General features: G+C 72.0%; 47 protein-coding genes and 1 riboswitch (1 of these 48 running past the window's edge). Of the genes, 21 read left to right on the top strand and 26 right to left on the bottom strand.

Annotation, left to right across the window (positions count from 1 at the left end; all coding sequences use genetic code 11):
• The 5 genes from ACFRAC_RS29205 to ACFRAC_RS29185 all read right to left on the bottom strand — a co-directional run.
• A protein-coding gene (locus ACFRAC_RS29205) for a putative bifunctional diguanylate cyclase/phosphodiesterase (RefSeq protein WP_382934124.1) crosses the window boundary here: on the bottom strand, positions 1-1,973 show its 5' portion. It extends 235 nt beyond the left edge of the window; the window shows 1,973 of its 2,208 coding nt (coding positions 1-1,973); the start codon lies at positions 1,971-1,973; the stop codon falls past the left edge of the window.
• 272 nt (positions 1,974-2,245) lie between these two features.
• A complete protein-coding gene (gene ligA, locus ACFRAC_RS29200) occupies positions 2,246-4,441 on the bottom strand; it encodes an NAD-dependent DNA ligase LigA (protein ID WP_382934119.1) in 2,196 nt (731 codons plus the stop codon).
• Between the two features lie 14 nt (positions 4,442-4,455).
• Entirely contained in the window at positions 4,456-5,463 is a 1,008-nt protein-coding gene (locus ACFRAC_RS29195; RefSeq protein WP_382934113.1) for a methionine synthase, read from the bottom strand.
• Between the two features lie 39 nt (positions 5,464-5,502).
• Entirely contained in the window at positions 5,503-6,201 is a 699-nt protein-coding gene (locus tag ACFRAC_RS29190) for an SDR family oxidoreductase (RefSeq protein ID WP_382934106.1), read from the bottom strand.
• Between the two features lie 17 nt (positions 6,202-6,218).
• Positions 6,219-6,758, bottom strand: a complete 540-nt coding sequence (locus ACFRAC_RS29185; RefSeq protein WP_382934101.1) for a TIGR00730 family Rossman fold protein — start codon at positions 6,756-6,758, stop codon at positions 6,219-6,221.
• Positions 6,759-6,809: 51 nt separating this feature from the next.
• Here ACFRAC_RS29185 and ACFRAC_RS29180 point away from each other — a divergent pair, with 51 nt between their 5' ends.
• Together ACFRAC_RS29180 and ACFRAC_RS29175 are read left to right on the top strand one after the other, a co-directional pair.
• On the top strand, positions 6,810-7,133 hold the full coding sequence (locus ACFRAC_RS29180) for a DUF427 domain-containing protein (protein ID WP_382934095.1): 324 nt from the start codon (positions 6,810-6,812) through the stop codon (positions 7,131-7,133).
• 37 nt (positions 7,134-7,170) lie between these two features.
• Complete coding sequence (locus ACFRAC_RS29175; protein WP_382934090.1) at positions 7,171-7,950, top strand: alpha/beta fold hydrolase; 780 nt, start codon at positions 7,171-7,173, stop codon at positions 7,948-7,950.
• A gap of 43 nt (positions 7,951-7,993) precedes the next feature.
• Here ACFRAC_RS29175 and mnmA read toward each other — a convergent pair whose 3' ends face one another.
• The gene (gene mnmA / locus ACFRAC_RS29170) at positions 7,994-9,130 is read right to left on the bottom strand and encodes a tRNA 2-thiouridine(34) synthase MnmA (protein ID WP_382934084.1); all 1,137 of its coding nucleotides are present in this window, start codon (positions 9,128-9,130) and stop codon (positions 7,994-7,996) included.
• A 60-nt stretch (positions 9,131-9,190) separates the two neighbouring features.
• Here mnmA and ACFRAC_RS29165 point away from each other — a divergent pair, with 60 nt between their 5' ends.
• Positions 9,191-9,892, top strand: a complete 702-nt coding sequence (locus ACFRAC_RS29165; protein ID WP_382934079.1) for an N-acetylmuramoyl-L-alanine amidase — start codon at positions 9,191-9,193, stop codon at positions 9,890-9,892.
• Here the strand turns inward: ACFRAC_RS29165 and ACFRAC_RS29160 are convergent.
• From ACFRAC_RS29160 to ACFRAC_RS29150, 3 genes are read right to left on the bottom strand one after another with little or no spacing between them, the layout of a single operon-like run.
• A complete protein-coding gene (locus tag ACFRAC_RS29160) occupies positions 9,885-11,054 on the bottom strand; it encodes a cysteine desulfurase family protein (RefSeq protein WP_382934267.1) in 1,170 nt (389 codons plus the stop codon). The two genes, ACFRAC_RS29165 and ACFRAC_RS29160, sit on opposite strands and share 8 nt — an antisense overlap.
• A 54-nt stretch (positions 11,055-11,108) precedes the next feature.
• The gene (locus tag ACFRAC_RS29155; RefSeq protein WP_382934074.1) at positions 11,109-11,387 is read right to left on the bottom strand and encodes a DUF4190 domain-containing protein; all 279 of its coding nucleotides are present in this window, start codon (positions 11,385-11,387) and stop codon (positions 11,109-11,111) included.
• A gap of 58 nt (positions 11,388-11,445) precedes the next feature.
• Positions 11,446-11,598, bottom strand: coding sequence for a hypothetical protein (locus ACFRAC_RS29150; RefSeq protein WP_382934071.1), 153 nt, complete (start codon positions 11,596-11,598; stop codon positions 11,446-11,448).
• A gap of 135 nt (positions 11,599-11,733) precedes the next feature.
• Between ACFRAC_RS29150 and ACFRAC_RS29145 the strand changes: the two genes are divergently transcribed.
• On the top strand, positions 11,734-12,360 hold the full coding sequence (locus ACFRAC_RS29145; RefSeq protein WP_382934066.1) for a TetR family transcriptional regulator: 627 nt from the start codon (positions 11,734-11,736) through the stop codon (positions 12,358-12,360).
• 69 nt (positions 12,361-12,429) lie between these two features.
• Here ACFRAC_RS29145 and ACFRAC_RS29140 read toward each other — a convergent pair whose 3' ends face one another.
• A complete protein-coding gene (locus tag ACFRAC_RS29140) occupies positions 12,430-13,293 on the bottom strand; it encodes a thioesterase family protein (protein WP_382934061.1) in 864 nt (287 codons plus the stop codon).
• Between the two features lie 98 nt (positions 13,294-13,391).
• On the opposite strand from ACFRAC_RS29140, the gene ACFRAC_RS29135 reads away from it, so the two are divergent.
• The gene (locus ACFRAC_RS29135; RefSeq protein WP_382934058.1) at positions 13,392-14,618 is read left to right on the top strand and encodes an alpha/beta hydrolase; all 1,227 of its coding nucleotides are present in this window, start codon (positions 13,392-13,394) and stop codon (positions 14,616-14,618) included.
• On the opposite strand, the gene ACFRAC_RS29130 is transcribed toward ACFRAC_RS29135, so the two are convergent.
• From ACFRAC_RS29130 to ACFRAC_RS29090, 9 genes are all read right to left on the bottom strand, one after another.
• Positions 14,527-15,183, bottom strand: a complete 657-nt coding sequence (locus tag ACFRAC_RS29130; protein ID WP_361352169.1) for a trimeric intracellular cation channel family protein — start codon at positions 15,181-15,183, stop codon at positions 14,527-14,529. The genes ACFRAC_RS29135 and ACFRAC_RS29130 overlap by 92 nt on opposite strands.
• A gap of 64 nt (positions 15,184-15,247) precedes the next feature.
• Positions 15,248-16,675 carry a dipeptide ABC transporter ATP-binding protein gene (locus ACFRAC_RS29125; protein WP_382934053.1) on the bottom strand — a complete coding sequence of 476 codons (1,428 nt, stop codon included), beginning with the start codon at positions 16,673-16,675 and terminating at the stop codon, positions 15,248-15,250.
• Complete coding sequence (locus ACFRAC_RS29120) at positions 16,672-17,769, bottom strand: ABC transporter ATP-binding protein (protein ID WP_382934049.1); 1,098 nt, start codon at positions 17,767-17,769, stop codon at positions 16,672-16,674. Before ACFRAC_RS29120 ends, ACFRAC_RS29125 begins: the two co-directional genes overlap by 4 nt.
• On the bottom strand, positions 17,766-18,773 hold the full coding sequence (locus tag ACFRAC_RS29115; protein WP_361352161.1) for an ABC transporter permease: 1,008 nt from the start codon (positions 18,771-18,773) through the stop codon (positions 17,766-17,768). The genes ACFRAC_RS29120 and ACFRAC_RS29115 overlap by 4 nt, the downstream gene beginning before the upstream one ends.
• Positions 18,774-18,842: 69 nt before the next feature.
• Positions 18,843-20,615 carry an ABC transporter substrate-binding protein gene (locus ACFRAC_RS29110; protein WP_382934042.1) on the bottom strand — a complete coding sequence of 591 codons (1,773 nt, stop codon included), beginning with the start codon at positions 20,613-20,615 and terminating at the stop codon, positions 18,843-18,845.
• A 37-nt stretch (positions 20,616-20,652) separates the two neighbouring features.
• Positions 20,653-21,651: an ABC transporter permease gene (locus tag ACFRAC_RS29105; RefSeq protein WP_382934038.1), complete on the bottom strand. Its 999-nt coding sequence runs from the start codon at positions 21,649-21,651 to the stop codon at positions 20,653-20,655.
• A gap of 362 nt (positions 21,652-22,013) precedes the next feature.
• The gene (locus ACFRAC_RS29100) at positions 22,014-22,802 is read right to left on the bottom strand and encodes an enhanced serine sensitivity protein SseB C-terminal domain-containing protein (protein ID WP_382934032.1); all 789 of its coding nucleotides are present in this window, start codon (positions 22,800-22,802) and stop codon (positions 22,014-22,016) included.
• A gap of 247 nt (positions 22,803-23,049) precedes the next feature.
• Positions 23,050-23,841 carry an enhanced serine sensitivity protein SseB gene (locus ACFRAC_RS29095; protein WP_382934029.1) on the bottom strand — a complete coding sequence of 264 codons (792 nt, stop codon included), beginning with the start codon at positions 23,839-23,841 and terminating at the stop codon, positions 23,050-23,052.
• Positions 23,842-23,920: 79 nt separating this feature from the next.
• The gene (locus ACFRAC_RS29090; protein ID WP_382934025.1) at positions 23,921-24,589 is read right to left on the bottom strand and encodes an AAA family ATPase; all 669 of its coding nucleotides are present in this window, start codon (positions 24,587-24,589) and stop codon (positions 23,921-23,923) included.
• Positions 24,590-24,762: 173 nt separating this feature from the next.
• A riboswitch (glycine riboswitch) is annotated at positions 24,763-24,861 on the top strand.
• Positions 24,862-25,013: 152 nt separating this feature from the next.
• Between ACFRAC_RS29090 and gcvT the strand changes: the two genes are divergently transcribed.
• The 5 genes from gcvT (at position 25,014) to ACFRAC_RS29065 (ending at position 30,060) form a co-directional block, all read left to right on the top strand.
• Positions 25,014-26,141, top strand: coding sequence for a glycine cleavage system aminomethyltransferase GcvT (gcvT, locus tag ACFRAC_RS29085; RefSeq protein WP_382934022.1), 1,128 nt, complete (start codon positions 25,014-25,016; stop codon positions 26,139-26,141).
• 135 nt (positions 26,142-26,276) lie between these two features.
• Positions 26,277-26,654 (top strand): glycine cleavage system protein GcvH, encoded by a 378-nt coding sequence (gene gcvH / locus ACFRAC_RS29080; RefSeq protein WP_361933713.1) that lies wholly within the window; start codon positions 26,277-26,279, stop codon positions 26,652-26,654.
• Positions 26,655-26,670: 16 nt separating this feature from the next.
• A complete protein-coding gene (glyA, locus tag ACFRAC_RS29075) occupies positions 26,671-27,948 on the top strand; it encodes a serine hydroxymethyltransferase (protein ID WP_382934013.1) in 1,278 nt (425 codons plus the stop codon).
• Between the two features lie 94 nt (positions 27,949-28,042).
• On the top strand, positions 28,043-29,410 hold the full coding sequence (locus ACFRAC_RS29070; protein ID WP_382934005.1) for an L-serine ammonia-lyase: 1,368 nt from the start codon (positions 28,043-28,045) through the stop codon (positions 29,408-29,410).
• A 92-nt stretch (positions 29,411-29,502) separates the two neighbouring features.
• Positions 29,503-30,060, top strand: coding sequence for a glycoside hydrolase family 25 protein (locus tag ACFRAC_RS29065; RefSeq protein ID WP_382933998.1), 558 nt, complete (start codon positions 29,503-29,505; stop codon positions 30,058-30,060).
• A gap of 65 nt (positions 30,061-30,125) precedes the next feature.
• On the opposite strand, the gene ACFRAC_RS29060 is transcribed toward ACFRAC_RS29065, so the two are convergent.
• The 5 genes from ACFRAC_RS29060 to ACFRAC_RS29040 form a co-directional block, all read right to left on the bottom strand.
• Positions 30,126-30,344 carry an EF-hand domain-containing protein gene (locus ACFRAC_RS29060; RefSeq protein WP_361352129.1) on the bottom strand — a complete coding sequence of 73 codons (219 nt, stop codon included), beginning with the start codon at positions 30,342-30,344 and terminating at the stop codon, positions 30,126-30,128.
• Positions 30,345-30,441: 97 nt separating this feature from the next.
• Positions 30,442-30,945, bottom strand: coding sequence for an ATP-binding protein (locus ACFRAC_RS29055; protein ID WP_361352126.1), 504 nt, complete (start codon positions 30,943-30,945; stop codon positions 30,442-30,444).
• 293 nt (positions 30,946-31,238) lie between these two features.
• Entirely contained in the window at positions 31,239-32,006 is a 768-nt protein-coding gene (locus ACFRAC_RS29050) for an enoyl-CoA hydratase/isomerase family protein (RefSeq protein WP_382933986.1), read from the bottom strand.
• Between the two features lie 118 nt (positions 32,007-32,124).
• Positions 32,125-33,363 carry an Ig-like domain-containing protein gene (locus ACFRAC_RS29045; RefSeq protein ID WP_382933981.1) on the bottom strand — a complete coding sequence of 413 codons (1,239 nt, stop codon included), beginning with the start codon at positions 33,361-33,363 and terminating at the stop codon, positions 32,125-32,127.
• A 178-nt stretch (positions 33,364-33,541) separates the two neighbouring features.
• The gene (locus ACFRAC_RS29040; RefSeq protein ID WP_382933973.1) at positions 33,542-34,789 is read right to left on the bottom strand and encodes an Ig-like domain-containing protein; all 1,248 of its coding nucleotides are present in this window, start codon (positions 34,787-34,789) and stop codon (positions 33,542-33,544) included.
• A gap of 157 nt (positions 34,790-34,946) precedes the next feature.
• On the opposite strand from ACFRAC_RS29040, the gene glgX reads away from it, so the two are divergent.
• The 9 genes from glgX to ACFRAC_RS28995 all read left to right on the top strand — a co-directional run bounded on the left by glgX (position 34,947) and on the right by ACFRAC_RS28995 (position 51,464).
• Complete coding sequence (gene glgX / locus ACFRAC_RS29035; RefSeq protein WP_382933966.1) at positions 34,947-37,202, top strand: glycogen debranching protein GlgX; 2,256 nt, start codon at positions 34,947-34,949, stop codon at positions 37,200-37,202.
• Between the two features lie 187 nt (positions 37,203-37,389).
• Entirely contained in the window at positions 37,390-39,174 is a 1,785-nt protein-coding gene (locus ACFRAC_RS29030) for an ABC transporter ATP-binding protein (protein ID WP_382933960.1), read from the top strand.
• Positions 39,171-41,024, top strand: coding sequence for an ABC transporter ATP-binding protein (locus ACFRAC_RS29025; protein WP_382933945.1), 1,854 nt, complete (start codon positions 39,171-39,173; stop codon positions 41,022-41,024). Before ACFRAC_RS29030 ends, ACFRAC_RS29025 begins: the two co-directional genes overlap by 4 nt.
• A gap of 43 nt (positions 41,025-41,067) precedes the next feature.
• Complete coding sequence (locus ACFRAC_RS29020; protein ID WP_382934263.1) at positions 41,068-42,780, top strand: ABC transporter ATP-binding protein; 1,713 nt, start codon at positions 41,068-41,070, stop codon at positions 42,778-42,780.
• On the top strand, positions 42,777-44,555 hold the full coding sequence (locus tag ACFRAC_RS29015; RefSeq protein ID WP_382933936.1) for an ABC transporter ATP-binding protein: 1,779 nt from the start codon (positions 42,777-42,779) through the stop codon (positions 44,553-44,555). Before ACFRAC_RS29020 ends, ACFRAC_RS29015 begins: the two co-directional genes overlap by 4 nt.
• A gap of 104 nt (positions 44,556-44,659) precedes the next feature.
• Entirely contained in the window at positions 44,660-46,690 is a 2,031-nt protein-coding gene (locus ACFRAC_RS29010; protein WP_382933927.1) for an NAD(+) synthase, read from the top strand.
• Positions 46,691-46,962: 272 nt separating this feature from the next.
• On the top strand, positions 46,963-49,011 hold the full coding sequence (locus ACFRAC_RS29005) for a M4 family metallopeptidase (protein ID WP_382933919.1): 2,049 nt from the start codon (positions 46,963-46,965) through the stop codon (positions 49,009-49,011).
• 213 nt (positions 49,012-49,224) lie between these two features.
• Entirely contained in the window at positions 49,225-50,883 is a 1,659-nt protein-coding gene (locus tag ACFRAC_RS29000; protein ID WP_382933915.1) for a M4 family metallopeptidase, read from the top strand.
• 68 nt (positions 50,884-50,951) lie between these two features.
• On the top strand, positions 50,952-51,464 hold the full coding sequence (locus ACFRAC_RS28995; protein WP_382933912.1) for a DUF1990 family protein: 513 nt from the start codon (positions 50,952-50,954) through the stop codon (positions 51,462-51,464).
• A gap of 30 nt (positions 51,465-51,494) precedes the next feature.
• Here the strand turns inward: ACFRAC_RS28995 and ACFRAC_RS28990 are convergent, their stop codons facing one another.
• Both ACFRAC_RS28990 and ACFRAC_RS28985 read right to left on the bottom strand, forming a co-directional pair.
• Complete coding sequence (locus tag ACFRAC_RS28990) at positions 51,495-52,184, bottom strand: hypothetical protein (RefSeq protein WP_382933906.1); 690 nt, start codon at positions 52,182-52,184, stop codon at positions 51,495-51,497.
• Positions 52,185-52,303: 119 nt separating this feature from the next.
• A complete protein-coding gene (locus tag ACFRAC_RS28985) occupies positions 52,304-54,922 on the bottom strand; it encodes a glycosyltransferase family 1 protein (RefSeq protein ID WP_382933902.1) in 2,619 nt (872 codons plus the stop codon).
• Between the two features lie 321 nt (positions 54,923-55,243).
• On the opposite strand from ACFRAC_RS28985, the gene ACFRAC_RS28980 reads away from it, so the two are divergent.
• Complete coding sequence (locus ACFRAC_RS28980) at positions 55,244-56,446, top strand: S8 family peptidase (protein ID WP_382933898.1); 1,203 nt, start codon at positions 55,244-55,246, stop codon at positions 56,444-56,446.
• A gap of 263 nt (positions 56,447-56,709) precedes the next feature.
• Positions 56,710-57,671, top strand: a 962-nt coding sequence (locus tag ACFRAC_RS28975; RefSeq protein ID WP_382933892.1) for a maltotransferase domain-containing protein, incomplete at its 3' end; no start/stop codon positions are given.

The raw sequence follows: 57,671 nt of genomic DNA, 5'->3' as shown, positions 1-57,671 counted from the left end.
TCCTCGGCGTCCACCGCGAGCCGGGCCACGAACGAGCGGTCGATCTTCAACTCGCTCACCGGCAGCCGCCGCAGATGCACCAGCGAGGAGTAGCCGGTGCCGAAGTCGTCGAGGGACATCTTCACGCCGTGCGCGGTGAGCGCGGCGAGGGTGTCGGCGGCGCGGGTCGGGTCCTCCAGCAGGACGTGCTCGGTGATCTCCAGCTGGAGTGCTCCCGCCGGGACCCCGTGCCGGGCGAGGCGCGCGGCTACGGAACCGGCGAAACCGGGGGTGTGCACGTCGCGCGGGGAGACGTTGACGGCGACCGGCACGAACAGGCCCTGGGAGCGCCACCGCGCCACCTGGCCGAGCGCGGTCTCCAGGACGTACTCGGTGAGGTGCGGCATCAGCCCCGAGGACTCGGCTATCGCTATGAACTCGTCGGGCGGCACCTTCCCGCGCTCGGGGTGCACCCAGCGCACCAGCGCCTCCAGTCCGGCGACCTGTCCGTCGAAGCGGACCTTGGGCTGGTAGTGCAGTTCGACCTCGTGCGCGTCGAGGGCGCGGCGCAGATCGCCGAGGAGGCCGAGCCGGTCCGGGGTGTTGGAGTCCCGTTTGGACTCGTAGACCTCGACGCCGGTGCGGTCCCGTTTCGCCTGGTACATCGCCACGTCCGCGCGGCGCAGCATCCCCTCGGCGTCGAGCGCGTGGTCCGGGAAGACGGCGACGCCCGCGCTGGCCTCCAGCACCAGGGTGAGGCCGTCCAGGTCGAGCGGTGAGCTGAGCGCCGCGACGAGGCCGCGGGCGACGCGGGTCGCGGACGTGGTGGAGTCGGCGACGGGCAGCAGGACGGCGAACTCGTCTCCCCCGAGCCGCGCGGCCTCCGCCCCGCGCGGCAGGGCGAGCCGCAGCCGGTCGGCTATCTGCAACAGCAGCCGGTCACCGGCGAGATGCCCCAGGGTGTCGTTCACCGACCGGAAGCGGTCGAGGTCGATCAGCATGAGCGCGGACCGGGCGCCGATGCGTTCGGCGTCGTCCAGCGCGGTCCAGATCCGCTCCAGCAGCCACTGCCGGTTCGGCAGCCCGGTCAGCGGATCGCGCAACTGCTCCTCCGCCCGGGCCCGGGCTATCCACAGGGTGGAGTCGAGGGCGACGAGCGGGATGGAGAACAGCGGCAGCAGCAGGGGCTTGGCGACGGCCACCACGCACACCAGGGGGGCGATGCCCAGCAGGGCGACGGCGACCAGCCCCTGTCTGACCAGGGCGGTGCGGGCGACGGTGGGCAGACCGCCGCGCGGGGCGTGCAGATACCAGTGCAGGACGCGGGTGACGAGGAGATAGGCGACCGCGACCAGCACCACGCCGGGGGCGGTGTAGAGCGTCCAGGTGTCGGGGCTCCAGGGTCTCTCGACGCTCGGGACCCGGCCGAACGCGGCCAGCACCAGGGCGCCGGAGGCGATGCCGAGGATGTCCACCGCGCCGTGCAGCACGCCCTGGCGCCAGCGGCCCCGGCGGGCGACGCCGACCAGGACGACGACGGTGAGGCTGACCATGCCGGCCGACACCCAGCCGTACAACAGCAGCACGGCGAGGGTGAGGGCGGCGCCGGAACCGGTGCCGCCCCACCAGCGGGCACGGCCCAGGGCCACCAGATGGCCGACGATGATGCCGGTCAGCACGGCCAGGGACCAGCCGACGGTGCCGGACGGGAAGAGGGCGTGGCCGCCGGTGAACGCCCGGTAGAAACCGGCCCCGAGGACGAAGGCGGCGGCCGCGACCACCGACGCGGGCAACGCGGGCCAGGACAGGTGCCGTTCGTGGTCGGGGTCCGCCAGCCCCGCGGCGTGCTCGCCGTCGCGCCGGGCGCCGCCGTCCGTGGTGTCCCGCCCGGTGCCCACACCCGGGCGATCCGCGGTCCGTGCCGCCCACCCGCGGCAAACGCCGGCCGTCCGGCGCAGCCGTGAGTGCGGGGCGGCACTCTCGGTCGGTTCCATTCCCGTCCCTCTCACAGCCGGCGGTGCCCACGCCACGCGGCCCGTCGCCCGACGACTGCCCTCGACGGCCCCGCGCTGGAAAACCCTTCCCCTCGCCCCTCCTTGCTCCTCGGGAGCGAAGGGATGCCCCGACCGCAACTGGGCACGGCAGGCGCACATCTCAACAGTAGGCCGCCGAAGGCGTGTACGGGCAGCGGTCGTCGACGGTTGCCCGAATGCGCCCCAGCCACCCGTATGCATCTGATATGCGCCCATCGGGCCGGGTTCAACCGCTACTGCTCCACGGACAGGGCAACTTCGGCCGCCGCTTCCGGCCCCTGTTCCAGCAGGACGGCGAAGCCGTCCTCGTCCAGAACCGGCACCTTCAGCTGCACCGCCTTGTCGTACTTGGACCCCGGGCTGTCCCCCACGACGACGAAGGAGGTCTTCTTCGACACCGACCCGGTCACCTTCGCGCCGCGGCTCTCCAGCGCCTCCTTGGCACCGTCCCGTGTGTGATTCTCCAGCGTGCCGGTGACGACGACGGTGAGACCCTCCAGCGGACGGGGGCCCTCGTCCTCGCCGGAGGACTGCTCCTCCAGCGGGACTCCGGCCGTCTTCCACTTGCGGACGATCTCGCGGTGCCACTCCTCGGCGAACCACTCCTTGAGCGCGGCGGCGATGATGGGGCCGACTCCGGCGGTCGCCGCCAGCTCCTCCTCCGTGGCCTGTTCGATGCGGTCGATCGAGCGGAACTCGCGGGCGAGGGCCTGCGCCGCGACCGGGCCGACGTGCCGGATGGACAGCCCGTTGAGGAACCTCGCGAGCGGGCGCTGCTTGGCGGCCTCGATGTTCGCCAGCAGGGCGAGGGTGTTCTTCTTCGGCTCGCCCTTCTGGTTGGCGAAGACCGTGACGACCTTCTCCTCGCCCGTCTTGGGGTCGTGCTTGGGCAGGCCGCTGTCGGGGTCGAGGACGTACGCCTTGATGGGCAGCAGCTTCTCGACCGTCAGGTCGAACAGGTCGCCCTCGTCGGCCAGCGGCGGGTCGGCCGGCTCCAGCGGACGGGTGAGCGCGGCGGCGGCCACCCCGCCGAAGTGCTCGATGTCCAGGCACTCCCGGCCGGCGAGGTAGGAGACCCGCTCCCGCAACTGGGCGGGGCAGGCACGGGCGTTGGGGCAGCGGAGGTCGATGTCGCCCTCCTTCATGGGCCGCAGCGGGGTGCCGCACTCGGGGCACTCGCCCGGCATCTCGAACTCCCGCTCGCTGCCGTCGCGCAGGTCGACGACCGGGCCGAGGATCTCCGGGATGACGTCCCCGGCCTTGCGGATGACCACGGTGTCCCCGATGAGGACGCCCTTGGCCTTGACGACCTCCTGGTTGTGCAGGGTCGCGAACTCGACCTCGCTGCCCGCGACGGTGACCGGCTCGACCTGCGCGTACGGGGTGACCCGGCCGGTGCGGCCGACGCCGACCTTGATGTCGACGAGCTTGGTGTTGACCTCCTCCGGCGCGTACTTGTACGCGATGGCCCAGCGCGGGGCGCGCGCGGTGGAGCCGAGGCGGCCCTGGAGCCGGATCTCGTCCAGCTTGACGACGACGCCGTCGATCTCGTGCTCCACGGAGTGGCGGTTCTCGCCGTAGTACGCGATGAACTCCCGGACGCCCGCCAGGTCGTCGACCACGCGGTTGTGCGGGGAGGTGGGCAGGCCCCAGGTCTTCAGCAGGTCGTAGGCCTGGGAGAGCCGGGTCATGCCCGAGAAGCCCCGGAGCGCGCCGATGCCGTGGACGACCATGTGCAGCGGGCGGGTGGCGGTGACGCGCGGGTCCTTCTGGCGCAGCGAACCGGCGGCGGCGTTGCGCGGGTTGGCGAAGGGCTTGTCGCCGGCGGCGACCAGGCGTTCGTTGAGCTCGAGGAACTTCCCCATCGGGAAGTAGACCTCGCCGCGGATCTCCACCAGCTCGGGGACGTCGTCGCCGGCGAGGCGGTCGGGGATCTCCGCGATGGTGCGGACGTTCGGGGTGATGTCCTCGCCCGTGCGGCCGTCGCCGCGGGTGGCCGCGCGGGTGAGGCGGCCGTTCTCGTAGGTGAGGTTGACGGCGAGTCCGTCGACCTTCAGCTCGCACAGGAAGTGGTACTCCTGCTCGCCCAGTTCACGGGCGATGCGGTCCACCCAGGCGCCGAGCTCGTCGTCGTTGAAGGTGTTGTCGAGCGACAGCATCCGCTCGCGGTGCTCGACCGCGGTGAACTCCGTCTCGTACGAACCCGAGACCTTCTGGGTCGGCGAGTCCGGTGTGCGCAGCTCCGGATACTTCTCCTCCAGGGCCTCCAACGTCTTCAGCAGCGTGTCGAACTCGGCGTCGCTGACGACCGGAGCGTCCTTCACGTAGTACCGGAAGCGGTGCTCCTCGACCTGCTCCGCCAGCTGCGCGTGCTCTTCGCGGGCCCCGGCGGGCACCGCCGTCGTCTCCGCCTGCTTGTCGCCGGCCACCGTGTTTCCTCCCGTTACTCTGGGTTGTCCGCGAGGGATCTCGCCGCCTGGACGCAGTGGGCCAGCGCCCTGCGTGCGTAGTCGGGGGACGCGCCCGCGAGTCCGCACACCGGCGTGATCGTGACCGCCTCCGCGAGAAGCCCCGGTGACAGCCCCAGCCTGCGCCACAACGTCCTGACACCCATGACGCTACCGGCAGGGTCTGACAACGGGCCGTCCGTGCCGGGGACGACACCGGCGAACAGCCGCGTACCGCCTTCCACGGCCTCACCGATCGCTTCGTCGTCACGCTCCGTGAGGAGGGAGAAGTCGAAGGAGACCGCGGCCGCGCCCGCCCGGCGCAGCAGCGCGAACGGGACGTCCGGTGCGCACGAGTGGACCACGACCGGGCCCTCGCCGTTCACCCCGACGATGTCGCGCAGGGTGTCCTCGGCGATCTGCCGGTCGACGGCGCGGTGGGTGCGGTAGCCGCTGGCGGTCCTGATCTGGCCGCGCAGCACCGCGATCAGGGAGGGCTCGTCGAGCTGGAGGACGACCTGGGCGCCGGGGACCCGGCGCCGGACCTCCGCGAGATGCTCGCGCAGGCCTTCGGCGAGCGAGGCGGCGAGGTCGCGGCAGGCCCCCGGATCGGACAGCGCGGCCTCGCCGTTGCGCAGTTCCAGGGCCGCGGCGAGCGTCCAGGGCCCCACCGCCTGGACCTTCAGCGGCCCCTCGTAGCCCTGGGTGAACTCCTCCAGCGCGTCGAGGTCCTCGCCCAGCCAGGACCGGGCCCGCCGGGTGTCCCGGCCGGGCCGGTCGCCGATCCGCCACCCGCTGGGCTCCACGCGCGCGTACAGCTCGACGAGCATCCCGGCGGTCCGCCCGATCATGTCGGCGCCGGGCCCGCGGGCGGGCAGTTCGGCCAGGAACGGGAAGTCCTCGAGGGAGCCGGTGGCGGTCTTCGCGGCCTCGCGGGCGTCGCCGCCGGGCAGCGAACCGACGCCGGTGGCCGCGCCGAACAGGTATTCAGTGCTGTTGCTCACCCTGAAAGACTATGCAACGCGGCGCGGCCTTCGCGCCGGTCACCTGCCCGGCCGGACCGTCAGGTCGTTCACCTCCGCGTCCCGGGGCAGATCCAGGGCCATGACGATCGTCGTGGCGACCGACTCGGGGTCGATCCAGCGCGCGGCGTCGTACTCCTTGCCCTCCTGCTGGTGCACCTTCGCCTGCATCGGGCTCGCCGTGCGGCCCGGGTAGACCGAGGTGACCCGGACGCCGTTGCCGTGCTCCTCGGCGCGCAGCGAGTCCGCCAGGGCCTTCAGTCCGTGCTTGGAGGCGGCGTACGCCCCCCAGTCGGCGTGCGCGGTGAGTCCGGCGCCGGAGTTCACGAACAGCACGTGCCCGCGGGTGGCGCGCAGCTGGGGCAGGAAGTGGCGGGTCAGTTCGGCGGGGGCGATCAGGTTGACGTTCAGCTGGTGGCGCCAGGACTTCGGGGTGAGCTCGCCGACGGGGCCCAGGTCCACGACGCCGGCGATGTGCAGCAGGGAATCCACGCGGTCCGGCAGCGACTGGTGGGAGAAGGCCCAGGACAGCCGGTCCGGGTCCGCCAGGTCGCCGACCAGGGTCGCCGCGCCCGGGTACAGGGCCGCGAGCTCCTTCGCGCGGGCGGCGTCGCGCGCGTGCAGGACGAGCTCGTCCCCGCGCGCGTGCAGACGGCGGGCGACGGCCGCGCCGATTCCGGAGCCCGCTCCGGTGATCACATGTGTAGCCATACCCGCCATGCTCGCACCGGCCGGGATCACGCCACGCCCTGGCTCTCCTCCAGGTAGGCCAGCGCCCCCACCGGCTCCTCCGCGAAGAACACCAGCTCGGTGAGCGGGCGGGGCAGGAAGCCCTCGTCCTCCATGCGCCGGAACTGCTCCTTCAGGCCGTCGTAGAACCCGGCGGTGTTGAGCAGGACCACCGGCATCTCGGTGTGGCCGTGCTTCTTCAGCTCCAGGATCTCGGTCGCCTCGTCCAGGGTGCCGGTGCCGCCGACCATGATCACGACGGCGTCGGCCTTCTCCAGCAGCAGCCTCTTGCGCTCGGCGAGGTCCTTGGCGATCACCATCTCGTCGACGCCCGGCCGCACCTTGGCGGCGAGGAACTCGACGGAGACCCCCACGAGCCGGCCGCCGGCCTCCTGTACCCCGTCGGCGACGACCTTCATCAGGCCGACGTCGGAACCGCCCCAGACGAGCGTGTGCCCGCCCTTGCCCAGCAGTTCCGCGAAGTCGCGCGCGGGGCGGGTGTAGCGGTCGTCGAGGTCGGCGGCGGAGAGGAAGACGCAGATACGCATGGGCCCACGGTACGCGGGAAGAACGGACGGCCCGCGCGCGCTGACCCCCATATGACCCTTGGACACACGATCACGATCGAGCAGGGGACCCGGCGCGTGCGGGTCGTGCACGACGGCCAGGTGCTGGCGGAGAGCGACCGGCCGCTGGTGCTGCGGGAGACGGGCTGTCCCGTGCGCTACTACATCCCGCCGGAGGACGTCCGCCTGGACCTGCTGACCCCGTCGGCCACCCACAGCCACTGCCCCTTCAAGGGCGACGCCTCCTACTGGTCGCACGGTGACGCCGCGGACCTGGTCTGGGCGTACCCGGACCCGAAGACGGACGTGGCCGCGATCAAGGACCACCTCTGCTTCTACGAAGTCGAGGTGTCGTAGGCGATTAGTTCCGTGCCGTGCGGCAATCTGCACAGGCATGGACAAGAAGACCATTTCGGCCGACGGTACCTCCCTCGCCTACGCGACCCGGGGCGAGGGACCGCCGGTGATCCTCGTCAGTGGCGCGATGTCCACCGGGGACACGGTGGCGCCCCTGGCGGAAGCGCTCGCGGATCGCTGCACGGCCGTCGTCTACGACCGCCGGGGACGCGGCGAGAGCGGTGACACCCAGCCGTACACGGTGGAGCGCGAGGTCGAGGATCTGGCGGCGCTGATCGACGCGGTCGGCGGCGAGGCGGCGCTGTACGGCGTCTCCTCGGGCGGGGCGCTGGCGCTACGGGCGGCGGCGAGCGGGCTGCCGGTGCCCCGGCTCGCCGTGTACGAGGTGCCGTTCGCGGTCTACGAGGGCGGCGCCGAGGAGCGGGCGGAGTACACCGAGCGGCTGGCGAGCGCGCTGGCGCGGGACCGGCACGGGGACGCGGTCGAGCTGTTCCTGCGGCTCGCCGGGCTCGGCGAGGGGATCATCCAGGGCGCCCGGCAGTCCCCGATGTGGCCCGCGATGGAGTCGATCGCCCCGAGCCTGGCCTACGACGACGCCGTGATGGGCGACGGGCTGGTGCCCGAGGCCCGGCTGGCGTCCATCACGGCCCCGGTCCTGTCGCTCGCGGGCGGCGCGAGTCCCGAGTGGATGCGCGAGGCGGCCCGCGCCGTCGCGGACACGGCCCCGCGGGGGACGTACCGGGTGCTGGAGCGGCAGTCCCACATGGCGGAACCGGAAGTGCTGGCGCCGGTGCTGGCGCAGTTCTTCGGGGAGTGACCGGCGCGGGGTACGCGCGGGTGCCCCGCTCGCGCGCGGGGCTTCAGAGCGCCGGGGTGGCTTCCTTCGCCCGCACCGTCGAGGCGATCGTCGCCGATCCCACCACGCGTGTGCCGTCGTACAGCACGATCGCCTGGCCGGGGGCGACGCCGCGCACCGGCTCGGTGAAGGACACCTCGAGGGAGCCGTCGACGAGGTCCGCCGTCACCTCGGTCTCGCCGCCGTGGGCGCGCAGCTGGGCGGTGTAGGTGCCGGGGCCGGACGGGGCCGCGCCGCACCAGCGGGGCTTGATCGCGGTCAGGGCGGAGACCTCGAGGGCGGACGCCGGGCCGACCGTGACGGTGTTGTCGACCGGCGAGATGTCCAGGACGTAGCGCGGCTTGCCGTCGGGCGCCGGGGTGCCGATGCGCAGCCCCTTGCGCTGGCCGATGGTGAAGCCGTACGCGCCCTCGTGGGTGCCGACCTTGGCGCCGGACTCGTCGACGATGTCGCCCTCCGCCTTGCCGAGGCGGGAGGCGAGGAAGCCCTGGGTGTCGCCGTCGGCGATGAAGCAGATGTCGTGCGAGTCGGGCTTCTTGGCGACGGCGAGGCCGCGGCGCTCGGCCTCCGCGCGGATCTCCTCCTTGGTGGTGACCGTGTCGCCGAGCGGGAACATCGCGTGGGCGAGCTGCCGGTCGTCGAGCACGCCGAGGACGTAGCTCTGGTCCTTGGCCATGTCGGAGGCCCGGTGCAGCTCCCGGGTGCCGTCCTCGCGCACGATCACCTGCGCGTAGTGGCCGGTGCAGACCGCGTCGAAGCCGAGGGCGAGGGCCTTGTCCAGCAGCGCCGCGAACTTGATCTTCTCGTTGCAGCGCAGGCAGGGGTTGGGGGTACGGCCGGCCTCGTACTCGGCGACGAAGTCCTCGACGACGTCCTCGCGGAAGCGGTCGGCGAGGTCCCACACGTAGAACGGGATGCCGATGACGTCGGCGGCGCGGCGCGCGTCACGGGAGTCCTCGATGGTGCAGCAGCCCCGCGCGCCCGTGCGGAACGACTGCGGGTTCGCGGAGAGCGCGAGGTGGACGCCGGTCACGTCGTGCCCCGCCTCGGCCGCGCGGGCGGCGGCGACGGCGGAGTCGACCCCGCCGGACATGGCGGCGAGGACGCGGAGGGGGCGGGAGGGCTGCGCGGTGTCAGTCATAACCCCTCCAGGGTACGGGGGCCCGGGAACCAGGGCCCACGGGTATCCGTTGACGATCACATGGGACAGGGGAAGGCTTCGAAGGACGGCGACCGGAAGGTCGGGCGCCGCGCGGTGCTGATCGGCGGGGCGGTGGCCGCGGCGGGCTCTGCCGTCCTGGCCCGTGACGAACTGGCCCGCCTGTGGTGGCGGACGCCGGGCGTGGAGAAGCCGCGCAAGGAGGGCGAGGTCGACTACGCCGGGGCGCGGTGGGTGGCGGCCTCGGAGGCCAACTGGCGGCGGGCGGACCGGCCCGACGACTACGGCATCGACATGGTCGTCGTCCATGTCACGCAGGGCAGTTACGCGAGCGCGGTGAAGGTGTTCCAGGACCCGGAGCACAAGGCGGCCGCGCACTACATAGTCCGCAAGGACGGGCACATCACGCAGATGATCCGCGAGCTCGACGTGGCGTACCACGCGGGCGACCGCGCCTACAACGAACGCAGCGTCGGCATCGAGCACGAGGGGTTCGTGGAGCGCCCCGAGGACCTCACGGACGCGATGTACGAGGCGTCGGCCCGGCTGACGGGCCGCATATGCGCGCGCTACGACATCCCGGTCGACCGGGAGCACATCATCGGGCACGTGGAGGTGCCGGGGACGGACCACACGGACCCCGGCCGGCACTGGGACTGGGACCGGTACATGAAGCTGGTGCGGGCGGCGCGTACGGCGCCCGCCCGGGCGATGTCCGACCGGAGCCCGCGGGACCTCAGGTGAGGCCGGCCGCGCGGGCCCGTTCCACGGCCGGTCCGATGGCCCGCGCGACCGCCTCGACGTCGGCCGCGGTGGAGGTGTGGCCGAGGGAGAAGCGCAGGGTGCCGCGGGCCAGGTCCGGGTCGGTGCCGGTGGCGAGCAGGACGTGGCTGGGCTGGGCGACGCCCGCGGTGCAGGCGGAGCCGGTGGAGCACTCGATGCCCTGGGCGTCCAGCAGCAGGAGCAGGGAGTCGCCCTCGCAGCCGGGGAAGGTGAAGTGCGCGTTGGCGGGCAGGCGCCCGCCGGGCTCGGGGTCGCCGCCGAGGATCGCGTCCGGGACGGCCGTACGGACCGCGTCGACGAGGGAGTCGCGCAGGGCGCCGATCTCCCGGGCGAACCACGCGCGCTGCTCGGCCGCGAGGCGTCCGGCGACCGCGAAGGAGGCGATGGCGGGGACGTCGAGGGTGCCGGAGCGGACGTGCCGCTCCTGCCCGCCGCCGTGCAGGACGGGCACGGGGGTCTGGTCGCGGCCCAGAAGCAGGGCGCCGATGCCGTACGGGCCGCCGATCTTGTGGCCGGAGACCGTCATCGCGGCGAGACCGGACGCGGCGAAGTCGACCGGGACCTGACCGAAGGCCTGGACGGCGTCGGCGTGCAGGGGCACCCCGAACTCGGCGGCGGCCTCGGCCAGTTCACGGACCGGCATGATCGTGCCGATCTCGTTGTTGGCCCACATCACGGTGGCCAGGGCGACGTCGTCGGGGTTGCGGGCGATGGCCTTGCGCAGGGCGTCCGGGTGGACCCGGCCGTGCGTGTCGACGGGCAGGTACTCGACGGTGGCGCCCTCGTGCTCCCCGAGCCAGTGGACGGCGTCGAGGACGGCGTGGTGCTCGACGGGGCTGGCGAGGACGCGGGTGCGGGCCGGTTCGGCGGCGCGGCGGGACCAGTACAGGCCCTTGACCGCGAGGTTGTCGGCCTCGGTACCGCCGGAGGTGAAGACCACCTCGCTGGGGCGGGCGCCGAGTGCTTCCGCGAGGGTCTCGCGGGCCTCCTCGACGGTGCGCCGCGCGCGGCGGCCGGATGCGTGCAGGGAGGAGGCGTTGCCGGTGACGCCCAGCTGGGCGGTCAGTGCCTCAGCCGCCTCCGGGAGCATCGGAGTGGTCGCGGCGTGGTCGAGGTAAGCCATGGTGGCCACGATTCTAGGGGGCCCCGGTGAGCGGCCTCGTGTCAAGGCCGCCGCTCAGAAGCTCCAGGACAGCGTGTCGTCCATCTGCATGACGAGCAGCAGGACCAGCAGGTCGGCGACGCCCAGGCCCATGCCCAGGTAGGCGCGGCCCTTGCGGGCGGTGCCCCGCCACAGGGAGGCCGCGGCCAGGACGACGGCGGTCGGGCCGAGGAAGACGTTGAAGACGAGGAGGCCCAGGAGGCCGAGGATGAAGGACGCGACGGCCATGCCGTCGGCGTCGCGGGTGCGGGTCCGGGTGCGCGGCCGTTCGGCGGCCGGTGCGGTGAGGTGCATGGGTGTCAGCTCCTGTGAGGTCCGAAAGGACCGGTCGGCGGTGTCGGTGACGGCCGTGTCAGTGACGGCGGGCGTGGCGTTCGCGGGCGGCGAAGACGGCCAGCCAGCCGGCGATCATGACGGCGGCGACGGCGCTGAAGGCGATCGGCGCGTGGGCGACGGCGCCCAGCAGCACGCCCAGCAGCAGGAGCGCGGCGACGAGGAACAACATGGTCGGATCCCCCTCCGAGATCACGTGTCGATCTCTCTCATTTGGGTGAACAGTTGTGGTTACACTTGTTCACTGACTTCAGAGTACCCCGCCCCCGGCTTTCCAACTCCAGAGAACAGTTGTTAACTGCATGTCATGAGTCACACCCTCGGCATACGGCAGGCCCAGAAGCAGAAGACCCGGCAGGCGCTCCTGGACGCCGCGTTGGCGCTGCTGGAGGACCAGAGCCTGAGCAGCCTGGGTCTGCGCGAGGTCACCCGGGCCGTGGGCGTCGCGCCGACCGCCTTCTACCGGCACTTCCGCTCCACCGCCGATCTGGGCGTCGCCCTGGTGGAGGAGGCGCTCGGCAGCCTGCACCCGATGATCCGCACCATCGTCGCCTCGGACGGGGAGAGCGACCGGCGCATCGAGCGGGCGGTCGAGCTGATCGCGGGTCATGTGGAGACACATCCGGCCCATGTGCGGTTCATCGCCCGGGAGCGGCACGGCGGGGTGCAGCCGGTGCGCGCGGCGATACAGGACCAGCTCGCCCTGTTCGGCGAGGAGGTGAAGGCCGCGCTGGCCGAGGACCCCGTCTCGGAGGGCTGGCGGGACGACGACCTGCGCATGCTCGCCCATCTGTACGTCGACCAGATGCTGGTCACGGCCTCGCTGTTCCTGGAGGCCCTGGAGGGGCCGGAGGACGCCCGCCACCAGGTCGCCGAGGAGGCGATCCGGCGGATGCGGCTGATCGCCCTCGGCCGGGAGCACTGGCTGGACTGAGCGGCGGACGACGAGGGGCGGCACCCCCGTTCACCGCGGGTGCCGCCCCTCGTCGCGTGGGGACGGGCCTCAGCCGAGCCGCACCCGCGCCAGCTGCCGGGACTGGGCCACGAGCCGGTCCTCGCTGTCCCAGACCTCCGCGTCCTCCTCGAGGAAGCCGCCCGCGAGGTTGCGGGTCGTGATGGAGACCCGCAGCGGGCCGGGCGCGGGACGGTGACGCACATGGACTGTGAGCTCGACGGTCGGGACCCAGCCGGAGATGCCGATCTCGAAGGCGGTGGGCGGCAGGGCGTCCACGGCGAGCAGCAGCGAGAGCGGGTCGGCGTCACGGCCGTCGGCCAGGCCGAACCAGGCGCGCATCTCGCCCTTGCCGGACGGCCGGCCGATCGCCCAGCCGACAGTGGCGGGGTCGAGCTTGAGCATCAGCCGCTCGGTGATGGCGGAGCTGCCCGATACGGGGGCGGGTCCGTCGCCGGCGCCGAGGCAGTGCTCGACGGGCGGGATCGCCGGCGGCACGGCCGTCGTACGGACGTCGTCGGGGAGGGCGTCGAGATCGCCGTAGGAGGCGAGGACGCGGATGCGCTCGACCTCGTTGCCCTCGTCGTCGTACTGGAAGAGCGAGGCCTGGCCGGTGGAGAGGGTACGGCCCGTGCGGACCACGTCCGTGCGCACGACCGCGGGGCCCGGCTGGGACGCGGTCAGGTAGTGCGCGGAGATCGTGAACGGGTCGCTGTGCGGCAGGGCGTCCGCGAGGGCGCGGCCGAGGACGGCCAGCAGATAGCCGCCGTTGACGGCGCTGATGATGGTCCAGCCGGCGGAGAGGTCGATGTCGTACACGCCGGGCTCGCGCCGGGTGAGCGCGGTGTCGCGGTCGAACTCGCTGTCGCCGATCGTGGCCCGCTGGGCCGTGGTGGCGGAGGCTGCTTCTGGCATGGCTGAACGGTACAACAACTAACTACTAAGCGGTAGCTTTGCCGTCGGCGAGGGGGCGACCGTGAAACCCGGGGCCCGCTTCGCCCCTCTATGAGGACATGAGTCTCACCGGGACCCCGTTCCTCGCCACGCTCGCCGTGCTGTGCGCCACCGCCGTCGCCCTGCCGCTGGCCCTCTGGTCGCGGGTGCCCGGACCCCGGTTCGCCCGTGCCGCCGCCCGGCTGGCCATGCTGCTCTTCGCCCAGGCCACAGCGGTCGCCCTGGTCTTCACGCTGGTCAACAACTCCAACCAGCTCTACGACGACTGGGACGACCTGCTCGGGACCGGCGACCACGTCCGCGCGGCCGTCGACCTCGGCGCGAGCGGCACCGGCGGGATAGCCCTGGAGACCCTGCCCCGGGTGCCCCAGACCTTCGAGCGCGGCCGGGGGCCCGGCATGCGCACCGAGGGCGGGGTGCTCGTCACCCAGCTGGAGGGCCGGGTGTCGGGGGTCCACGCCGAGGTCAACGTCTGGCTGCCGCCCCAGTACGACGACCCCGCCTACCGGGAGCACCGGTTCCCCGTCGTCGAGCTGCTGCCCGGGTATCCGGGCTCCTCGAAGGCCTGGTTCGGGTCGATGGACGCCCCCGAGCAACTGGCGCCGCTGATGCGCGACGGGCGGATCGAGCCGTTCATCCTCGTCTCCCCGCGCACCAACCTGCTGCCGGGGGCGGACACCGGGTGCGCCAACATCGCGGGGCGGGTCAACGCCGACACCTGGCTCAGCGTGGACGTGCCGAAGATGGTCACGGACAACTTCCGGGCGCGGGCCGCGCCCGAGGGCTGGGCGGTGGCCGGCTACTCGGCGGGCGCCCACTGCGCGGTCAAGCTGGCCGTGGCCCACCCCGACCGCTACCGCGCCGCCGTCGGCCTGTCCGGGTACAACGACCCCGCCGCCGAGGCCGACTCGCTCGCGGCCCGCACCCCCGCGCTGCGCGCCGCCAACGACCCGTACGCCCTGCTGACACGCTCCCCCGCCCCACCGCCCGTCGCGCTGTACCTGTCCGGGCAGCCGGGCGACGGGTACGAGGCCGCGCAGGCCCTCGACCGCGCCGCCCAGGCGCCCACGCGGGTGGACGTGGTGTTCGTCCCGCCGAGCGCCGGAGGCCACACCATGGCGCTGTGGAAGCCGCAGGTCGTACCGGCCTTCCGCTGGCTGAGCGAGCTGATGGCGCCCCAGGGCACGTCCCGCGCTACTCCTCTCGCACGGTCGAGCGCCGGTTCCACGCACGCGGAGCCCGCCAGTGGAACCGCATGGCGAGCAGCCGCAGCACGAAGGCCGTGACCGCCGCGAGCGCGCCGGTGACCGGGGTCAGGGCGTCGTAGTGGATGCACAGGACGGTCAGCGAGGCGCCGACGATCGCGGGGACGGCGTACAGGTCGCGGTCCCAGCGCAGCAGTGACGGCACCTCGTTGGCCAGCACGTCGCGCAGCACACCGCCGCCGACGGCGGTCGCGAGGCCCAGGGCGACGGAGGCGGTGAGGTTCAGCCCGTAGTCGTACGCCTTCGCCGTCCCGGCGACGCAGAAGAGGCCGAGGCCCGCCGCGTCGAAGACGTTCACGCCGGTCTGGATGCGCTCCACGTGCGGGTGGAGGAAGAACACCAGGAGCGCGGCGAGCAGCGGGGTGAGGAAGTACCCCAGGTCCGTGAACGCGGCCGGCGGCACGGCGCCGATGACCACGTCCCGGAACAGTCCGCCGCCCAGGGCCGTGACCTCGGCGAGGACGGCTATGCCGAAGACGTCGAAGTTCTTGCGGACCGCGAGCAGGGCGCCCGAGATCGCGAACACGAAGATCCCGATCAGGTCGAGCGTGTGCTGGACGGACGGAGTGAACAGTTGCTGGAGCACCCGTACATTCTTACGCAGCAAACAGCCCCCGCCTTACAAAAGAAGGCGGGGGCTGCAGCGTGGGTTACTTCTCGTCACCCTCGGCGGGAGCGTCCGTGGACGCCTCGGCGACAGGCTCCGGGTCCTCGGCGGCGGGCTTCGCGCCCTCGGCGACAGGCTCCGAGCCCTTGACGACAGGCTCCGGGTCCTTGGGGATCGGCTCCGGGTCCTCGGCGGCGGGCTTCGCGCCCTCGGCGACAGGCTCCGGGTCCTCGGCGACAGGCTCCGAACCCTTGACGACAGGCGCCGGGTCCTCGGCGACAGGCGCGGCGGCCTTCTCCGTCTCCGGCCGCACCTCCGCGGCCACCGCGGCCGACGTCTGCGCCGACTCCGCGAGCACCTCGTCGGCCACCAGCTCGGCGGCCTCCTTGGCCGCCGTGAGCAGCACCGTGTCCTGCGGCTGCTGGTCCTCGAAGTTCTCCGGGTGGTGGCACGCCACGCGCTGGCCGGGCCTCAGCTCCAGCAGCGGCGGCTCCACCGTCCGGCAGACCTCGGTCGCCTTCCAGCACCGCGTGTGGAAGCGGCAGCCGGGCGGCGGGGCGATCGGCGAGGGCACGTCACCGCGGAGCAGGATGCGCTCGCTCTTGGCGCCCCGGCGCTTCGGGTCCGGCACCGGCACGGCCGACATCAGGGCCTTGGTGTACGGGTGCATCGGCGCCTCGTACAGCGAGGTGCGGTCGGCGAGTTCGACGATCTTGCCGAGGTACATCACCGCGATACGGTCCGACACGTGCCGGACGACCGAGAGGTCGTGCGCGATGATCACGTAGGTCAGGCCGAGTTCCTCCTGGAGGTCGTCCATGAGGTTGACGACCTGCGCCTGGATGGAGACGTCCAGGGCGGAGACCGGCTCGTCGGCCACGACCAGCTTCGGCTTCAGCGCGAGAGCCCGGGCGATGCCGATGCGCTGGCGCTGGCCGCCGGAGAACTCGTGCGGGTAGCGGTTGTAGTGCTCGGGGCTCAGGCCCACCAGCTCCAGGAGCCGCTGGACCTCCTTCTTCACCCCGCCCTCGGGCTCGACGCCCTGGAGCCGGAAGGGCGCCGAGACGATCGACCCGATGGTGTGCCGCGGGTTCAGGGAGCCGTAGGGGTCCTGGAAGATCATCTGGATGTCCCGCCGCAGCGGGCGCATCCCGGCCGTGTTCAGCCGCGTGATGTCCTTGCCCTCGAAGTGGATCGAGCCGCCCGTCGGGTCCTGGAGGCGGGTGATGACCCGGCCCATGGTCGACTTGCCGCAGCCGGACTCGCCGACCACGCCCAGCGTCTCGCCCTTGCGCACCTCGAAGTCGATGCCGTCGACGGCCTTGACCGCGCCGACCTGACGCTGGAGGACGCCCTTGCGGATCGGGAAGTGCTTCTGCAGGCCCTCGACCTTGAGCAGCACCTCGCGCTCGGCGGCGGGAGCCGGCGCCTGGGCCGGAACGGCCGCGTCCGATTTCTTCGTCTCACTCACAGCTTCGGCGCAATCTCTTCGGTCCAGATCCGCGTGCGGTCCTCAGCCGAGAGGTGGCAGGCGGAGAAGTGTCCGCTGCCGACCGGCTGGAGCTCCGGGCGCACGGTACGGGTGACATCGCCCTTGGGGATGTCGGCGTACGGGCAGCGCGGGTGGAAGGCGCAGCCCGACGGGACGTTGATGAGGCTCGGCGGCTGGCCCTTGACGGGGATGAGCCGCTCGGAGGTCTCCCGGTCGATGCGCGGCATCGAGCCGAGCAGGCCCCAGGTGTAGGGGTGCTGCGGCCGCTCGAAGACGTCGTCGACGGAGCCCCGCTCCACGCACCGGCCGCCGTACATCACGAGGACGTCGTCGGCGATCTCGGCGACCACGCCGAGGTCGTGGGTGATGAGGACGACCGCGGAGCCGAACTCCTTCTGCAGGTCGCGGATGAGGTCGAGGATCTGCGCCTGGACGGTCACGTCGAGGGCGGTCGTCGGCTCGTCCGCGATGAGCAGCTCGGGGTTGTTGACCAGCGCCATCGCGATCATCGCGCGCTGGCGCATACCGCCGGAGAACTCGTGCGGGTAGTTGTCGACGCGCTTGCCGGGCTCGGGGATGCCGACCCGGTCGAGCATCTCGATCGCCCGCTTGCGCGCGGTCTTCTTGCTGACGTCGTGGTGGACCCGGTACGCCTCCACGATCTGGTTGCCGATCGTGTAGTACGGGTGCATCGCGGACAGCGGGTCCTGGAAGATCATCGCCATCTCGCGGCCGCGCAGCCGGCGCACCTCATTCGGGTCGGCGGAGATGAGCTCCTTGCCGCCGAGCCAGATCTCGCCGGACATCCGCACGTTCTTGCCGCGGGCGCCGAGCCGGTGGAGGCCCATGACCGCCAGCGAGGTGACCGACTTGCCGGAGCCGGACTCGCCCACGATGCAGAGGGTCTTGCCCTTCTCCAGCGAGAAGCTCAGGCCGTCGACGGACTTGACCAGACCGTCGTCGGTCGGGAAGTGCACCTTGAGGTCGCGGACTTCGAGGAACGCCGTGGGCGCGTCGGAGGGGCCCTTCACGGGCTCCCCCACTGCGGCACCGGTCTTGGAGAGTTCGGTCACGAGATCCTCACCCGCGGGTCGGCGGCGGCGTACAACAGGTCCACCAGGAAGTTTGCGAGCACGACGAAGAAGGCGGCCAGGAGCGTGACGCCGAGGATCGGCGGCAGGTCGTTGTCCCGGATGGACTGCACCGCGTACTCGCCGATGCCGTGCAGGGAGAACACCGTCTCGGTGATCACGGCACCGCCGAGCAGGAGCCCGAGGTCCATGCCGAACACGGTGATGATCGGGGTCAGCGCGGCGCGCAGACCGTGCCGGACCACGACCTTCCGCTCCCGCAGGCCCTTGGCGCGGGCGGTGCGGATGAAGTCCTCGTTCATCGTCTCCAGCATGCCCGAGCGGGTGAGCCGGGCGTAGATGGCCGAGTACAGCAGGGCGAGCGAACACCACGCCGGGAAGAGGGTGTTGGCCCACTGCGAGGGGTTCTCGGTGAACGGGACGTACTCGCGGCCGAAGATCGGCCACTGGAAGGTGAAGAGGAACAGCGCGAGCTGGCCGGTGAAGAACATGGGCAGCGAGACACCGGCGAGTGCGATGCCCATGAACGTCCGGTCGGCGAACGACCGCGGCTTGAGCGCGGAGATCACACCGGCCGTGACACCGCCCACCAGCCACAGCACGGCGGCACCGGCGGCCAGGGAGACCGTCACGGGCAGCCGGTCGGTGAGCTGGGGCCAGACCTCGACGTGCGTCTTGAAGGAGTAGCCGAAGCAGGGCGCGCTGCAGTGCGCCGTGGTGGGGCCGAGGTCGTAGGTGGCGCCGGAGACGATCCCCTTGATGAAGTCCCAGTACTGGACGTACACGGGCTGGTCGAGACCGAGGTTCTGCTTGACCGCCTCGATGTCGGCCTGGGTGGGACTCTTCCCGATGTACTGCTGGGCCAGCTGGTCGGCCGTCTGGCCGGCGAGCCTGGGCAGCAGGAAGAAGATCGCGAAGGTGACCGCGGTGACGACCAGCAGCAGGATCACTGCCGCGAGCGTCCGGCGGAGGATGTACGAGATCACGGGGATCGGCGCTGGTGCCCGCGGGCCGCGAGGCCCGCGGGCACCAAAGCCTTCACCTGCCTTCCGGGGCTACTTCTTGGTCGTACCGATGTTGAGGTAGTCGTACTGACCGCTGAAGGCCGCAGTCGACACCAGGTTGGTGAAGCCGGCGGGGCGGTACAGCAGGACCTTGAAGTAGGTCAGCGGAACGAGGGCCGCCTCCTCCATCACCTTCTTGTCGATCTGGCCGTAGAGGCCGTCACGCTCGCCCTGCTCCTCGCTGGCGATCGCCTTCTCCAGCATGGAGTCGACGTCCTTGTTGTCCAGCTGCGACAGGTTGGTGTTGCCGGAGTCGCCGATCGCGTCGCTGTGCAGGATCTGCTGCAGGAAGCCGTAGCCGGACGGCCAGTCGGCACCCCACTGCATCATGTGCAGGCCGATGTTCTGCTTCTTGTTGAACTTCGGCACACCCGCGGCGTCCGTGAAGTACTTGCCCGACGGGAACTGCTTCAGAGAGGCGTTGATGCCGACCTTCTTCAGCGAGTCGATGATCGCGGTGGCCGCGTCGATCTCCGCCGGGCGGTCGCTGCGCGCCGAGATGTTGGTGTTGATCGACGTCTTGCCGCAGGCCTTCAGCTGCTCCTTGGCCTTGGCGACGTCACCCTTGTTGCCCGGCGTTGCGTACAGGTCGGACTTCTGGTAGCCCGGGATGTCCGGCGGCAGGACGGTGGAGGCGATGTCACCGCGGATCGGGCCGCCGAGGGCGGTCTGCACGGAGACCTTGTTGACCGCGAGCTCCACGGCCTTGCGGCACTCGACCTTGTCGAACGGCGCGAGCTTGGTGTTGATCGCCATGTAGACCAGGCGGCCACCGTAGGTGTTGTCGGTGTTGGCCTTCTGGTCCGAGGAGTTGACGACCTTCGCCTGGGTCGCGGCCTGGACGCCCGTACCACCGAGGTCGATGGCCTTGCCGGCCATGACGTCCTGGTCGATGGTCTCGGCGTTGACCTTCAGCTTGACGACGACCTTGTCCGGGTACTGCTTGCGCAGCGGGTCGGTCTTGGCGTCCCAGTTCTCGTTGCGGACCAGGACGGCTTCCTTGCCCTCCTGGTAGCTCTCGAACTTGTAGGAGCCCGACGACACGATCTTCTTCACGTAGTCGACGCCGGTGTCCTTCGCCTTCGGCACGGGGGCCGTCTGCGGAGTGGCGACCAGGTAGTCGAACTCCTGGAAGGCGCGGTTGAGCTTGAAGACGATCGTGGTGTCGTCCGGCGTCTGGATGGACGAGATGCCCTTGTCGCTCTTGTCCTTGTACGGGCCCTTGTACTTGTCGCCGCCCTCGAGGAACTGCTGGAAGTAGCTCGGGCCGAGGGAGAGCACGTCACGCGCGAAGTTGGAGCGCTCGACGGCGTACTTCACGTCCTTGGACGTGATCGGGGTGCCGTCCTCGTACTTCAGGCCCGGACGCAGCTTGTACGTCCAGGTCTTGCCGCCGTCGCTGGGCTCGCCCGGGGCGGAGGCCAGGTCCGGGACCAGCTCGTTGCCGGACTCGCCGGCGCCGGGCTTGAACGTCATCAGCGGGCGGGCGTACAGCCGGCTGAGGTTGTACATGTACGCGTAGTACGTGTTGCCCGGGTCGAAGGAGTCCGGGACGTCGGAGTACTCGTACGTGACCGTCCCACCCTTCTGGGTGGAGGCGTTGACGACGTCCTTGGTCGCGGCGTTGGCCCCAGCCGACTTCGATCCGTTGTTGTCCGAGTTGTCATCGGCCTTGCTGCAGGCCGAAAGCAGCAAGCTCGCACTGCCGACGACCGCAACCGCGGCCAGCACTGACCTTCGCATGATGGTCTGCTTCCCCTCCATAGTTGGAAACTTGATGGGCTCTCGTCGCGGCCGCATGTCAGCGGCTGCGCGGGTCGAGAGCGTCACGAAGACCGTCGCCGAGCAGGTTGAACGCCAGGACGGTGACGAAGATGGCGAGGCCAGGCACGATCATGAACTGCGGGTCGACCTCGTAGAAGTCGACCGCCTGGTTGAGCATGCCGCCCCACGATGCCTGCGGGGGCTGGATGCCGACACCGAGGAAGCTCAGGCTGGCCTCGAAAAGGATGTTCGTCGGGATGAGCAGCGTCGAGTAGACGATGATCGGGCCGACCAGGTTCGGGAGGAGCTCCCGGAAGAGGATGTACGGCCCCCTGGCCCCCATGCCCCGGGAGGCGTCGACGAACTCGCGCTCCCTGAGGGCCAGGGTCTGACCGCGGACGATGCGGCCCAGATACGGCCAGTTGAAGAAACCGATGATGAAGATCAGCACACTGATGTGCAGCGGCAGGCCCTCCAGGCCGAAGGCACCGCCCTGCAGGGTGGCCGAGATGGCGATGGCGAACAGCAGCAGCGGGAAGGCCAGGAAGGTGTCCATCAGCCGGCTGATGATCGTGTCCACCCGGCCGCCGTAGTAGCCGGCCACGACGCCGAGGACGGCGCCGATCGTGTTGGACAGCAGCGTGGCGCCGAAGGCGACGACCAGCGAGACCCAGGAGCCCTCGAGGATGCGGGTGGCGATGTCGCGGCCGAACTTCGGCTCGACACCCAGCGGGTGCTCCCAGCTCATGCCGCCGAAGTCACCCTTGGGCAGCGAGGTGTTGGGGTCGATGAGGTCCTGGTTGAGCGCATTGGGGTCCAGGCCGAACAGCGCCTGGAGGGGACGCGAGAGGATCGCGAGCAGGATCAGCAGGATGACGACGACGCCGCCGGCGACGGCCACCTTGTCCTTCTTGAACCGGGACCAGGCGATCTGCCCCAGGGAGCGCCCCTCGATCTGGCTCTTCTCGATCCCGGAGAGCACGGCCTCAGGCTGTGCTCCAGCCTCCGCTCCCGTTGTCTCGATCGGTGCGGTCACAGTGGAATTGACCCCTCTCGGCCGGCGGTTGCCGACCCCCCTGGCTGCCGCGGTAGCGGTTGCTCTCACTCGCACACAGGGCCGACCGGCCCGTGCCTAGCGGGGAGTCTTCAATGTGGGGGCGATCAGTCGCCAGAGCTGACGGGGAAAGGATGCGTAACCGTGATGCTGTTTGGGGGATTCCGTTATCCGAACAGCGGGTAACAGGGGCCGGACACGGACCACTTGGGGCGTATAAGGGCGGACCGGGACCTTCTGATCGTATCTACGCGCGGAGATTCACCTGCGAAACCACAGCGGGAAGGCGCTCACGCCTACGACAGAGGGGGGTGGGACCGAATGGCGTTCTGGCAAGTCGAAGATCAGTAACGGCCCGGTGCCGGAGGGTAGCCATAGCCCGCGGCGGGGGCGGCGGCGTGTGCCTCACGGTCGTAGAACGGCCGCCCGTGCGACCGCATCCACATCGCCACCGGGTCGTCCTCGTCGGCCAGGGCGACGGTCGAGACCGGCAGTCCGTCCGGGACCGCGGTGACCGACTGGAGCATCATCGAGCGCACCGCGTCCACGGCGGGCGGGCTGGTGTCGTACACGTCCAGGCCGATCGCCAGGTACGGCGCCCCGAGCGCGGGCTGCACCCAGGCGCGGCGCAGGGTGCGCACGGCCGGGGTGCGGTGGGCGTTCTGCGCGACCAGGGCGTAGAACTGCGGGATCTCGATGGCGGGCTCCGACAGCCGCAGCGGGCCCGCGGGCTGGCGGTCCAGACCGGTGGCGATCCGGCGCAGGTCGAGCCAGGGGATGCCGACGCCGCCGCCGGGGGCGTGCGGGTTCAGCCAGAGGCCGTAGTGGTCGGGGTAGAGGGTGCGGGCCACGTCGAGCCCGTCGACGACCTCGTAGCTGCGGTTCCAGCCGCTGGCCGACAGCTCCTGGGCGGAGGTGACACACGGGGCGTAACCGTGGCCTTCGACCTGCATGTTCCCGTACTGGGCGTCCGGGGAGCCCGCCTGACCGTGCCACAGCAGCATCCAGACCTGGCCGGTGGCCGGGGTGGCGAGCGCGCGCAGGAGGGCCTCGTAGGCGTCGTAGCGCCCGGGGGTCACCTGGCGCAGCATGTGCTCGACCTGCCCGGTCGAGGTTGTGCCGCTCGCGCTCACCTTTTACCGCCCCTTCGGGAAAACATGGCTGTGCGCCCAGCTTAGAGCCTGTCGTTCGGATCGGTCCGGCGTCGCGTGAGCGCAGTATCTCGCCGTCGGCCTGATCCGAACGGCAGGCCCTGGGCGCTCCACCCGGCGAGCCGGGGAGGGCTCGGCACGTGAACTGGTCGGCCGCGCGGGGGCCGCGGGTGCGGACGGCGCGGTGCGCGGCGCCCCGGGAGGGACGCCGCGCCGCTCACCCGGGGTGTCAGGGCTCGCGCGTGTAGAAGGGGCGGACCTTGGCCCGCATCCAGTCGATGACGGGGTCCTGGGCCACGTCGAGGAGGATCAGGTTGACCGGCCAGGGCACGGGGACGCGGCCGAGGGCGCGGCCCAGGGCGTCCGTGGGGGCCGCCCTCAGGTCGCCCTCCCACTGGGTCAGTTCGACGCCGACGAACATGACCGGCGGGCCCGTCTCGACCGCGGCGAGACAGCGGCGGGCCGTGGCGACGACGCCGGTCGCCGCGAACTCGGCCGAGGCGGCGGACAGGAAGTCCACCGGGTCGTCCTGCCAGTCGGGCTCGTAGAGCGTGACGCGGCCTCCGGATGCCTGCCCGTCCAGCGGGGTGCGGCCCGACCGGCACACCTCGGCCACCGCCGCCGGGGGCAGCGGGACGCCGACCACCCCGCCCGGGTTGACGGCGATGCCCACGTGCGGGGGCAGTCCGCGGGCGAACTCCACGGCCGGGGCGACGGTGTACGCCATGTGGGAGCCGACGACCTGGCGGAACTGCTCCTCGGAGGAGAACACCGGGACATAGCCCTGGCCGTCGATCTCCATGCCGGGCAGGTCGAGCGGACCGCTGTCGGGGCCACCGCCGTTGGGCAGCGGCACCCAGACGAAGCTGCGGCCCAGCACCTCCACGATCCGGGCGCCCGCCGAGGGCTGGCCGAGGGAGGCGGAGAGCACCTCCTCCAGTTCGTTGCCGGGCCAGCCGCCGTGCGGGTGGAGAGGTGAGCCTGCCGGGAAGTCCGCGGGGAGATCCGCTGCGAAGTCCATCTGTGGGTGACCGCCTGCTGTGAAACACGTCTGAGGGTCGAAAGGCTACCGGTGCCCGGCGCCGGCCGGCGGGGTCCGGTCAGCCCGTAAAGCCGATCCGGCGCAGCGCCGCGGCCGCGTCCCGGTCGAGCAGCACGGCGGAGCCGCAGCCCCGGGGCAGGTCGCCGGCGGTGACCGCGCGCATCAGCCGGGCGGCGGCGCGCCGGTGGCGCAGGAAGGCGTACCGGGAGACGCCCCGGCCGCGCTCGCGCTGCCCCGCCAGCGCGGTGTCCGGGTCGACGTCGAGCACCAGCAGGTGCAGGACGCCGCCGCGGCGCCGGGCAGCCCGGGCCAGCCAGCCGCGCACCCACGCCTGGGTGCCGCAGTCGTGCACGACGAGCCCGCCCCCGCGCCGGACGGCGCGGCGCAGCCCGGCGTAGTGGGAGAGGCGGACCAGGGGGCGGTAGAGGGTGTAGGGCAGGAGGTCGGGCATCCGGGCGTCCCAGCGGTCCCGGGTGTCCTGGGAGTCGATGCGCGGGCCGCGCACGGTCCGCCGCATCAGGGTGGACTTGCCGCTGCCGGGCAGACCGGTGATCACGACGAGGTCGCGCGGGCCGAAGAGCAGGGCGTGCGGGCTGCGGCCGGACCGCTCGCGCAGGTCGCGGACGACGGGCGCGGGCGCACCGGCCTCGACGACGGGGGCGGCCGGCTGCCCGGGCAGGGCGATGCCCGACGTCGTGGCGTACGCCGAGGTGCGCTTCACCGTCATCGTCCTCCTCCTCCGCATACAGGCTTCCCCGTCCCCACCGCGTGTAAAGAGAAGGTAATAGACGATCGCCTCCGTTTTCGTTCGCTTACTGCCACAGGCCGGTTACAGATGTGGCCTGGGGCAGACGGGCCCGGGCGTGCGATGATGTCGGCGCCAACTGCATACCGGCCGTTTGAATCCGCGCGGGAGAGTCCCCGGCAGTACGCCGCCGGGGCGCCGAAGGAGCAAGTCCCTCCCTTGAATCTCTCAGGCCCCGTTACCGCGCGGGCGAGGCACATCTGAAAAGCGGGCCACCGTGCGCGGTGGCTCCACCCACGGTGCAAGCCATGAACTTCCCTGCCGGGGGTCGTGGCGAACCTCTCAGGTTCCGATGACAGATGGGGAGGACGTTCCTCGCCCGTCTGCCCTTGGAGAAGACCGACCGATGAGCAGTACCGCAGCCTCCGCACCGCGCCGTACCGCGCTCGATGCCCTGCATCGCTCGCTCGGCGCCACCATGACCGACTTCGCCGGCTGGGACATGCCCCTGCGCTACGGCTCCGAGCGCGACGAGCACAACGCGGTGCGCACCCGGGCCGGCCTGTTCGACCTGTCCCACATGGGCGAGATCACGGTCACCGGCGCCCAGGCGGCCGCCTTCCTCAACCACGCCCTGGTCGGCAACATCGCGTCCGTCGGCGTCGGCCGCGCCCGCTACACCATGATCTGCCAGGCCGACGGCGGCATCCTCGACGACCTGATCGTGTACCGGCTCGCCGAGACGGAGTACATGGTCGTCGCCAACGCCTCCAACGCCCAGGTCGTGCTCGACGCCCTGACCGAGCGGGTGGCCGGCTTCGACGCCGAGGTCCGCGACGACCGCGACGCGTACGCGCTGATCGCCGTCCAGGGCCCCGAGTCCCCCGGCATCCTGAAGTCCCTGACCGACGCCGACCTCGACGGCCTGAAGTACTACGCCGGCCTGCCCGGCACCGTCGCCGGCGTGCCCGCTCTGATCGCCCGCACGGGCTACACCGGCGAGGACGGCTTCGAGCTGTTCGTGAAGCCGGAGCACGCCGTGGCGCTGTGGCAGGCGCTGACCGGGGCCGGCGAGGGCGTCGGCCTGGTCCCGTGCGGTCTGTCCTGCCGGGACACGCTCCGCCTGGAGGCGGGCATGCCGCTGTACGGCAACGAGCTGTCGACCTCGCTCACCCCCTTCGACGCCGGGCTCGGCCGGGTGGTGAAGTTCGAGAAGGAGGGCGACTTCGTGGGGCGCGAGGCGCTCCAGGAGGCCGCCGCCCGCGCCGAGACGGCCCCGCCGCGCGTCCTGGTCGGCCTGGTCGCCGAGGGCCGCCGGGTCCCGCGCGCCGGGTACCCGGTCGTCGCCGGCGGCGAGGTCGTCGGCGAGGTGACCTCGGGCGCCCCCTCCCCGACCCTGGGCAAGCCGATCGCCATGGCGTACGTCGACGCCGCGCACGCGGTGCCGGGCACCCCCGGTGTCGGCGTGGACATCCGCGGCACCCACGAGCCGTACGAGGTCGTGGCGCTGCCGTTCTACAAGCGCCAGAAGTAGGACCCGCGAGCGGCACGAGCGCCGCCGCGCGTACAGACTGGCAGGGCGGCGTGCGCCCGCGCACGCCCGCCGCCGTGTCCGTGTCCCCCGTCCCCCCTTCATCAGCACTCCCGCGTGTACAGGAGAATTCAGGCCATGAGCAACCCCCAGCAGCTGCGTTACAGCAAGGAGCACGAGTGGCTCGCGACCGCCGAGGACGGCGTCGCCACGGTCGGCATCACCGAGTTCGCGGCGAACGCGCTCGGCGACGTCGTCTACGCCCAGCTCCCCGAGGTCGGCTCGACCGTGACCGCGGGTGACACCTGTGGCGAACTGGAGTCGACGAAGTCCGTCTCCGACCTGTACTCCCCGGTCACCGGCGAGGTCACCGAGATCAACGAGGACGTGGTGAACGACCCGGCCCTGGTGAACTCGGCCCCCTTCGAGGGCGGCTGGCTGTTCAAGGTGCGCGTCACGGAGGAGCCGGCCGACCTGCTCTCCGCCGACGAGTACGCCGCCCACACCGCCGGCTGAGGAGCCGTAGTCCCCCATGTCTGAGAACTCCCTTCTGAACACGCCCCTGCACGAGCTGGACCCGGCGGTCGCCGCGGCGCTCGACGCCGAGCTGGAGCGTCAGCAGTCCACCCTCGAGATGATCGCGTCGGAGAACTTCGCTCCGCTCGCCGTCATGGAGGCGCAGGGCTCGGTCCTGACGAACAAGTACGCCGAGGGCTACCCGGGCCGGCGCTACTACGGCGGCTGCGAGCACGTCGACGTCGCCGAGCAGATCGCGATCGACCGGGTCAAGGAGCTGTTCGGCGCCGAGTACGCCAACGTGCAGCCGCACTCGGGCGCCTCGGCCAACCAGGCCGCGCTGTTCGCGCTGGCCCAGCCCGGCGACACCATCCTGGGCCTGGACCTGGCGCACGGCGGTCACCTCACCCACGGGATGCGGCTGAACTTCTCCGGCAAGCAGTTCCAGGTGGTCGCGTACCACGTGGACGCCGAGAGCGGTCTGGTCGACATGGACGAGGTGGAGCGCCTCGCCAAGGAGCACCGGCCGAAGGTGATCATCGCGGGCTGGTCGGCGTACCCGCGGCAGCTGGACTTCGCGGCCTTCCGCCGGATCGCGGACGAGACCGGCGCCTACCTGTGGGTGGACATGGCCCACTTCGCGGGCCTGGTCGCGGCCGGGCTGCACCCCAACCCGGTGCCGCACGCCGACGTGGTCACCTCCACCACCCACAAGACGCTCGGCGGTCCGCGCGGCGGGATCATCCTGGCCCGCAGCAAGGAGTTCGCGAAGAAGCTGAACTCCTCGGTCTTCCCGGGCTTCCAGGGCGGCCCGCTGGAGCACGTGATCGCCGCCAAGGCGGTCTCGTTCAAGGTCGCGGCTTCCGAGGAGTTCAAGGAGCGCCAGCGCCGCACGATCGAGGGCGCCCGGATCCTCGCGGACCGGCTGACCGCGGCGGACGCCCGGGAGGCCGGGGTGAACGTGCTGTCCGGCGGCACGGACGTGCACCTGATCCTGGTCGACCTGCGTGACTCCGAGCTGGACGGGCAGCAGGCCGAGGACCGCCTCCATGAGGTGGGAATCACAGTCAACCGCAACGCGGTGCCGAACGACCCGCGTCCGCCGATGGTGACCTCCGGGCTCCGCATCGGCACCCCCGCGCTGGCCACCCGCGGTTTCACCGCGGAGGACTTCACCGAGGTCGCGGACGTGATCGCCGAGACGCTGAAGCCGTCGTACGACGCCACGGCGCTCAAGGCACGGGTGAAGGCGCTGGCCGACAAGCACCCGCTCTACGCCGGTCTGAACAAGTAGGACCGCCGTCCCTTTCCCGGGGCGTCCCGCACACTCGATGGTGCGGGGCACCCCGGGAAAGGCCCCCCGCACCACCCCGCACCGAGGAGTTTCCGTGGCCATATCGGTCTTCGACCTGTTCTCGATCGGCATCGGCCCGTCCAGCTCCCACACGGTGGGTCCGATGCGGGCGGCCGGTATGTTCGCGCGCCGGCTGCGCAACGAGGGCCTGCTGGAGTCCGCCACCGCCGTACGGGCCGAGCTGTACGGCTCGCTGGGCGCCACCGGACACGGCCACGGCACCCCGAAGGCGGTGCTGCTCGGCCTGGAGGGCGACTCGCCGCGCACCGTGGACGTCGAGTCCGCGGACCAGCGGGTGGAGTCGATCAAGGAGTCGGGCCGGCTGCGGCTGCTCGGCGAGCGCGAGATCGCCTTCTCCTTCGACGACGACCTGGTCCTGCACCGCCGCAAGGCCCTCCCGTACCACGCGAACGGCATGACCCTGTGGGCGTACGACGCCCAGGGCGCCGAGCTGCTGACGAAGACGTACTACTCGGTGGGCGGCGGCTTCGTCGTCGACGAGGACGCGGTCGGCGAGGACCGGATCAGGCTCGACGACACCGTCCTGAAGTACCCGTTCCGCACGGGCGACGAGCTGCTGCGTCTGACCCGCGAGACCGGCCTGTCGATCTCGGCGCTGATGCTGGAGAACGAGCGGGCGTGGCGCACCGAGGAGGAGATCCGCGCGGGCCTGCTGGAGATCTGGCGGGTGATGCGGGAGTGCGTGTCGCGGGGCATGAGCCGCGAGGGCATCCTGCCCGGCGGCCTGAAGGTGCGCCGCCGGGCCGCGAACACCGCGCGCAAGCTGCGTTCCGAGGGGGACGCGAAGGCGCTGGCCATGGAGTGGATCACGCTCTACGCGATGGCCGTGAACGAGGAGAACGCCGCCGGCGGCCGGGTGGTCACCGCCCCCACGAACGGCGCGGCGGGCATCATCCCGGCCGTCCTGCACTACTACATCAATTTCGTGCCCGGCGCCGACGAGGAGGGCGTGGTCCGCTTCCTGCTGGCCGCGGGCGCGATCGGCATGCTCTTCAAGGAGAACGCCTCGATCTCCGGCGCCGAGGTCGGCTGCCAGGGCGAGGTCGGCTCGGCCTGCTCGATGGCGGCGGGCGCGCTGGCGGAGGTGCTGGGCGGCTCCCCCGAGCAGGTGGAGAACGCCGCCGAGATCGGCATGGAGCACAACCTGGGCCTCACCTGCGACCCGGTCGGGGGCCTCGTGCAGATCCCCTGCATCGAGCGCAACGGCATGGCGGCCGTGAAGGCGGTCACGGCCGCCCGGATGGCGATGCGCGGCGACGGCTCGCACAAGGTGTCCCTGGACAAGGTCATCAAGACGATGAAGGAAACGGGCGCCGACATGTCCGTCAAGTACAAGGAGACGGCGCGCGGCGGGCTGGCCGTCAACATCATCGAATGTTGACGATTCCACGTCGGTGACGCGTCGGCCGTGCCACGGTGGGGCATAAGCCAGGTCAACTCCTGTCCCCCCACGGCACCTCAGGGAGTCCCCCCATGCTGCGCGGCATCGACGTGAGCGCGTACCAGTCCTCCTCCTACGACACCGACGGCCTCTCCTTCGTCTTCATCAAGGCGACGGAGGGCCGGTCCTACGTCAACCCCAAGCTCTCCGCCCAGGCCAAGCACGGCCGTGACGCGGGTCTGGTCGTCGGCTACTACCACTTCCTGTGGCCGGGGAACCTGACCGCCCAGGCGGACTACTTCCTGAAGCACGCGCCGGAGAAGGCGGGTGACATCCTCGCCGTCGACTGGGAGACGACCGGTGAGGGCACGCACGCCGGCAACGCGGAGAAGGACCGGTTCATCCGCCTCCTCAAGGAGAAGCGGCCCGACAACCGGGTGGTGCTGTACTGCAACCGTCACTACTGGCTGAACGTCGACACCACGTCGTACGCCGGGGACGGCCTGTGGATCGCCGACTACGTCACCAAGGGCAAGCCCCGGATCAAGGCGAAGTGGCGCTTCCACCAGTACACGGACGACCCGCTGGACAAGAACGTGGGGAACTTCTCCAGCAAGGCGGCGCTGCGGGAGTGGGCCGGGAACGCCTGAAGGGGCGCCGTCCTCACGGGGGGGCGCCCCTTCACGGGGTCCTGCCGCCGGGTCCTGCCCGGGTGCTACTTGTTCAGGAAGGCCCAGAACTCGTCGAAGGACAGCAGCTTGTCGCCGTTGAGGTCGCGGCTCTTGATGATGGCCTCGGCGACGGTCTCGGTGACATTCCAGTCGCCGCCCTGGGCGAGGGCGGTCTTGAACTCGGCGGCGGTGATGGTGCCGTCGCCGTCCGCATCGATGCGCTCGAACTGCTTGCGTGCTTCCTCGATGTCGATGTGCGCCACCGGTCCGCCCCTCTACTCGCGTGTACTCGCGTCAAGTCGTGTCGTGCTGGCTTTTTGCCGCAGGTCAGATTATCCGTTCGCGGAAGCGGGGTGGCCCTCAGCGCTCGGTGACCCTCATCTCGAACCAGGTCGTCTTGCCGCGGGGCAGCAGATCCACGCCCCACCGGTCGGCGAGCTTGTCGACGAGGAAGAGCCCCCGGCCGCTGACGTCCATCTCCTGGACCGGCATCAGACAGGGCAGACCGCGTGAGGGGTCGCGGACCTCGATGCGGATCCAGCCGCGGCGGCGGCGCATCCGTAAGCCGAAGACCCGGGCGCCGGTGTGGCGGACGGCGTTGCCGACGAGTTCGGAGACGAGGAGCACGGCGTCCTCGGCCATCCTGGGGCTCAGGGCCCACTGCCGCAGGACCACCGTCTGGGTCAGCCGGCGTGCGGTGGCGGCGGACTCCGGGCGGGACGGGAGCGGAACTTCGGCCTCCGTGGGATTGCCGAACAACTCCAGCGCCTTCGCGGCAGTTTCGTCCTCGACCGCCGGCGACCAGCGCGCCGCGGTCGCACGGCTGTGTCCCCGCGGCTGTTCGATACCCTCCAGCCCCGCCATGCCCCCATCATGGCCGCCCACGGGGCTCTCCGTGGCCGTTCCCGAGGAATACACCCCCCGGAAGCGGTGATTCCACTGCAGCCGTTCGGCATATGCCACAGGCAGTTCGGAACCGTCCACAGCCCTGCTGAGCTGCGCCTCAAGGCCCGTCGACGGCCTTTGACCAGTTCCCTCGACAAGGCACGCTTAAGGCTGCCTTAAGGCTGCCATAAACCGCCCCATCGAGGGATCCGGGTCAGACACGGCGTCAATTGCAAGGGTAAGGCGAACTTTCACCGGGCCGCCCGGGCGGGTCAGAGGAACTTCGCCTTGCCGGGACCCTCCTCGACGAAGCTCCGCATCCCGCGTTCGCGATCCTCGGTCGCGAACAGACCTGCGAACCAGTTCCGCTCGATGGTGAGGCCCGTCTCGATGTCCGTCTCCAGGCCCGCGTCGATGGACTCCTTGGCCGCGCGCAGCGCGATCGCCGGACCCTGGGCCAGCTTCGCCGCCCAGGCGTGCGCCTCGGCGTAGACCTGGTCGGCCGCCACCACGCGGTCCACCAGGCCGAGTTCGCGGGCCTCCTCGGCCTTGACCATCCGGCCCGTGAAGATGAGGTCCTTGGCCTTCGACGGGCCGACCAGGCGGGCCAGCCGCTGGGTGCCGCCCGCGCCCGGGATGAGGCCGAGCAGGATCTCGGGCTGGCCCAGCTTGGCGTTGTCCGCGGCGATGCGGAAGTCGGCGCACAGCGCCAACTCGCAGCCGCCGCCGAGCGCGTAGCCGGTCACGGCGGCCACGACGGGCTTGGGGATCCGGGCCACCGCCGTGAAGGACTCCTGCAGGGCGCGGGCGCGCAGGACCATCGCCGTGTGGTCCATGGCCTGCATCTCCTTGATGTCCGCGCCGGCCGCGAACACCTTCTCCCCGCCGTAGATCACCACGGCCCGCACGTCGTCACGGCGGCCCGCCTCCTCGGCGAGCTCCTTGAGCCGGTCCTGGGTGGCGACGTCCAGCGCGTTCATCGGCGGCCGGTCGAGACGGAGGGTACCGACGCCTTCGGCGACTTCGAGATTCACGGTCATGCGAGCAGGTTAACGGGGGCTAACGGGGAGCGGAGGGGTGCGGTCAGTCACATCCCGCGCCCGGGAACGCGAACGGCCCCGGTGCGGGAGCCGCACCGGGGCCGTCACGAGGCAGGAGCTACGCCTTCCACTTCTCCCAGGACATGTTCCAGCCGTTCAGGCCGTTGTCCGGGGCCACCGTGGCGTCGGCGGAGTTCTTCACGACGACGACGTCGCCGATCATCGAGCGGTTGTAGAACCAGGCGGCCGGAGCCTTCTTGTCCCAGGCGCCCTTGACGTCGCGCAGGCCGACGCAGCCGTGGCTGGCGTTGGTGTTGCCGAAGGCGCCGCTCGCCCAGTAGTTGCCGTGGATGAAGGTGCCGGAGTCGGTCAGGCGGATGGCGTGCGGCACGTCCTTGATGTCGTACTCGCCGTCGTAGCCGACCGTGTCGCCGTTCATCCGGGTCTGGACGAACTTCTCGGTCATGACCATCTGGCCGTTCCAGGTCTCGTAGCCCGGCGCGCCCGTCGTGACCGGGATGGTCCTGAGGACCTTGCCGTCCCGGGTGACCTTCATCTTCTTGGTCTTCACATCGACGTAGGAGACCTGGCTGCGGCCGATGGTGAAGGTGATCCTCTTGTCCTGCTCGCCGTAGACGCCGTCACGGCCCTCGACGCCGTCGAGGTCGAGGTCGACGGTGACCTTGGTGCCGGCCTTCCAGTACTTCTCGGGCCGGAAGTCCAGGCGGTCGTTGCCGAACCAGTGACCGGCGACCTCGACGGCCGGCTCGGTCTTGATGGTGACGGCCTTCTCGACGTCCTGCGGGTTGGTGATGCCCCGGTCGAACCGGAGGGAGAACGGCATGCCGACCCCGACCGTGGAGCCGTCCTCGGGGGTGAACCTGCCGAGGAAGGTGGCCTTCGGGGTGAGCGTCGTGAAGTCGGAGTCCCGCGTGGTCTGGACGCCCTCGGTGTCCTTGGCGACCGCGTGCACCGTGTACTTGGTGGAGGCGGCGAGATGCCTGGACGGCGTCCAGCTGGTGCCGTCGCCGGATATCTTGCCGTCGACGGCGTTCCCCTTGGCGTCCTCGACCTCGACGGCGGTCAGCCGGCCCTTGGCCGCGGTGACCTTCAGCGCGCCGCTGGTGTCGACGGACCCGGCCCCGTCCTTCGGGGCTATCGTCACCTCCGCGCGGGACTTGCGGGCCTCGGCCCGCGAGGAGTCCCCGCCCTTGCCCTCGTCCCCGCCCGCGTCCGATCCGCCGCCCCCGCACGCGGCGACCGCCAGCATCAGCACTGCGGCCAGTGCCGCCATGCCCTTGCGTCCACGCCGCGCGCGTGCGTCCACCGACGCCCCCGATATCGGCCGCACGTTCAATTCTGTGTCCTCCCCCGGGCCTCACCGGGCCCACTCCCCCGCGCGTCCACCGCGCTCACCGGCGCATATTAACCACAAGGCCAGGGCGCCGACGTCGGTGCGTCTGTCACCGTTTCGTTCCAACATCGCCGGGCGGGCGGGACGGCCCCCCACCACCCCACCCGGCGTTGTCCGCCGCCTACTTCACGGCGCTCCCCGCCTTCCATTCCTTCCAGGCCATGTTCCATCCCCCGAGGCCGTTGTCCGGGGCGACCTGCTTGTCGTTGCTGTGCACGACCTCGACGACGTCCCCGACGAGGCTGCGGTCGAAGAACCAGCCCGCGGGGGTGTCGGAGCCGCCGCCCTTGACGTCCCGCAGTCCCACGCACCCGTGGCTGACGTTGCTGTGCCCGAAGACGGAGGCGTCCGCCCAGTAGTTGCCGTGCAGAAACGTGCCCGAGTCGGTCAGGCGCATGGCGTGCGGCACGTCGGGGATGTCGTACTCGCCCTTGCCGTCGGCCTTCTTGAAGCCGACGGTGGCACCGTTCATCCGGGTCAGTTCGAGCATCTCGGTGACCACCATCTTGCCGTTGTAGGTGGTCGTCGCGGGGGCGCCCGCGGTGACCGGCACCGTCGTCAGGAGGGCGCCGTCGCGCCGCACCTCCATGGTGTGCCGGGCCGCGTCGACGACGGAGACCTGGTGGCGGCCCACGGTGAAGGAGAACGTCTTGCGCTGCAGGCCGTACACGTCGGGCGCACCCTCGACGTCCCGCAGGTCCAGTGCGACGGTGACCCGGGTGCCGGGCTTCCAGTACTGCTCGGGGCGGAAGTCCAGGCGGGCGGCGCCGAACCAGTGCGGGCGGATCTCCACGGCCGGTTCGGCGGTGACCCGGACCGCGCGCTCCACGGCGGCCCGGTGCGCGATCGCGCGGTTGAACTCCAGGGAGACGATCATCCCGGTGCCGACGGTCGCGCGGTCCTCGGGGGTGACGTACCCGATGAACCGCTTCTCGGGGACGTACGTGGTGAAGGTCGTGTGCCGTGCGCTGCGGCGTCCGTGGCCGTCGAGGGCCACCGCGTCGACCGTGTACCGGGCGGCCAGCGCGAGCCGGGGCTCGTCGGGCTCCCAGCGCAGGCCGTCCTTGGAGATGTGCCCGGGCACCGGCGTCTCCTCGGCGTCCTGCGACTTCACCACCCGCACCGACTCCAGGCGCCCGCTGCGCACCCGGACCAGCAGCCGGTCGCCCGGGGAGGCGCCCTTGGTGCCGTCGTCCGGGGTCACCCGGATGACGTCCTCGGGCGCGGGTGCCTTGTTCAGCACCTGGCCGAGCCCGGCGCCGTCGCCGTCCTCGGTACAGCCGGCCACTCCGGCCAGCAGTCCCGCCCATGTCAGTACGGCGGCCGCCACTGCCACCGCGCGCCGTGCGCGCCCTTGTACGTGCCTCACGTAGACCCCAACGACGGGGGGCCCCTGGGGAAACGTGAGTGCGAGCTACGCGGTGGGCAGAACAGTGGGGAGACGACGCGACGGGGGGCCGCGGCACGGGACGACCGCGGCCCCCTTCCCATACGTGTGTGGTCCCTGAGCCGTGGGAGGCCGTCAGGTGTCGAGCGCAGCCGAGCAGGAGGCGGTGGCCGGGGCGGTCGCCGCTGAGGAGGGGCGCCCGGCCACCGTCGTGAACGGGTCACGCGGCAGGGCCCCGGGGGTGCCCGTGTGGCCGGGCACGCCGGTGCCGCTCGGCGCCCGCTTCCGGGTGGGCCCGGACGGGGTGGCGGGCACCAACTTCGCGCTGTGGGCGGGCGGGGCGGAGGCGGTGGAGCTGTGCCTGTTCGACGAGCGGGGCAAGGAGACGCGCGCCAAGCTGACCGAACTGACGCACGAGATCTGGCACGGCTTCGTGCCCGGGGTGATGCCCGGGCAGCGCTACGGCTACCGGGTGCACGGCCGCTGGGACCCGTGGACCGGCGCCCGCTGGAACCCGGCGAAGCTGCTGCTCGACCCGTACGCGCGCGCGGTGGACGGCGACTTCGGCCTGCCGCCCGAGGTGTACGGCCATGTCCGGGACTGGCCCCAGCAGCATGTCGCGGACACCGTGCGCGACGAGCGGGACTCGGCGCCGTACGTCCCCAAGGGCGTGGTCGTGCACGACGACGCGCCCGACGACGAGTGGCAGGACGACCGCCGCCCGAAGACGCCCTGGGCCGACTCCGTGATCTACGAGCTGCATGTGCGCGGCTTCACCCGGCTGCACCCCGGCATCCCGGACGAACTACGCGGCACCTACGCCGGCCTGGCGCATCCGGCGGCGATCGAGCACCTGGTGGAGCTGGGGGTGACGGCCGTGGAGCTGCTGCCGGTGCACCAGTTCGCGCACGAGGACCACCTGCTGCGGCGCGGTCTGCGCAACTACTGGGGCTACAACTCCATCGGCTACTTCGCCCCGCACGCCGCGTACGCCGCCTCGGGGACGACCGGCCAGCAGGTCGGCGAGTTCAAGCGGATGGTGCGCGCCCTGCACGCGGCCGGGATCGAGGTCATCCTCGACGTCGTCTACAACCACACGGCGGAGGCGGGCGAGCTGGGCCCCACGCTGTCGCTGAAGGGCATCGACAACCGGGGCTACTACCGGCTGCAGGCGGACGCCCGCCGCTACGCGGACTACACGGGCTGCGGGAACACCCTGCACGTCGTCCAGCCCCACGTCCTGCGGCTCATCACCGACTCGCTGCGGTACTGGGTGACGGAGATGGGCGTGGACGGCTTCCGGTTCGACCTGGCCGCCGCGCTGGCCCGCTCGATGCACGACGTCGACATGCTGTCGCCGTTCCTCGCCGTGATCGCGCAGGACCCGGTGCTGCGGCGGGTGAAGCTGATCGCCGAGCCGTGGGACGTCGGCTCGGGCGGCTACCAGGTCGGCGCCTTCCCCCCGCTGTGGACGGAGTGGAACGACCGCTACCGCGACGCCGTGCGGGACTTCTGGCGCGGTGCCCTGCCGGACGTACGGGACCTCGGGTACCGCCTGTCGGGGTCGAGCGACCTGTACGCGTGGGGCGGGCGCAGGCCCTACGCCTCGGTGAACTTCGTGACCGCGCACGACGGTTTCACGCTGCGGGACGTGGTGTCCTACGAGCACAAGCACAACGAGGCGAACGGCGAGGGCAACCGGGACGGCTCGAACGACAACCGCTCCTGGAACTGCGGAGCCGAGGGCGAGACGGACGACGCGGAGGTCCTGGCGCTGCGGCGGCGCCAGCTGCGGAACCTGCTGACCACACTGCTGCTGTCGACGGGTGTGCCGATGCTGGTGGCGGGCGACGAGATGGGACGCACCCAGCGCGGCAACAACAACGCCTACTGCCAGGACAACGAGATCAGCTGGCTGAACTGGGGGCTGCTCCAGGAGCCGGGCTGGAAGGCGCTGTCCGACCTGACGGCGCGGCTGATCGCGCTGCGCCACCGGCATCCCGTGCTGCGCCGGCGCGCGTTCTTCTCCGGCCGGCCGCACTCGGCGGACGGGCTGCGCGACCTGGCCTGGTTCACCGCGAGCGGCACGGAGATGACGGAGGCGGACTGGTACGCGCCGGCCGCCACGCTGGGCATGTACCTGTCCGGGCGGGACATCCCGGGCCGGGACGAGCGGGGGGCGCCCGTCCTCGACGACAGCTTCCTCGTGGTCCTGCACGCCGGCCACCGGCCGGTGCGGTTCGTCCTGCCGGGGGCGCCGTGGGCGCGGCGGTACGAGGTGGTGGTCGACACCTCGCGGGAGGAGCAGGACCGGGCGCCGGGTGTGGAGCATCCGGCGGGGACGGAGATCACCGTGCCGGAGCGGGCCGTGCTGCTGCTGCGGGTGGCCGGCTGATCGGCCGAGGACGCCCCGCTCGTCCGCGCGAGAAAGCATCCCCCGATCGGATGATGGTCGGGGTACGAACTCGCCCATGTCCCTGCGTACGGCCCGTCGAACACGCAGGTCGTAGGACCAGGGGCGGACCGGGGTCCGGCCAAAACTCGGTGGGAAGTGTCAGTGGCGATCCGTAGGCTCGCTGCTGATGGCCACTACACGTGAAACCCCGGGGAGCAGGTCCGACCGATCCGCCGTGCGCACCCTGCTGCGCCTGTGGCCGTACGTGCGGCCGGTGCGTGCGCGGTGGTTCACCGCCGCCGCCGTGGCCGTCGTCGCCTCCTGTCTGGCGCTGGTCATCCCGCTGGTCCTGAAGTGGATGGTGGACGGCCCGGTCACCGAACGCGACTCGGCGGGGGTGTGGCTCGGCGCGCTGTTCCTGCTGCTCCTCGGCATAGGGGAGGCCCTGCTGTTCGGGCTGCGGCGCTGGCTGGTGGCGCGGCCGCTGGCCGGGGTCGAGGCGTCGATGCGCGCGGAGCTGTACCGGCATCTGCAGCGGCTGCCGGTGGCGTTCCACGACCGGTGGGCGTCGGGGCAGCTGCTGTCGCGCGGCACCACCGATCTGATGCTGGTGCGGATGTTCCTGGCGTTCCCGCTGACGTTCCTGCTGGTCAACAGTGTGACGATCCTGGCGGGCGTCGTCATCATGCTGGTCCAGGACGTCACGCTCGGGCTGGTGATCCTGGTGCCGGCGGTGCCCGTGATGGTCATGTGCGTCGTCTTCGAGAAGCGGTACGCACTGGTGGCGCGGCGCGCGCAGGACCAGGTCGGCGATCTGACGACGCTCGTCGAGGAGAGCGTGCTCGGCATCCGGATCATCAAGGGGTTCGGGCGCCACCGCAGCCAGGCCCGGGCGTTCCGGGAGATGGCGCGGACGCTGCGCGGCACGGAGCTGCACAAGGCGCGGCTGCTGGCGACGATCTGGGCCGTCATCATCACGCTCCCCGAGCTGGCCATCGGCGCGGCCCTGGTGCTGGGGACGGTGCGGGTCGCCGACGGCGACCTGTCGGCGGGCACCCTGGTGGCGTTCCTGTCGACGGCGCTGGCGCTGCGCTGGCCCGTGGACTCGATCGGCTTCCTGCTGGCGATGAGCCAGGAGGCGGCGACGGCGACCGAGCGGTACTTCGAGGTCATGGACGCGCTGCCGGAGGGCCGCGAGGTGGCGGAGGCGCCGCAGGACGGAACCGGCCGGGGGCTGCGCTTCGAGGGCGTGCGCTTCCGCTACCCGGACGCCCCCGAGGGCTCGCCGCCCGTCCTGGACGGCGTCGACCTGCACATCCGGCCCGGCGAGTCCATGGCGCTCGTCGGCGCGACCGGCAGCGGCAAGACGACGCTGACGGCGCTGGTGCCCCGGCTGTACGAGCTAACGTCCGGCCGCATCACCCTGGACGGCCGGGACATCACGGCGATGCCGCGCGAGGAGCTGCGCGCCCTGGTGGCCGTCGCCTTCGAGGAGCCCACCCTGTTCTCCGCGAGCGTCGCGGACAACGTTCTCATGGGGGCCGCTGCGGACGCCGGTGACCCCGAGCTGGAGAGGGCCCTGGCGGTCGCGCAGGCCGGCTTCGCGCACGACCTGCCGCAGGGCACCGCGACGCAGGTGGGTGAGCAGGGGCTGAGCCTGTCCGGCGGCCAGCGCCAGCGTCTCGCGCTCGCCCGCGCGGTGGTGGGCCGGCCCCGCTTCCTCGTGCTGGACGACCCGCTGTCCGCCCTGGACGTGCACACCGAGGCGCTGGTCGAGGCCGCCCTGCGGGACGTCCTCGCCGAGACCACCGCCCTGATCGTGGCGCACCGCCCGTCGACGGTCCTGCTGGCGGACCGCGTCGCCCTGCTCTCCGGGGGCCGCGTCGCCGCGGTCGGGACCCATCACGAACTGCTGCGGGACAACGCCGAGTACGCGCATCTCATGGCCGGAACCGAGGAGGCCGCCCGATGACGGCGACGACCGCCACCCCGCCGGGCACGGGCCGCCCGGACGAGCGCACCGGAACCCCGGACGACCCGTTCGACCACGACGCCCTGCCCTCGCCGCCGGGTGCCACGGCCGCGCTGCTGCGGTCCCTGCTGGCCCCGATGAAGGCCCGGGTCGTCGTGACCACGCTGTTGCTGCTGCTCCAGCAGGCGGCCGTGCAGGCGGGGCCGCTGCTGGTGGCGTACGCCATCGACTCGGCGGTCCCGGCGTTCCGGCGCGACGACCTGGGGCCGCTGATCGCGGTCGCGGCCGGCTATCTGCTGTGCGCGGTGGCCTCCGGCGGCCTGCAGTACGCGTTCTTCCGCGCGTCCGCCCGGGTGAACCAGGACGTGCTGCTCGATCTGCGGGGCCGTATCTTCCGCCACGCGCAGGCGCTCAGCGTCGACTTCCACGAGCGCTACACCTCGGGCCGGCTGATCTCCCGCTCCACCACGGACGTCGAGTCGCTGCGCGAGCTGCTCGACGAGGGCCTGCAGGAACTCGTCACCGTCATCCTGTCGTTCGTCTACATCTCGGCGATGCTGCTGTGGCTGGACCTCGGGCTGGGCGCGGTGGCCGTGGCCTCCCTCGTGCCGCTGTACCTGCTCGTGCGCTCCTACCGGCGGCGGGCCGCGCGCGTGTACACCCAGCGGTCCACCGCGATCGCGGCCGTCATCGTGAAGTTCGTGGAGACGATGAACGGCATCCGCCCGGTGCGCGCGTTCCGCCGCGAGCGCGCCAACGACGCCGGCTTCAGGGTCCTCAACCACCGGCATGAGCGCACCAACGGCGACGCCCTGCTGGAGATGGCCCGGTACGTCGTCGGCTCCCGGCTGGTCGCCAACACCGCGGTCGCGGGGATGGTGCTGTGGGGCGCCCACCGGGTCGCGGGGGGCACGCTGGCCCTCGGAGTGCTGGCGGCGGCCGTGCTGTACCTGCGGCGGCTGTACGACCCGATCGACCGGCTCGGCATGTTCCTCAACTCGTACCAGTCGGCGGCGGCGTCCCTGGAGAAGATCGCCGGTCTGCTGGCGCAGACGCCGTCCGTGCCGGATCCGGCCACGCCGAGGGAACTCCCGGCGCGGGTGGGCGGGCACCCCGGCCGCGAGGTCGTCTTCGACGGCGTCCGGTTCGCCTACCGCACCGGCGGCGAGGTGCTGCCCCGCTTCGAGCTCACCCTGCACGCCGGGCAGACCGTGGCGGTCGTGGGCTCCACGGGGGCGGGCAAGTCGACGCTGGCCAAGCTGCTCGCCCGGTTCTACGACCCGTCCGAGGGGCGGGTCCTGCTGGACGGCGTGGACCTGCGCGACCTCGCGGCGCCCGAGCTGCGGCGCGGGGTGGTCATGGTGACGCAGGAGGCGTTCCTGTTCTCCGGCACGGTCGCCGAGAACATCGCGATCGGGCGGCCGGACGCGCCCCGTGAGGAGATCGAGCGGGCGGCGAAGGCCATCGGGGCGCACGACTTCATCACCGCGCTGCCCGACGGCTACGACACCGACGTGCGCAAGCGGGGCGGCCGTATCTCGGCGGGACAGCGGCAACTCGTGGCGTTCGCGCGCGCGTTGCTCGCCGATCCGGCGGTGCTGATCCTCGATGAGGCGACCAGCTCGCTGGACATCCCCGGGGAGCGGGCCGTGCAGCGCGCGATGGCGACGGTCCTGCGGGGCCGCACGGCCGTCGTCATCGCCCACCGGCTGTCCACGGTGGAGATCGCCGACCGGGTGCTGGTGATGGAGCACGGCGGGATCGTCGAGGACGGCGCGCCCGCCGACCTCGTCGCGGGCACGGGCCGCTTCGCGGACCTGCACCGGGCGTGGCGGGACAGCCTGGCGTGAGGCGCCGGGCGGTGTGAGGACGGCGGACGGGATGCGGGGGACGATGATCGACGCGTACGGGGACCCGGGCGAGCCCGACCGGCGGGGCGGCTGGCGGTATCTGGGGTGGCTGGTCGGGCGGCAGGCGGCGCGGTCCGCCGCCGGGGCGCTGATCTCCAGCGTGTGGATGGTGCTGCTGGCCGCCACCCCCTACCTGCTGTCGCGTGCCGTGGACGACGGGCTCGCGGACGGTGACCGGCGCGCGCTGTGGGGCTGGACGGCCGCCCTGTTCGTGGTGGGCGTGTTCAACGCCTGGCTGAGCATCATGCGGCACCGCACGATGACCCGGGTGCGGATGGACGCCAACTTCCGCACGGTCAAGGTGCTGGTCGACCACGCGGTGCGCCTGGGTGCCGCGCTGCCGCGCCGGATCGGCGCCGGGGAGGTCGTCACCATCGGGGTGGGCGACGTCCAGACCATCAGCACGTCCCTGACCGTCGTCGGGCCGGGGGTGGGCGCGGTCGTCGCCTATCTGGTGGTCGCCGGGCTGCTGGTGTCCGTGTCGGTGCCGATCGCGTTCGTGGTGCTGCTGGGGATGCCTCTGATCGGGGTCCTGGTCGGGCCGCTGCTGGGACGGCTGCAGGGCACGGAGACGGAGTACCGGGAGCTCCAGGGGGTGCTGACCGCGCGGATCACCGACCTGGCGGGCGGACTGCGCGTCCTCAACGGCCTGGGCGGCAAGGGCCTGGTCGCGGACGCCTTCCGGCGCGACTCGCAGCGGCTGCGGGCGCAGGGATACCGGGTGGGCGCGGTGACCAGCTGGGTGCAGGCGCTCGGGGTGGGGATGCCGACGCTGTTCCTGGCCGTGGTGACCTGGCTGGCGGCCCGGCTCGCCGCCCAGGGCGCGATCACGGTCGGCGAGCTGGTGTCGGTGTACGGCTATGTCGCGGTGCTGGTGGGGCCGGTGGCGTTCTTCATCGAGTGCGGCTACCAGGTCAGCCGGGGGGTGGTGGCGGCCCGGCGGGTCGTGCGGTTCCTGCGGCTGGAGCCGATGGAGGACACCGGCACCCGGGACGCGCCCGCCGAACCGGCGCCGCTGCACGACCCCGAGTCAGGGGTGCGGGTCCTTCCGGGCCGGCTGACGGCGCTGGCCGGGGCGCGGCCCGCCGACGCGGCGGCCGTCGTCGACCGCCTCGGCCGGTACACGCCGTCGGCGGCGACCTGGGGCGGCGTACCGCTGGCCGAGATCCCGGCGGCGCGGGTGCGGGAGCGCGTCCTGGTGGCCGATCACGAGGCGGACCTGTTCGCGGGCCCGCTGCGCGAGCTGGTGTCCGGGCAAACCGACCGGGACGAGGCGGCGATCGGCCGGGCCGTGCGCACCGCCGTCGCCGAGGACATCGTCCGCGCTCTGCCGGACGGCCTGGACTCCCCGGTCGACGCGCAGGGCCGCAATCTGTCCGGCGGGCAGCGCCAGCGGGTCCGTCTGGTGCGTGCGCTGCTGGCCGATCCGGAGGTGCTGCTGGCCGTCGAGCCCACGTCGGCGCTGGACGCGCACACGGAGGCGCGGGTCGCGGAGCGGCTGCGCGCCGACCGCGCCGGCCGCACCACCGTGGTCACGACGACGTCCCCACTCGTCCTGGACCGCGCGGACGTCGTGCACTACCTGGTCGACGGCAAGGTGGCGGCCACCGGGACCCACCGCGCCCTGCTGGACGGCGAGCCCGGTTACCGGTCCCTGGTGGCCAGGGACGAGGACGCCGAGGAGGTCGTGCGGTGACGGACGGACAACACGCTCAGCGGGCCCCGCGTGGGGCCCTTCCGGTGGCCGGGCGCCGGGACGTCCGCCGGGCCACCGCCCGCCTGATCCGCTCCGACGCCCGGGCCTTCACCGCCGTGCTCGCCCTGAACGCGGCCGCGGCGTTCGCCGGTCTGGCCGCGCCCTGGCTGCTCGGCCGCATCGTCGACGAGGTCCGGGCGGGCTCCGGGGTGTCGGCGGTGGACCGGCTGGCCCTGGCCATCCTCGTGGCGGCGCTGACACAGCTGCTCCTGGCCCGCTGGGCCCGCTACGTGGGCCACCGCTTCGGCGAACGCACCCTCGCCCGGGTCCGCGAGGAGTACGTCCGCCGTACGCTCGCGCTGCCCGCGTCGGTCGTGGAGCGGGCCGGCACCGGTGACCTGACGGCGCGCGGCACCGCGGACGTGACCGCCGTCGGCACCACCCTGCGGGACGCCGGACCCGAACTGCTCATCAACGGCGTGCAGGTGCTGTTCCTGCTGGTCGCGGTGGTCGTGCTGGACCCCCTGCTCGGCGCCTGCGGGCTGCTCGGCCTGGCCGTGCTGTGGCCGGGGCTGCGCTGGTACCTGCGCCGGGCCCGCGCCGGCTACCTCGCGGAGGGCGCGGCCAACTCCGACGTCGCCGAGATCCTCGCGGCCACCGCGTCCGGCGCCCGCACCGTGGAGGCGCTGCGGCTGGAGCGCCGGCGGGTGGCGGCGAGCCGTGACGCGCTGGACGTCTCGCGCCGCGCCCGGCTGCACACCCTCTTCCTGCGCTCGGTGTTCTTCCCGTCGGTCGAGATCGCCTATCTGGTGCCGGTGGTGACGGTCCTGCTCGCCGGCGGGGCGCTGCACGCGCGCGGCGCGGTCAGCCTGGGCACGGTGGTCGCGGCGGCGCTGTACCTCCAGCAGATGACCGGCCCGCTGGACGAGATCCTGATGCGGGTGGAGCAACTGCAGAGCAGCGGCGCCTCGTTCGCCCGGGTGGAAGGGCTGGCCCGCGCCCCGCAGGCGGCGGACGCGGCCGGTCCGTCCCCCCAGGGCGACCGGATCGACGTGACGGGCCTGCGCTACGCCTACGACCGGGGCGGCGAGGTCCTCGGCGGTGTCGATCTGGCGGTGCGGCCCGGCGAACGCCTGGCCGTCGTCGGCCCGTCGGGCGCCGGGAAGTCGACGCTGAGCCGGCTGCTGGCGGGCGTGGACGCGCCGACCGCCGGCTCGGTGACGGTCGGCGGGGTGCCCGTGTCCGAACTCGGCCCGGAGGAGCTGCGCCGTCAGGTCGTCCTGGTGACCCAGGAGCACCACGTCTTCCTCGGCACGGTCCGCGACAACCTCCGGATCGCCGAGCCGTCGGCGCCGGACGACGCGCTGTGGGCCGCCCTCACCGCGGTCGGCGCCGACGGCTGGGTGCGGGAGCTGCCCGCCGGCCTGGACACCCGGCTCGGCGACGGCGGCAGCCCCACGGACGGCTCGCAGGCGCAGCAGCTCGCCCTGGCGCGGGTGGTGCTGGCCGACCCGCACACCCTGATCCTCGACGAGGCCACGGCCCTGCTCGACCCGACGACCGCCCGGCACACCGAGCGGGCGCTGGCCGCCGTGCTGCGGGGCCGTACGGTCATCGCCGTCGCCCACCGGCTGCACACCGCGCACGACGCCGACCGGGTGGCCGTGATGGAGGCCGGTCTGCTCACCGAGCTGGGCACGCACGAGGAGCTGGTCGCGGCCGGCGGGGCGTACGCGGCGCTGTGGCGGTCCTGGCACGGGGAGCGGCCCGCCTGAGGCCGGGGAACCTGGATCCGGGGTCGCATGATCGGAAGATTTATGCTCGACGGGGTACTAGAGGCCCGACACACCGCGGAACGCCCAGCAGAAAGCACGGTCCATTGAACTTCTGGTCGATCTACCAGCACGGCTTCGCGCGAGTGGCCGCGTGCACGGGTCACACCGTCCTCGCCGATCCGCAGGCCAACGCGGAGGCCGCCCTGCGGCAGGCGCGGCGGTGCGCCGAGGAGGGGGTGGCGGTCGCCGTCTTCCCCGAGCTGGGGCTGACCGGCTACTCCATCGAGGACCTGCTGCTCCAGGACGTGGTGCTCGACGACGTGGAGCGGGCGCTGGACACGGTGGTCGCGGGCTCGGCGGACCTGCTGACGGTGCTGGTGGTGGGCGCCCCGCTGCGCCACCGGAACCGGGTCTACAACTGCGCGGTCGTCGTGCACCGGGGCCGGATCCTCGGCGTGGCGCCGAAGTCGTACCCGCCGAACTACCGCGAGTTCTACGAGAAGCGGCAGATCGCGGCCGGGGACGACGAGCGCGGCGGCACCATCCGGATCGGCGGCGAGGAGGTCCCGTTCGGGGTGGACCTGCTCTTCGAGGCGCGGGACGTGCCGGGGCTGGTGCTGCACGCGGAGATCTGCGAGGACATGTGGGTGCCGGTGCCGCCGAGCGCGGAGGCGGCGCTGGCCGGTGCGACGGTGCTCGCGAACCTGTCGGGCAGCCCGATCACGGTGGGCCGGGCCGAGGACCGCCGGCTGATGTGCCGTTCGGCGTCCTCGCGCTGTCTGGCGGCGTACGTCTACTCGGCGGCCGGCCTGGGCGAGTCGACCACGGACCTGTCCTGGGACGGGCAGACGATGATCTACGAGAACGGCGTGCTCCTCGCGGAGACGGACCGTTTCTCCGCCGACGACCAGTTCGCGGTGGCCGACGTCGACCTGGACCTGCTGCGCCAGGAGCGCCTGCGGATGGGCACGTTCGACGACAACCGGCGCACCCACGCCGCGCGCACCGGTGACTTCCGGCGGATCGCGTTCCTGCTGGACCCGCCGGCCGGCGACCTGGGCCTGCGGCGCCGGCTGGAGCGCTTCCCGTTCGTCCCCGCGGACGCCGACCGCCTCGCGCTGGACTGCTACGAGGCGTACAACATCCAGGTCGCGGGGCTCCAGCAGCGGCTGGCCGCGATCGGGAACCCGAAGGTCGTCATCGGGGTGTCCGGTGGTCTGGACTCCACGCACGCGCTCATCGTCGCGGCCCGCGCGATGGACCGGGCGGGCCGGCCGCGCAGCGACATCCTGGCGTTCACGCTGCCGGGCTTCGCCACCAGCGACCACACCAAGGACAACGCCCACAAGCTGATGAACTCGCTCGGCGTCACCGCGGCGGAGCTGGACATCACGGCCACCGCGCGGCTGATGCTGCGGGAGATGGGGCACCCGTTCGCGTCCGGCGAGCCGGTGTACGACGTCACCTTCGAGAACGTGCAGGCCGGTCTGCGCACCGACTACCTGTTCCGGCTGGCGAACCAGCGCGGCGGGATCGTGCTGGGCACGGGCGACCTGTCGGAGCTGGCGCTCGGCTGGTCGACGTACGGCGTCGGCGACCAGATGAGCCACTACAACGTCAACGGCGGGGTGCCGAAGACGTTGATCCAGCACCTGATCCGCTGGGTCGTCGCCTCCGGCCAGTTCGAGGAGGAGACCGGCCGCACGCTGACCGCGATCCTGGACACCGAGATCAGCCCGGAGCTGGTGCCGGGCGAGGAGATGCAGTCGACGGAGTCGAAGATCGGGCCGTACGCGCTGCACGACTTCACCCTTTTCCACGTGCTGCGGTACGGCTTCCGGCCGTCGAAGATCGCCTTCCTGGCCTGGCACGCCTGGCACGACGTGGAGGCCGGCGCCTGGCCGCCCGGCTTCCCCGAGGCCAAGCGGGGGGCGTACGACCTGGCGGAGATCCGGCGCTGGCTGGAGGTCTTCTGCCGTCGCTTCTTCGCATTCGCACAGTTCAAGCGGTCCGCGATGCCGAACGGCCCGAAGGTGTCGGCCGGCGGTTCGCTCTCCCCGCGCGGCGACTGGCGGGCGCCCTCCGACGGCAATGCGAGGGCGTGGCTGCGCGATCTGGAGCGGATCGACGCCTGAGGCGGCCAGTCCGTTTATCGAACGTGAATTCCCGGACAACGAACGATTTCCGGCCAACTTCCTGACGCGCCCCTGACAGAAACCGCAATCACCTGCCACTCTTCCCACGGCCGCGACGCAGCAACCCCACAGCCCCGCCGCACGGCGGTGGCCGCGGCCGAGCTCCGCACGCGCACGTCGTTCTGCGTACCACCACGATCTGCCCGGACGGCCCACCCGCCGGCCGGTCTCCCCTGGCCGCGTGATCCGCGGCCGCGCAGAAGGAGTCAGTGTTGAGAGACAGGTCCTCCCACAGACGCACTCCCCACACCCCCCGCCGCCGGGCCGCCGCCGTGGCCCTCGTCGGCGTCGCCGCGCTCGTCGCGGCAGCCGTCCAGACGGGCGCCGCGACCGCGGCCCCGCCCCGGGCCCCGCAGACCGCCGGCCAGGTGCTCCCGGGCGCCGAGTCGGTCAAGCTCACCCCCGCCCAGCGCGCCGAACTCATACGCGAGGCCAACGCGACCAAGGCGGACACCGCGAAGGACCTGGGCCTCGGTGTCAAGGAGAAGCTGGTCGTCCGTGACGTCGTCAAGGACGGCGACGGCACGGTCCACACCCGCTACGAGCGCACCTACGACGGCCTGCCCGTCCTCGGCGGCGACCTGGTCGTGGAGACCACGAAGTCCGGAGCCACCAAGGACGTCGTGAAGGCGACCCGCGCCGCGATCAAGCCGGCCACCACGACCGCCGCCGTCCCCGCCGCGAAGGCCGAGAAGCAGGCGCTGGCCGTGGCGAAGGCCGGCGACGCCAGGACCGCGGACGTCGACAAGGCGCCGCGCAAGGTGATCTGGGCGGCGAGCGGCAAGCCCACCCTCGCGTACGAGACGGTCGTCGGCGGCCTCCAGGAGGACGGCACCCCGAACGAGCTGCACGTTGTCACCGACGCCGCCACCGGCGAGAAGCTCTACGAGTACCAGGGCATCGAGACCGGCACCGGCAACACGACGTACAGCGGCGCGGTCACGCTCACCACCACGCAGTCGGGCTCGACGTACAACCTGACCGACGGCGCGCGCGGAGGCCACAAGACGTACAACCTCAACCGCGGCACCTCGGGCACCGGCACGCTGTTCTCCGGCCCCGACGACGTGTGGGGCAACGGCTCGGCGTCCAACGCCGAGACCGCGGCGGCCGACGCGCACTACGGCGCCGCGCTGACGTGGGACTACTACAAGAACGTGCACGGCCGCAGCGGCATCCGGGGCGACGGCGTCGGCGCCTACTCCCGCGTCCACTACGGCAACAACTACGTGAACGCGTTCTGGTCCGACAGCTGCTTCTGCATGACGTACGGCGACGGTTCGGGCAACACGCACCCGCTGACGTCGATCGACGTGGCCGGCCACGAGATGACGCACGGCGTCACCTCCAACACCGCGGGCCTCGTCTACAGCGGCGAGTCCGGCGGCCTGAACGAGGCGACCTCCGACATCTTCGGCTCGACCGTCGAGTTCTACGCCAACAACTCCTCCGACGTGGGCGACTACCTCATCGGCGAGGAGATCGACATCAACGGCGACGGCTCGCCGCTGCGGTACATGGACAAGCCGAGCAAGGACGGCGCGTCCAAGGACTCCTGGTACTCGGGCATCGGCTCGGTCGACGTGCACTACTCGTCCGGCCCCGCGAACCACTTCTTCTACCTGCTGAGCGAGGGCAGCGGCACCAAGACCATCAACGGTGTCACCTACAACTCGCCCACCTCGGACGGCCTTCCGGTCACCGGCATCGGCCGCGCCAAGGCGGAGAAGATCTGGTTCCGCGCACTGACCACGAAGTTCACCTCGAACACCAACTACGCGGCCGCCCGCACCGGCACCCTGGCCGCGACCGGTGAGCTGTACGGCACCACCAGCGCCGAGTACAAGGCGGTCCAGGACGCCTGGGCGGGCGTCAACGTCGGTACGCGCTCCGACGGGGGCGGCGGTGGCGGCACCGCCTTCGAGAACACCGCGGACGTCGCCATCCCGGACCGGGGCTCGGCGGTCACCTCGCCGATCACGGTGTCGGGGCGGACCGGCAACGCGCCGTCCAACCTCCAGGTCGGTGTGAACATCGTCCACACCTACATCGGTGACCTCAAGGTCGACCTCGTCGCGCCCGACGGCAGCGTGTACGTCCTCAAGGCCTACGGCACCGGTGGCAGCGCGGACAACATCGACACCACCTACACCGTGAACGCCTCCTCCGAGGCCGCCAACGGTGTCTGGAATCTGCGGGTCCAGGACAACGCGTCGCTCGACACCGGCTACATCAACAGCTGGAAGCTGACCTTCCCGTAGGCCGCGCGCACGCGGTGCGTCCCGGTACGGGGCGCCGTCCCGGTGGGTTCAACTCCCGCCGGGGCGGCGCCCGTTCACATATCAGAAACATTGACCGGACGGTCAAATTCAGGTCAACATCATCGCGGGCTCATGACATGTACGCGACTTAGATGTCACTCTTCCACCACCCGCCGCACAGAACTCCCGTCCTTCCCCCACCAAGGAGCCCGTGTGACCCCCCTCTACGCGCGTCGCAAGCGCACCACCCTGGCCATATCCACCGCGGTCGCGGCCGGGGCACTCCTCACCACCGCCCTGACCACCGGGACGTCGTCCGCGGCCCCCGCCGCCGGCGCCGAGGCCACCCCGCTCGCCGTCCCGGTCGCGCTGGCGCCCGCGGCGCGCACCGCCCTGATCCAGGACCAGCAGGCCGAGGCCGCCGGGACCGCCGAGGAACTCGGCCTCGGCGCCCAGGAGAAGCTGGTCGTCAGAGACGTCGTCAAGGACGCCGACGGCTCCGTCCACACCCGCTACGAGCGCACCTACGCCGGACTCCCCGTCCTCGGCGGCGACCTGGTCGTCCACGAGTCGGCGTCCGGCGCGCGCAAAGGCGTGACCAAGGCGACGAAGGCCGCCATCAAGGTGTCCTCGCTGAAGCCGGCGATCAGCGCCGCGAAGGCCGAGGGCCAGGCCCTGAAGCGGGCCGAGGCGGCCGGCGCCGAGCGGACCGAGGCCGACCGCGCGCCCCGCAAGGTGATCTGGGCGGCGAGCGGCAAGCCCACCCTCGCGTACGAGACGGTCGTCGGCGGCCTCCAGGAGGACGGCACCCCGAACGAGCTGCACGTCGTCACCGACGCCGCCACCGGCGAGAAGCTCTACGAGTTCCAGGGCGTCGAGACCGGCAGCGGCAAGAGCCTGTACTCGGGCACCGTCACCCTCGGCACCACCGCGTCGGGGTCGACGTACCAGCTGTACGACACCTCGCGCGGCGGCCACAAGACGTACAACAAGGCCCGCAGCACCAGCTCGGCCACGGGCACCCTGTTCACCGACGCGGACGACGTCTGGGGCACCGGCAGCGCCTCCAGCTCGACCAGCGACCAGACGGCCGCCGTGGACGCCGCCTACGGCGCCCAGGTCACCTGGGACTTCTACAAGAACACCTTCGGCCGCAACGGCATCAAGAACGACGGCAGGGCCGCCTACTCCCGCGTGCACTACGGGAACGCCTACGTCAACGCGTTCTGGTCCGACAGCTGCTTCTGCATGACGTACGGCGACGGCACGGGCAACACCCACCCGCTGACCTCGCTGGACGTGGCGGGCCACGAGATGACCCACGGCGTCACCTCCAACACCGCGGGCCTGAACTACTCGGGCGAGTCCGGCGGCCTCAACGAGGCCACCTCGGACATCCTCGGCACGGCGGTGGAGTTCTACGCGGCGAACTCCTCCGACGCCGGCGACTACCTCATCGGCGAGAAGATCGACATCAACGGCGACGGCTCGCCGCTGCGCTACATGGACAAGCCCAGCAAGGACGGCGCGTCCGCCGACAGCTGGTCGTCGAGCCTGAAGAACCTCGACGTGCACTACTCCTCGGGCCCCGCGAACCACTTCTTCTTCCTCCTCGCGGAGGGCAGCGGCGCCCGGACGATCAACGGGGTGAGCTACAACTCCCCGACCTCCAACGGCTCGACGGTCACCGGCATCGGCCGCGCCAAGGCCGTGCAGATCTGGTACAAGGCGCTGACGTCGTACATGACGTCGACGACGAACTACGCGGGCGCCCGCACGGCGACGCTGAACGCGGCGTCCGCCCTGTACGGCTCCACCAGCACCGAGTACAAGGCGGTGACGGCCGCCTGGGCAGCGGTCAACGTGAGCTGACCCGGTCCTGACCGGCGGGCGGCACCCGGGACGAACGCGTCCCGGGTGCCGCCCTACTCTTGGGGACTATGTCTTTGGGGCCTTTCACGTACGACGACGTCGGAGCGACCCGGGAGACCGGTTTCTGCCCGTCCGGCTTCCACCCCCTCCATGTGCGCACCCGCGTAGGCGAGGGCGAGGACGTCTTCCGCAGAGCCGCCGACGCGGTGATGACCTGGGAGATGCACCGCGCGATGGGCGTCGGCATCGACGCCTCGGCCGACCGCGCGGCCACCGACGTCGACGTCACGGTCACCCTCGCCGGCGTGATCAAGGCGCCCTGCCGGGTCGTGTGGACGGTGGAGGAGTACCGCAGGACCGGCTGGGCCTACGGCACCCTGACCGGCCACCCCGAGTGCGGCGAGGAGGCCTTCGTGGTGGAGCGCACCGGCGACGGCACGGTCTGGCTGACCGTGAACGCCTTCAGCCGCCCGGCCAAGTGGTACTCCCGCGCGGGCGGCCCCGCCACCCGCGGCCTCCAGCACGCGTACGCACGACGGTGCGGGGCGGTGCTGCGAAGGCTGTGCGGAGACGGCACATGACGGTCGCCCCGCCTCGGCGAGTGACGGCCCTCACCGCCCGAACGCGGCGGCGGTGACGTCCCGTTCCAGGGTCGCCCGGTGGAACTCGTACGTGCCGATGTCGGACACCCGGATCAGCAGGCAGAACCGCTCCACCGACGGGAGCCGTTCCGCCACCCGCGCGTACTCCCGGCGCAGGAAGTGGATCGCCGCCAGATTGGCCACGGACGACTGCCCGGACACCAGGAACACGGGTCGGCTGGACTCGGCGGGCGTGAACTTGGCCACCAGGGCGTACTCCTGGTGGCCGTGGTCGAAGAGGAACTTCTCCCCTCCGACCTCGATGGCCACCGACTCCGGCCGGGCCCGGTCGTAGGGGTGGACGGTGACCCCGGGCAGATGGGCGGCGAGATGCCCGCCGGTGCGGGGATTGGAGCCGCCGGCGGGGCCGCCGACGCAGAACTCCGTACGGTCCCCGTTGCCACCGCGGAAGGCTCCGGACTCGACGGAGGCCCTGCACCCCAGCTCGCCGATCAGCAGCGTCAGTTCGACGACGGCCCGCACGTCGCGGTAGGCGGCGGTGCCCGGCGCGTTGTGCTTGTCGCCCAGCACGATCAGGCACGTCTCACCCGGCCGGACACCGAAGAAGGCCGCTCTCCTGTTCACCGCCCGGGCGCGCTTGAGCCGCTCCCACAGCCAGACGAAACCTCCACCGAGCAGGCTGGTCACCAACCCGATCACGATGTTCCCCAGGACCGACTGGATGAGATCCCCCTCTCCACGGTGGAGCGCCCCCCATTCTCACAGGGTTCGCCCCCTCCGTGGTGGGGGGGATCACGTCCGGGCCGGCTCGGGCCGGGTCAGCGCAACAGCACCCCGCCCCCCTCCCCCGTCTCCTGCGAGGGCACCGCCAGCAGGCCGAGTTCGGCGCTCGATGCCAGGAGGCGGTGGGAGGGAAGGATGCGGACCGTGTAGCCGTAGGGGCCCGTGCGGTCCAGGGAGAGCGGGCCCTCGTAGACCCAGCGGCCCTCCGCGTCGGGACTGCCCACCGGTTTCAGCGGCACCGTCGAGGCGTCCGCGATCCGGTCCTCCCCGTCGACCCGGCCCGAGACGGCCTGCACCTCCACGTCCTCCGGGCCCAGCTCGCCGAGGCCGACCCGCACACGCAGGCTCAGCGTCGAGCCGAGCTCCGCGGTCGGCTCCGCGGCCGACGTCTCGACGTGGTCGACGGTGACGGCGTGCCACGCCGCGCGCACCCGGGCCTTCCAGCCCGCCAGCTCACGGGCCGCGTCCGGGGTCATCGCGCGGTGGGCGTGCGCGGCCGGGGTGTAGAGGCGGTCGACGTACTCGCGGACCATCCGGCCGGCCAGCACCTTCGGGCCGAGCAGGGTCAGCGTCCGGCGGACCATCTCGATCCAGCGGTCCGGCAGGCCGTCCCGTCCGCGCTCGTAGAAGCGGGGCGTGACCCTCTCCTCCAGCAGGTCGTACAGCGCCGCGGCCTCTATGTCGTCCCGTCGGTCGGGGTCCGTGCCGGTGCCGTCGGCCGTGGGGATCGGCCAGCCGAAGTCGGGCTGGAACCACTCGTCCCACCAGCCGTCCAGGACGGACAGGTTGAGGCAGCCGTTGAGCGCCGCCTTCATGCCGGAGGTGCCGCACGCCTCCAGGGGCCGCAGCGGGTTGTTCAGCCAGATGTCGCAGCCGGGGTAGAGCTTCTTCGCCATCGCCATGCCGTAGTCCGGCAGGAAGACGATGCGGTGGCGCACCCGCGGGTCGTCCGCGAACCGCACCAGCTCCTGGACGAGCCGTTTGCCGCCGTCGTCCGCCGGGTGCGCCTTGCCGGCGACCACGATCTGCACGGGCCGCTCCGGGTGGAGCAGCAGGCTCATCAGCCGGTCGGGGTCCCGCAGCATCAGTGTCAGCCGCTTGTACGAGGGGACCCGGCGGGCGAAGCCGATGGTGAGGACGTCGGGGTCGAGGACCGAGTCGACCCAGCCGAGTTCGGCGGTCCCGGCGCCCCGCTGCCGCCACGAGGCGCGCAGCCGCTCGCGCACCTCCTGCACCAGTTGTTCGCGCAGCACCCGGCGCAGGTCCCAGACGTCCTGGTCGGGGATGTCGGCGACGGCGTCCCAGCGGTCGGAGCCGCCCACGGTGAGCGCGTCCTCCATCCGCCGGGCGCCGATCCGGTCGGCGCCGAGCCGGAACACCTCGGGGGCGACCCAGGTCGGGGCGTGCACCCCGTTGGTGACGGAGGTGATCGGGACCTCGTCGGGGTCGAAGCCCGGCCACAGCCCGGAGAACATCTCGCGGCTGACGTTGCCGTGCAGCAGGGACACGCCGTTGGCCCGCTGGCCCAGGCGCAGGCCCATCACGGCCATGTTGAACAGGTTGGCCTCGCCGCCGGGGTAGGTCTCCATGCCGAGCTGGAGGATGCGGCCCACGTCGAGGCCGGGCAGTTCGGCGTCGGGCCCGAAGTGGCGGGCGACCAGTTCACGGTCGAACCGGTCGATTCCGGCCGGGACGGGGGTGTGCGTGGTGAACACCGTGCCCGCCCGGACGGCCTCCAGCGCCGCGTCGAAGTCGAGGTCCCGCGCGCACAGTTCGGCGATGCGCTCCAGGCCGAGGAAGCCGGCGTGGCCCTCGTTGGTGTGGAAGACCTCCGGCGCGGGGTGGCCGGTGAGCCGGCAGTACGTCCGCACGGCCCGCACCCCTCCTATGCCGAGGAGCATCTCCTGGAGCAGCCGGTGCTCGCTGCCGCCGCCGTAGAGCCGGTCGGTGACACCGCGTTCGCCGAGGTCGTTCTCCTCGACGTCGGAGTCGAGCAGCAGCAGCGGGACCCGGCCGACCTGGGCCAGCCAGACGCGGGCGTGCAGCGACCGGCCGCCGGGCAGCGCCAGCCGGATCCGGGCGGGGGTGCCGTCGGCCTCCTTCAGCAGGGCGAGCGGCAGCTCGTTGGGGTCGAGCACCGGGTAGTGCTCCTGCTGCCAGCCGTCCCGGGACAGGCTCTGGCGGAAGTACCCGTGCCGGTACAGCAGGCCGACGCCGATCAGGGGGACGCCGAGGTCGCTCGCGGCCTTCAGGTGGTCGCCGGCGAGGATGCCGAGACCGCCGGAGTACTGCGGCAGGGCGGCCGTGATGCCGAACTCGGGCGAGAAGTAGGCGACGGCCGCGGGCAGTCCGGCGGGCTGCTGCTGGTACCAGCGCTCGCCGGTGACGTAGTCGTCGAGCTCGCGGGCGGCGGTGGCCAGCCGCTCCAGGAAGGACTCGTCCGCAGCCAGCTCCGCGAGCCGTGCGGGCGGGACGCTGCCGAGCAGGCGTACGGGATCGTCGCCCGAGGCGGCCCAGCGCCCGGGGTCGACGGAGCGGAAGAGTTCGCGGGTCTGCGCGTGCCAGGACCAGCGCAGGTTGCGCGCCAGATCGCTGAGGGGCCGCAGGGGTTCGGGGAGGACAGGACGGACGGTGAACCGACGGATCGCCTTCACTTTCCACCTCGGGCAGCACGTGGCAGGGGACACACGGCGGTGTGGGTCCCGTGGGCCACCGACGGTATCGGTATGCGGGGCTTCGTCACCACCGTGCGTTTTGCGTGGCCCGGGCGCGTCGTGCGGCGGATGCCCGTCCGAAAGTGGACGCAACCTTGACGGGTCCGGCCATGGCGGATATGGCCGGTTCCACCCCCGTAGGCGTCCTTGTGGCGCCTTCTCGCATCGGGAGAGGGTGACGGGTGGCGCGCCGGCCCACGCCGGGTGCACCGGGTGTTCCAGGGCCGCCGTGCGCCGAGTCGAGGAGGGGAAGCCAACACCATGGCACGGACGCGTACACGGCGTCTGCGCTGGGCGTCCGGCCTGACCGCGGTGACCTGTGTCGCCGCGCTCTCGGCCGTCACCGCGCCCGCGCACGCCGCACCGGAGGGGCGGATACGGGGTGCCGGGCTGCCCGGCGCCGTCAGCGGCAGCTACGTGGTGACACTCAGACAGGGGACGCCGGCCCTGTCGGCGGCCGGAAGGAGCCTCGCCGCGCGGTACGGGGTGGAAATCAGCCATACGTACGGCACGGTCCTCAACGGCTGGGCCATCCACGCCGACGCGAGACAGGCCAGGCGGCTCGCGGCCGACCCCCGGGTCGCCTCGGTCGCGCAGGACACCCGGGTGACGTTGGAGGACACGCAGAGGAATCCGCCGTCCTGGGGACTCGACCGCGTCGATCAGGCCAATCTCCCGCTGAACGAGAGCTACCGGTGGCCGCGGTCCGCGGGGGCCGGAGTGACGGTGTACGTCATCGACACCGGCGTCCGCGTCTCGCACCGGGACTTCGGCGGCCGGGCGGCGTACGGCTGGGACTTCGTGGACGACGACCGGACCGCCGGCGACGGCAACGGCCACGGCACCCACGTCGCCGGCACGATCGCGGGCGCCCGGTACGGCGTCGCCAAGAAGGCGCAGGTCGTGTCGGTGCGCGTGCTGGACGACACGGGCGGCGGCAGCACCGCCGACGTCATCGCGGGCATCGACTGGGTGACCCGGAACGCGCGGAAGCCGGCCGTGGCGAACGTGAGTCTGGGCGGGTCCCGCAACAGCCAACTGGACGCCGCCGTACGCGACTCCGTGGCCTCCGGCGTCACGTACACGGTCGCGGCGGGCAACGCCGGGCAGCCCGCCGCGCTGTACTCCCCCGCCGGGGTGTCCCAGGCCATCACCGTGGGCGCCACCGACCGCACCGACCGGCGGGCGGGCTTCTCCAACCACGGCCCCGCCCTCGACCTGTTCGCCCCGGGCGTGTCGATCACCTCGGCGTCGCCCGCGAGCGACACCGCGAAGGCCACCTACTCGGGCACGTCGATGGCGTCGCCGCACGTCGCGGGCGCCGCCGCGCTGTATCTGGCCGGACATCGCGGGGCGACACCCGCGCAGGTGTCCAAGGCGCTGGTGGCGCGGGCCGTGTCCGGCAGGATCTCCGGCCGCGGGGCCGGGTCGCCGGACGAACTCCTGCGGATTCCGCGGCCGTAGCGGACGTGTCGGCGCGGAGTACGGGGACCGGTCTCGTTCGTCCTGAACGGGACCGGTCTTGTGCGTAGACATACGCGTGAGTAGTTAACAAAGTGCCGGATTGCACACCCGAATAGGGTGGGAAGGCTCCTCCGGTACGCCCCACCCGTGCGCTCCCGGGCGCACACCCCCACGGGGTGCAACCGACAGCGACACCGTCACACCGCAGGACCCACCTCCCCATTGCCATCCGCCCACCACCGATGACGCGGACAGGAGCGGTCATGCCCGCCAAGCACCACCAGTCGTCCTCACCCCCGACATCCCGTGCCGGGAAACCGACGTCCCGCGCCGAAGCCCCACCGGTCCGTGGCGCCGCCGCCGACCCGGGACCACCGGCGCCGCGGCCAGTCCCGGCCGGCGCGGCGGACGGGATCGGGCGCATACCTGTCCTCGACGTCCGTCCGGTCGTGCAGCACGGGCGCAGGCCCGCCAAGGCGGTGACCGGCGAGTCCTTCATGGTCACGGCGACCGTGTTCCGGGAGGGCCATGACGCGGTCGCCGCCAACGTCGTGCTGACCGATCCGAAGGGCCGTCCGGGTCCCTGGACGCCGATGCGCGAACTCGCGCCGGGCACCGACCGCTGGGGTGCGTCCGTCACACCGGACGCGCCCGGCCACTGGACCTACCGGGTGGAGGCGTGGAGCGATCCGGTCACCACCTGGCGGCACCACGCCCAGATCAAGATCCCGGCCGGCATCGACACCGACCTGGTGCTGGAGGAGGGCGCGCGCCTGCACGAACGCGCCGCCGCCGGGGTGCCCGAGGGCCCGGGACGGACGGTGGTCCTGCGGGCCGCCGAGGCGCTCCGGGACGAGAGCCGCCCGGCCGCCTGGCGGCTGTCGGCCGCGCTGACCCCCGAGGTCGACGACGTCCTGGCCCGGTATCCGGTGCGGGATCTGGTGACGGCGTCGGAGCCGTTGCCGTTGCTGGTGGAGCGCGAACGCGCCCTGTACGGGGCGTGGTACGAGTTCTTCCCGCGCTCGGAGGGCACGCCGGAGCGGCCGCACGGCACGTTCGAGACGGCGGCGCGCCGGCTGCCGGCGATCGCCGCGATGGGCTTCGACGTGGTGTACCTGCCGCCGATCCACCCGATCGGCACGACCTTCCGCAAGGGGCCCGACAACAGCCTGTCGGCGGGCCCGGACGACGTGGGCGTGCCGTGGGCGATCGGTTCGCCGGAGGG

The sequence above is a fragment of the Streptomyces sp. NPDC056628 genome (assembly GCF_042792555.1).
Lineage (GTDB): Bacteria > Actinomycetota > Actinomycetes > Streptomycetales > Streptomycetaceae > Streptomyces.
The sequence above is the reverse complement of the archived record's forward strand: the minus strand, read 5'-3'. Positions and strand labels throughout refer to the sequence as shown.

Coding starts and splice junctions, on each gene's coding strand:
- ACFRAC_RS29190 (WP_382934106.1), bottom strand. CDS start 6,201: ATGGCGGGTATGGCTACACATGTGATCACCGGAGCGGGCTCCGGAATC.
- ACFRAC_RS29185 (WP_382934101.1), bottom strand. CDS start 6,758: ATGCGTATCTGCGTCTTCCTCTCCGCCGCCGACCTCGACGACCGCTAC.
- ACFRAC_RS29180 (WP_382934095.1), top strand. CDS start 6,810: ATGACCCTTGGACACACGATCACGATCGAGCAGGGGACCCGGCGCGTG.
- ACFRAC_RS29175 (WP_382934090.1), top strand. CDS start 7,171: ATGGACAAGAAGACCATTTCGGCCGACGGTACCTCCCTCGCCTACGCG.
- mnmA (WP_382934084.1), bottom strand. CDS start 9,130: ATGACTGACACCGCGCAGCCCTCCCGCCCCCTCCGCGTCCTCGCCGCC.
- ACFRAC_RS29165 (WP_382934079.1), top strand. CDS start 9,191: ATGGGACAGGGGAAGGCTTCGAAGGACGGCGACCGGAAGGTCGGGCGC.
- ACFRAC_RS29160 (WP_382934267.1), bottom strand. CDS start 11,054: ATGGCTTACCTCGACCACGCCGCGACCACTCCGATGCTCCCGGAGGCG.
- ACFRAC_RS29155 (WP_382934074.1), bottom strand. CDS start 11,387: ATGCACCTCACCGCACCGGCCGCCGAACGGCCGCGCACCCGGACCCGC.
- ACFRAC_RS29150 (WP_382934071.1), bottom strand. CDS start 11,598: ATGTTGTTCCTCGTCGCCGCGCTCCTGCTGCTGGGCGTGCTGCTGGGC.
- ACFRAC_RS29145 (WP_382934066.1), top strand. CDS start 11,734: ATGAGTCACACCCTCGGCATACGGCAGGCCCAGAAGCAGAAGACCCGG.
- ACFRAC_RS29140 (WP_382934061.1), bottom strand. CDS start 13,293: ATGCCAGAAGCAGCCTCCGCCACCACGGCCCAGCGGGCCACGATCGGC.
- ACFRAC_RS29135 (WP_382934058.1), top strand. CDS start 13,392: ATGAGTCTCACCGGGACCCCGTTCCTCGCCACGCTCGCCGTGCTGTGC.
- ACFRAC_RS29110 (WP_382934042.1), bottom strand. CDS start 20,615: ATGGAGGGGAAGCAGACCATCATGCGAAGGTCAGTGCTGGCCGCGGTT.
- ACFRAC_RS29095 (WP_382934029.1), bottom strand. CDS start 23,841: ATGGACTTCGCAGCGGATCTCCCCGCGGACTTCCCGGCAGGCTCACCT.
- ACFRAC_RS29090 (WP_382934025.1), bottom strand. CDS start 24,589: ATGACGGTGAAGCGCACCTCGGCGTACGCCACGACGTCGGGCATCGCC.
- gcvT (WP_382934022.1), top strand. CDS start 25,014: ATGAGCAGTACCGCAGCCTCCGCACCGCGCCGTACCGCGCTCGATGCC.
- gcvH (WP_361933713.1), top strand. CDS start 26,277: ATGAGCAACCCCCAGCAGCTGCGTTACAGCAAGGAGCACGAGTGGCTC.
- glyA (WP_382934013.1), top strand. CDS start 26,671: ATGTCTGAGAACTCCCTTCTGAACACGCCCCTGCACGAGCTGGACCCG.
- ACFRAC_RS29065 (WP_382933998.1), top strand. CDS start 29,503: ATGCTGCGCGGCATCGACGTGAGCGCGTACCAGTCCTCCTCCTACGAC.
- ACFRAC_RS29055 (WP_361352126.1), bottom strand. CDS start 30,945: ATGGCGGGGCTGGAGGGTATCGAACAGCCGCGGGGACACAGCCGTGCG.
- ACFRAC_RS29050 (WP_382933986.1), bottom strand. CDS start 32,006: ATGACCGTGAATCTCGAAGTCGCCGAAGGCGTCGGTACCCTCCGTCTC.
- ACFRAC_RS29030 (WP_382933960.1), top strand. CDS start 37,390: ATGGCCACTACACGTGAAACCCCGGGGAGCAGGTCCGACCGATCCGCC.
- ACFRAC_RS29025 (WP_382933945.1), top strand. CDS start 39,171: ATGACGGCGACGACCGCCACCCCGCCGGGCACGGGCCGCCCGGACGAG.
- ACFRAC_RS29020 (WP_382934263.1), top strand. CDS start 41,068: ATGATCGACGCGTACGGGGACCCGGGCGAGCCCGACCGGCGGGGCGGC.
- ACFRAC_RS28995 (WP_382933912.1), top strand. CDS start 50,952: ATGTCTTTGGGGCCTTTCACGTACGACGACGTCGGAGCGACCCGGGAG.
- ACFRAC_RS28980 (WP_382933898.1), top strand. CDS start 55,244: ATGGCACGGACGCGTACACGGCGTCTGCGCTGGGCGTCCGGCCTGACC.